Origin of the sequence: Mesorhizobium album, assembly GCF_033977205.1 — a bacterium.
Lineage (GTDB): Bacteria > Pseudomonadota > Alphaproteobacteria > Rhizobiales > Rhizobiaceae > Mesorhizobium > Mesorhizobium album.
Window position 1 is genome coordinate 56,534 of record NZ_JAVIIW010000014.1, and the last position, 54,865, is coordinate 111,398.

Consider the following 54,865-nt stretch of genomic DNA (forward strand, 5'->3'; position numbering starts at 1 on the left):
CTGATCTCACACCGGCTGAACGACGTGCTCTCGGTCACCGACCGCATCGTCGTGCTGCGCCACGGCAGGGCGGATGCCGATCTCGTCACCGCCAAGACCAATATGAACGAAGTCGTCAGCCGCATCGTCGGCGGCGGCGATATCAGCGCCGCGGCGGCGCATGAACAACGAGGCTGACATGAATGTTTTCGGACTGCACACTTTCGCCATCGCTCCCGTCTGGGACCTGGCTCGCATCGAGCCGCAGATGGATAGGCTGAAGGAGCTTGGCATCGGCCTGATGGAGATCCCGCTGCTGCGCCCCGAGGAGATCGACACCAAGCGCACGCGCGGCTTCGCCAGCCACTATGGCGTCGAGCTCATCCCGTCGCTCGGCCTGCCGCGCGCGCTCGACGTGGTCGAGCGGCCGGACGAAGCGCTCGACTTCCTGCAGCCCGCCTTCGAGGTCTGCAACGAGGTGGGCAGCGAGGCGCTCGGCGGCGTGACCTATGGAACAATCGGCAAGACGACCGGCCGGGCGCCGACGCAAAGGGAGATCGACGGTATCTGCCGCTTCCTCGAGCGTGCGGCGAAGTCGGCGAAGTCGCGCAGCCTGAAGCTCGGCATCGAGCCCTGCAACCGCTACGAGACGCATCTGATCAACCGTGGCATCGACGCGGCGCGGATCATCGAGCGCGTTGGCGCCGACAACCTCTTCATCCATCTCGACACCTACCATATGCATATCGAGGAAGAGAGCTTTGCTTCGGGCTTCGAGGCGGCGGCGCCCTTCCTCGGTTATGTTCATGTGTCGGAGGCCAATCGCGGCGTGCCGGGGCGCGGCATGCTCAACTGGGCAGCCTGCATGAAGGCGATCGCCGATATCGGCTACGAAGGGCCGATCACGCTCGAAAGTATGAACCATGTCGATGTCGACATCGCCGGCGGGCTCGCGGTCTGGCGTCCGGTGGCGGAAGATCCGCGCGACGTTATCGAGGTCGGGCTGCCCTTCCTGCGCGAGGAAGCGAAGAAGGCCGGTCTCACTCTCGGATAGCCGAACGCCCTATTTGCGACCCTGGCGCGCCAGCCAGCGGCGGCGCGCCTCCTGCTGTTGGGCAAGCTCGGCCTCGTCCCAGTAGCCGATGAGCACGCCCGAGCCGACGATCGGATCGAAATGCCCGATCTTGCCGTCGATATCGGTCAGCCATTCGTCGGGGACAGTGATGCGGTTGTTGGGCAGCGCCAGCCAGCGCATCAGTGCTTTGCGCAGCCGCTCGATGTCGCCGGCCGCAGACGGCTCCCGCCCAAGGTCGCGCAGTTCGCCGGGGTCGTTGCCGAGGTCGAAGAACATCGGCGGCACGCCCTCGCCATGGACGAGTTTGAAGCGGCCGTCGGTGATCATGTAGAGCTTGCAGCCCGAGACCGGCATGGCGAGCTTCAGCCGCGCGGCATCGCCGCTATAGTCGTATTCGCTGACGGCATGGTTGCGCAGGCTTTGCCGCTCGCCGGAAGTGAGCGGCAGCAGCGAGCGGCCTTCGAGGCTGTGCGGCTTGGCTTTGCCGCCGAAGAAATCGAGGAAAGTAGGCGCAAGGTCGATCATCTCGACCAGCGCGGCGGAAGTGGTGCCGCGTGTCGCATCGGCTTCGGGGCGCGGATCGTAGACGATCATCGGCACTTTCGCCGCCACATCGTGGAACAGGTATTTCTCGCCGAGCCAATGATCGCCGAGATAGTCGCCATGGTCTGAGGTGAACACCACAAGCGTCTTCCCGAACAGGCCGCGCTTGTCCATGAAGTCGAACAAATGGCCGAGCTGGTCGTCGATCTGCTTGATCAGGACCATGTAGCAGGGGATGACCGTCTCGCGGACCTCGTCGCGTGAGAAGTTCTTCGAATAACGCTCCTGCTGGAAGGCCTCGAAGATCGGATTTGGCGAGCCGCGCTCCGCCTCGCTGCGGATCGGCGGCTGGATATCCGCCTTGCCGTACATGTTGTGATAAGGCGCCGGCACGATATAGGGCCAGTGCGGCTTGATGTAGGAGAGGTGCGCGCACCAGGCCTCGCCCTTGGCTTCGGCCTCCTCGATGAAGCGCATGGCGCGGCGCGTCATGTAAGGCGTTTCGGAATGTTCCTCCGGAATGCGCGCCGGCTTGTCGGCGTGGACGAGCAGCCAGCCGTTGAAATTCTCGCCGTTCGCGCCTTCGCCGGAATTCGCCCAATGCTCCCACGGATTTTCGGCATCGAAGCCGTGCTCGCGCAGATAGCTGTCGTAGGCCGGATCGGGGTCGTAGTTGGTCGAGGGATGCAGGCCGTCGTCGCGCTCGAGCGGCTCGAAGCCGCATTCGGCGACACGCACGCCGATGATGGAATCCCTGGCGATGCCGAGCCGCTCCATGCCTTCCTCGTCGGCTCTCATATGCGTCTTGCCGATGAGCGCGCAGCGCACGCCGACCTCGCGCAGATGATCGCCCAGCGTCGGCTCGCCTATCCTCAGCGGCACGCCGTTGTGGGTCGAGCCGTGCGAGCGGACATAGCGGCCGGTATAGGCACTCATGCGCGAGGGACCGCACACCGTCGATTGCACATAGGCGTTGGTGAAGCGGACGCCGCGGCCGGCGAGCCGGTCGATGTTCGGCGTCTTCAGGCTCTTGTGTTCGGCGCAGCTCAGATAATCGAACCGCAGCTGGTCGCACATGATGAAAAGGACATTGCGTTTTGAAGTCATAGCTATCCGTCGGAGCGGCTCTCCTTGGTAACGCGGTGAGGATGCCATCATCGCCTCGAAGGCGTTATATCGTCGGCAGATCCGACCGGATAGGCCGCCAGAATCCTCGATCTGGTTCGATGATTGAGAGCGTATCGCTGCCGGCACGCACGCACCGCAAAGGGAAACGATGCAAGGTCGCCGGATTTCGATCGAATCATATCCGGGAGGTTAATAATCGGCGACTGATTTTCATTTTACATTACCATTTCGGCATGAGAGACCGAGACGATGCGGCTGAAAAATCCCCGTTTAAAGCTGGGCGGCCGCGCGAGGGAGGAGAACCATGAGACGCATGCTGCTGGCCGCGGTTGCGGCGATCGCACTCGGCGGAACCGCCTTGGCGGATACAATCAAGGTCGGTGTGATCGGCCCGTTCTCCGGCCCGTTCGCCATTCAAGGCAAGAATTTCAAGGCCGGCATCGATGCCTGGACGGCGTTGAACGGCGCCAAGGTCGGCAATGATGATGTCGAGATCGTCTATCGCGACCTTCCGGCGGCAAATCCCGCGCAGGCCAAATCACTTGCCCAGGATCTGGTCGTCAAGGAGCACGTCCAGTATCTCGCAGGCTTCTATTTCACACCCGATGCCATGGCCGTCACGCCCCTTCTTGAGCAAGCCAACGTGCCGATGGTGATCATGAACGCGGCTACCTCGGCGATCGTGACCAAGAGTCCGCTCGTCGTGCGTACGTCCTTCACGCTCTGGCAGACGTCGGTGCCGATGGCGAAGGTGGCGGCCCAGCGCGGCATCAAGAAGGTCATTACCGCCGTCAGCGACTATGGGCCCGGTGTCGATGCCGAAACGGCTTTCGCGACCACATTCAAGGCGGATGGCGGCGAAATCGTCGAGTCGATCCGCATGCCGCTGTCGACGACCGATTTCAGCCCGATCATGCAGCGCGTGAAGGATTCCGGCGCCGAGGCGGTCTTTGCCTTCCTGCCCTCCGGCCCGACCACGCTCGGCTTCCTGAAGTCGTATAACGAGAACGGCCTCAAGCAGGCCGGCATCCAGTTCCTGGCGCCCGGCGACCTGACGCAGGAATCCGATCTTCCGGCGCTGGGCGATACGGCTCTCGGCGTCACGACCACCTTCCACTATTCGATTGCGCACGACTCCGGCGAGAACAAGAAGTTCGTCGCGGCGGCGCGCACGGCAATCGGCAATCCGGCGGAGTTGTCCTTCCCGTCGGTCAGCGCCTATGACGGCATGAGGGTCATCTACAAGATGATCGAAGCGACAGGCGGCAAGCAGGATGCCAAGAAGGCCGTCGATGCCGTCAAGGGAATGGCCTGGGAAAGTCCGCGCGGACCGGTATCGATCGATCCCGAAAGCCGCCACATCACGCAGAACATCTATCTGCGGGAGGTCGCCAAGGCCGAGGACGGCACCTATTACAACAAGGAGATCCAGACCTTCCCCAACATGACGGATCCGGGTCTCAAATAGCCTTGCACAGGCAAGCCCTCAGCGTCCATGTTCTTGCCTGCAGGCCGCAGCCCGCGGGCGGCCTCCGGAGTGAACCATGCAAAGCGTGCTCAGCGTCGCGGTCGACGCCCTTGCCTACGGCATGGTGCTTTTCGTCATCTCGATCGGCCTGTCGCTGACCATGGGGCTGATGCGGGTGGTGAACCTGGCGCACGGAGCTTTCGCCATGGTGGGAGGCTATCTGGCCTCCTATGCCATGCGCGATCTCGGCCTCGGCTATGTCGTCGGGCTCGTGCTCGCGGTCGCGGGAACCGTGGTCATCGCGGCGCCGATCGAAAGGCTGCTCTACCGCCGCATCTACAATGCTCCGGAACTCATCCAGGTGCTGATGACGATCGGCATCACCTTCTGCGTCATCGGCATCGCCAACTACGCCTTCGGACCGACGCTCAAGACCATCCCACTGCCGGGGCTGCTGACCGGGCCGGTCGATCTCGGCTTCCGTTCGATTGCTGCCCACAAGCTCTTTGCGATCCTATGCGGCTTCGCCGTTGCCGCCGCCCTCTGGTACCTGGTCGAGCGGACCTCCTTTGGCGTGAAGCTGCGCGCTTCCGTGGATAACACGCCGATGGCCGCCGCGCTGGGTGTCCGCACGAAATCCGTCTATGCGGCGAGCTTCGCGGTCTCGGCCGGGCTTGCCGCCTTCGGCGGTGTCGTGGGGGCCGAATTGCTGCCGATCGAGCCATATTACGCGCTGCGCTACATGGTGACCTTCCTGGTCGTGGTCGCGGTGGGCGGCGCCGGCTCGATCGGCGGAGCCTTGCTTGCCTGCCTCGTGCTCGGTGCGGTCGACACCGCGGGGCGGTATCTGATGCCGGACTATGGCGAGTTCTTCTTCTACCTGGCCGTCATCCTCATCGTTTGCGCCTTTCCGCGCGGCCTTCTCGGAAGGGCATAAGGCATGAACGCCGACCACCTCACAGGCGCCGCCAGGCCAGTCGCCCGACCACGGTTCTCCGCCTCCGCCGACTGGATCGGCCTTGCGGCCGTGCTCGCGGCGGCAGGGGCAGGCTATCTTTTGTTCCCCGACAACCTGGCATTGCTCACACGCATCGTCGGCATCATCATGCTGGTGCTGTCGCTCGATCTCGTGACCGGTTTTTGCGGCGTGGCGACACTTGGCCATGCAGCCCTATTCGGCGCGGGCGCCTATGCGGCCGGGATCGGCGCCGCGCATTTCGGCATTTCAGACCCGGTCGCCATGATCGCGGCGGGTAGTGCCGGCGGGGCGCTCGCCGGCCTGCTGTCCGGCTTCGTCATCCTGCGCGGCCACGGGCTCGGCCAACTCGTGCTGTCGATCGCCATCGTCAATCTGTTCCACGAAGCGGCCAACAAGGCCACGGGCTGGACAGGCGGCAGCGATGGCCTGACCGATATCGCGCCCACGCCTCTCTTCAGCGTCTTCGCCTTCGATCTCTGGGGGCACACGGCATACGCGCTGGGCGTAGCGCTGCTGCTGATCGTCCTGTTTCTGCTGCAGCGTTTGGCCCGCTCGCCGTTCGGCATGCTCTGCCGCGGCATCCGGCAGGATCCGATCCGGGTCGCGGCGATGGGGGCGCCCGTCAGGAAGACGCTGCTCGCAATGTATGTCGTCTCGGGTCTGGTCGCGGGCGTTGGTGGGGGGCTCAACGCGATCTCCACCCAAGTGGTCGGGCTCGACAGCGTGAGCTTCACCCTGTCGGCTTCGGCGCTGGTGATGCTGGTGCTCGGCGGCACAGGCTCGCTCTATGGCGCGATTGTCGGAACGGTCGTCTTCATGCTGTTCGAGGACTTCGTCTCGGCCGCCAACCCATTCCACTGGCTGACGATCGTCGGTGCGCTGCTGGTCTTGGTCGTGCTGTTTGCGCCGAGGGGCATCTTCGGCACTTCTGTCCGGCTGCTTGAACGATCGAGGCGCCGATGACGCCGGTGTTCGAGGTCGAGAGACTGACGCGTTCCTTCGGCGGGCTCGCGGTCACCCAGGCCGTGTCGCTGACGATGGCTCCCGGCGACCGCGTGGCGCTGATAGGGCCGAACGGAGCCGGCAAGACCACCTTCGTCAATCTCGTAACGGGCCATCTGAAGCCCAACTCCGGTATTGTGCGGCTCGCGGGCGAAGAACTTGGCGGCATGAGCCCGATGCAACGTGTCCGGCGCGGCCTGGTGCGATCCTTCCAGGTCACCCGCCTCTTCCCCGAGATGACGCCTCGGGAACATCTGGCGCTCGCTATCCTGCAACGCCAGGGCCGGACCGGCCGCATGTTCGGGACGTTCTGGACAATGCCCGACGTGCTCAAGGAGAGCGGGGCGCTCCTGGCCACGCTTGGCCTGGAGAGCGCCGCCGACCTCAAGGTGGCGGAGATCGCCTATGGGCAGCAGCGGCTGCTGGAGATCGCCTTCGCGTTGGCGCTGAGGCCCAAGGTGCTGTTGCTGGACGAGCCAGCGGCGGGCGTTCCGCAAAGCGAGACGCCGCGCATCGACGCCGCGCTTGCCGGGCTTCCCGCGGATCTGGCGGTGCTGATGATCGAGCACGACATGGACCTCGTGTTCCGATTTGCAAGACGGGTCATCGTTCTGGCCGCGGGCAGGATCATCTTCGACGGCGCGCCCGGTGACGCAGCGAAAGATCGGCGCGTGCGGGAAGCTTATCTCGGGAGTTATGCCGATGACCGCGGCGCGCCTTGAGGTTTCGGGCTTGAGCGCCGGCTACGGCCAGACGCGAGTGCTCGAGGACGTATCGTTCGAGGCGGAAGCCGGCGCCCGGCTGGCCGTGCTCGGGCGAAACGGTGTCGGCAAGTCGACGCTGCTCGCCACCATCGCCGGCCAGACGCGGCGGCACGCCGGAGCAATCAAGCTCGGCGATATCGACATTGCCGGAATGGACGGTGCGTCGCGCGCCTGGCAGGGTCTCGGCTACGTCCCGCAGGAGCGCTGCATCTTTCCGTCGCTGACCGTCGAGGAAAACCTTTTCGTCGGGTTGAAGGATCGCGAACGATCGGCAGTGGACGAGGCCTACGCGATGTTTCCGAGGCTCAAGGAGCGTCGGCGCAACTACGGCAACCAGCTCTCGGGCGGCGAACAGCAGATGCTGACAACAGCGCGCACCATACTGGGCCGCCCGTCCATCCTGATGCTCGATGAGCCGCTGGAGGGACTGGCTCCTGTGATCTGCGAGGAGCTGATGGCCGCGCTGACGCGCCTCGCCTCCGGCGGCGACATGACCATCCTGCTTGTCGAGCAAAGGATCCGCGCCGCTCTGGATTTCGCCGATCAGGTGCTCATCCTCGAGCGCGGCCGGATCGCCTGGTCGGGAACGCCTGCCGCACTGCGTGCCAGCCCGCAGACCGTCGAAGGACTGCTCGGCGTGGCAGCGATACCGCATTCGGCCGCCTAATGCATGTCGCCCAAAAGTGCGCAGCGGTTTTTGGAAACGACACGGTCTAAAATGCGTCGCCGAGTCCGGTTCAGCGCGACGCGCGTTAGAGGAGTTCAGCAAACTGCTCTAACGATTTGTTTTCTCGCAATTCCAGAGCGAAAACTGCCGCCTTTAGTGGAATCGCGGAAGCTTCAAGCGTGGTGCCGCGCCGCCTCGCGAATGGTCTGCAGGAGGATCGTGAAGGCAGGCGAGGGGGCGGTGTCGGTGCGCATGGTCAAGCCCACCGGCCCCTTGGTTTCCTCGGTGTCGACCGGGAGGGCGACGAAGGCGCCGCTGGCGATCTCGTTGGCAACGACGCCGGCCGAGATGATCCACAGTGCGTTGCTCTGGCGCATAAAGGAGCGGCCAAAGGAATCCGAAACGGTTTCGATCTCGGTGGCGGGCGCGGTCATGCCGTTGGTGATGAAGAGACGGTCGACGAAAGGCCGGATTACGGATTCCCGGGTCGGCATCAGCACGGGAAACTCGTCGAGGCGCGCAAAGATGTCCGCTCCCGGCTCCGACAGGGGATGCCCTGCCCGCACCACGAACAGCACCTGCTCGGAGTAAAGATGCTCGAAGAAGAAGCCGGTCATTTTTTCCGGCGCCGCGAGGCGGCCGACGACGAGGTCGAGCGCGCCGGTGCGCAACTGCTCGAGCAGCACCGCGTTCTCGCCGGTGACGATCTTGATCGCGGCGCTCGTGTTCTCTTGGAGGAAGAGATTCATCGCCAGCGGCATCACCCGCGCCGAGACGGTCGGCAGCGCGCCGATGCGGATCGGGTGGCGGTTGAGCGCGCCGTCCTGCCTGACGGAATCGACGCCGCGCTTCAGCGCCGAGATCGCCGAGCCGGCATGGCTAAGGAATATCTCGCCGAGCCGCGTGACACGGATGCCGCGGCCGTCGCGCTCAACCACCGCGATGCCGAGCGCCTCTTCCAACTCGCGCAAGGTCTTGGTTACCGCCGGCGCGCTGACATGCAGAAGGTCGGCGGCGCGCGCCACGCTTCCCTGCCGCGCTACTTCGAGGAATGTCTGCAGATGGCGGAAGCGGATGCGGCTGTCAGCCATGGTTTGATAACCTCAAAGTTAATGAAACGCCGCAAAATATCATTTTACCGAACCAAATAGCTCGTGCAATGTGCGTTTGGAGGATCGAAATCGTGCCATTCGTCAGCATAGGCGGCGTGACGCTGCACCACCGCTATATCGAGGCGACGGGCATTTCGCGTCCGATCATCTTCATCAATTCGCTCGGCACCGACTTCCGGATCTGGGACGACATCGTCGCGCGGCTCGCCGGCGAAATGCCGATGCTCGTCTACGACAAGCGCGGCCACGGGCTGTCGGATATCGGCGGCGGCGTGCGCTCGATTGACGACCATGTCGATGATCTGATCGCTCTCATCGACCATTTCGGTTTCGGCAAGGTGGTGCTCTTCGGCCTCTCCGTCGGCGGCATGGTCGCGCAGGGGCTCTATGCGCGGCGGCCTGACCTCGTCGAGGCGCTGATATTGAGCGACACCGCGCACAAGATCGGCACCTCCGATAGCTGGAACACGCGTATCGCAACCATCGAGCGTGACGGCATCGAAGCGATTGCCGACGGCGTGCTGAAAGTGTGGTTCACGCCGGATTTCCACGCCAATCGCGCGGCCGAGCTTGCCGGCTGCCGCAATATGCTGACCAGGCAGGCGCTGCCCGGCTATATCGGCACCTGCATGGCGGTGCGCGACGCCGATTTCACCGACAGCGCGCGCCGCATCGCGGTTCCGACGCTCTGCATCGTCGGCGATCAGGACGGCTCGACGCCGCCCGATCTTGTCCGCGCGCTTGCCGATCTGATCCCCGGCGCGCGCTTCGAAGTGGTCCGCAATGCCGGGCACATTCCCTGCATCGAGCAGCCCGACGCGCTCACCACCCTGATCCGCGACTTCGTCGCCTCGTTGCCTGAGGGAAAGCGACCCCATGGATGATGCCTCCAAGAAAGGGAACCGATACCGGACCGGGCTCGAGCTGCGCCGCTCCGTGCTCGGCGATCCGCATGTCGACCGCGCCGAGGGTGCGGCGACCGATTTCGACCGCCCGTTCCAGCAGCTGATCACCGAGGCCGCCTGGGGAACGGTGTGGGCGCGCCCCGGCCTGTCGAAGCGCGAGCGCTCGATCGTGACGCTGGCGCTGCTCGCAGCACTCGGCCATGACGAGGAGGTGGCCATGCATGTGCGCGCTACCGCCAACACCGGCGCCTCGCGCGAGGATATCCGCGAAGCCTTCCTGCATGTCGCGATCTATGCCGGCGTCCCGGCGGCCAACCGTGCCTTCAAGATCGCCAAGGAAGTGTTTTCGCAGATGGATGGAGCCCCCCATGCCTGAGCCCGGCTCCAACCGGACGCCGGAGACCGGCGCCTTCTTCCCGCGCGACCGCCAATGGCATCCGCCGGCGTTCACGCCGAACTACAAGAGCTCGGTGCTGCGCTCGCCGCAGAAGGCGTTGATCGCCTTCGATAACACGCTGTCGGAACTCACCGGCCCGGCGTTCGGCCATGCCATGCTCGGCGAGCTCGACAATGACCTGATTCACAATTTCGCCAAGCCGGGCGAGAGCGCCATCGGCGAGCGAATCATCGTCCACGGGCGGGTGCTCGACGAGCGCGGCAAGGGCGTGCCCGGCGTGCTGCTCGAATTCTGGCAGGCCAATGCCGGCGGCCGCTACCGCCACAAGAAGGATGGCTATCTGGCGCCGCTCGATCCGAATTTCGGCGGCTGCGGCCGCGCCATCACCGGTGAGGACGGCGGCTATGCCTTTCGCACCGTCAGGCCTGGCCCCTATCCGTGGCCGAATGGCCCGAACGACTGGCGGCCGGCGCATATCCACTTTTCGGTGCTCGGCCACGGCTTCGCGCAACGGCTGATCACGCAGATGTATTTCGAGGGCGATCCGCTGATCTGGCGTTGTCCGATCGTCGGCGGCATTTCCAACAAGGCCGCCATCGAAGCGCTGATTGCCGCGCTCGACATGCAGTCGACGATCCCGATGGACGCGCTCGCCTACAAGTTCGACATTGTGCTGCGCGGGCGGCGCTCGACGCTGTTCGAGAACAGGCCGGAGGGCAATTGATGGCACAGTTGCTGGACCGGTTGAAGGAGAGCCCTTCGCAGACTGCAGGGCCCTATGTGCATATCGGGCTGACGCCCAATTTCTGCGGCATCGATGGCGTCTATGAACGCGATCTTGGCTCGACCATGGTCAACGACCAGACCAAGGGCGAGCGCATCGAGCTGCGCGTCCGCGTGCTCGACGGCACCGGCACAGCGCTCAAGGATGCGCTGATCGAGATCTGGCAGGCGGACGCCAGCGGGCTGTACAATTCACCGGCCGAGCTGCGCGGCGCCGCCGATCCGAATTTCCTCGGCTGGGGCCGGCAGCCGACCGACATGGAAACCGGAATCTGCCTGTTCCAGACGATCAAGCCCGGCCGTGTGCCGTTCCGCGACGGGCGGCTGATGGCGCCGCACATCACACTTTGGATCGTGGCGCGCGGCATCAATATCGGCCTGCACACCAGGCTCTATTTCTCCGACGAGGAAAAGGCCAATGCCGAGGATCCGATCCTTGCCCGCATCGAACATCGCGTGCGCGTTCCGACGCTGATCGCCGAGCGCCAGGGCGACACCTACGTCTTCGACGTTCATCTGCAGGGCGAGAAGGAGACGGTCTTCTTCGACAGCTGACCGAGGCCGACATGACCGTTTCGCCCTTCGATCATCCGCTGCTTTCCGGCCTGCTCGGCGACGAAGAGGCGGCCAGACATTTCTCCGTGGAAGCCGACATCGAAGCGATGCTCAGTTTTGAGCGCGCGCTGACCGAAGCCGAAGCGGAGTGCGGCGTGATCCCGCGCGACGCCGGGCCGGCGATCGTCCAAGCGTTGGCCGCGTTCCGGCCGGACACCGCGAAGCTGCGCGCCGCTGTCGCCAAGGACGGCGTCGTGGTGCCGGAACTGCTGCGCCAGATCAGGGCGGCCGTCGGCGGGCAATATGGCGAATTTGTTCATCTCGGCGCGACCAGCCAGGACGTCATCGACACCTCGCTGGTGCTGCGCCTCTGCGCGGCGGTCGAACATATCGGTCTGCTGCTCAGCGAAAACATCGTGCGCCTTGCCAGCCTCGAACAGGAATTCGGGGGCAGGGCACTGATGGCGGTGACGCGCATGCAGCCGGCAATTCCGATCACGGTGGCGGATCGGATCGCTTCGTGGCGCGCACCGCTCGAACGTCACCAGCAACGCTTGAAGGAACAGTCCGGCCGGCTGCTCGTGGTGCAGTTCGGCGGCGCCGCCGGCACGCTCGATAAGCTCAGCGACAAGCGAGCGGCCGTGCGCGCGGCGCTTGCCGCCAAACTCGGTCTTGGCGACGCGCCGCAATGGCATAGCCAGCGGGACGCGTTTGCCGAGTTTGCCGGCTGGCTGTCGCTCGTCGCCGGCAGTCTCGGCAAACTCGGGCAGGATGTCGCGCTGATGGCGCAGGCCGGCACCGACATCAAGCTGTCCAGCGGTGGCGGCTCGTCGGCCATGCCGCATAAGCAGAATCCGGTGAGAGCGGAAGCGCTGGTGGCGCTGGCCCGCTTCAACGCCACGCAGCTTTCCGGGATGCAGCAGGCGCTGGTGCATGAGCAGGAGCGCTCGGGTGCGGCCTGGGCGCTGGAATGGCTCATCATGCCGCAGATGGTCGTTGCGGCAGCCGCCGCGCTCAGGCTTGCCGCTGAGCTGGCCAGGCAGATCGAGAGTCTTGGCCACTGATGCGCACGCAGGTTGCCATCATCGGATCAGGGCCTTCCGGCTTGCTGCTTGGCCAGCTTCTTGCCACGATCGGTATCGAGACGGTCATCCTCGAACGATCGAGCCGCGAGCATGTGCTTGGCCGCGTGCGCGCCGGGGTGCTCGAACAGGGCACGGTCGACCTGCTCGGCGAGGCAGGCGTCGCGGACCGGCTTCATACCGAAGGCTTGCAGCATTCCGGCATCTCGCTCGCCTTCGACGGGCGACTGCATCGCATCGATCTCACTGGCCTGACGGGCGGCAAGCACGTCACCGTCTATGGCCAGACAGAGGTGACGCACGACTTGATGGACAAGCGGGAGGCGGCGGGGCTCGTCACCGTTTACGAGGCCTCGAATGTCGCGCCGCGTGACTTCGGCGGCGCATCTCCCTTCGTCTCCTACCACAAGGACGGCGTCACGCATCGCATCGACTGTGACTTCATCGCCGGCTGCGACGGCTATCACGGCATCAGCCGCGGGTCGGTGCCTGAAGGCGCGCTGAAGACGTTCGAGCGGCAGTATCCATTCGGCTGGCTGGGCGTGCTGGCCGAGGTGCCGCCGGTGGACCACGAGCTGATCTACGCCAATCACGAGCGGGGTTTCGCGCTGTGCTCGATGCGCTCGCCGCGCCGCAGCCGCTACTATGTGCAGGTTCCCGCCGACGAGCGTGTCGAGGACTGGCCGGATGACCGCTTCTGGGATGAGTTGCGCCGGCGTCTGCCATCACAGACAGCAGCTGCTGTCACCACGGGACCGTCGTTCGAGAAGTCGATCGCGCCGCTGCGCTCTTTTGTGGCCGAGCCGATGCGCTTCGGCCGGCTGTTCCTGGTCGGCGACGCCGCCCATATCGTGCCGCCGACCGGCGCCAAGGGCCTCAACCTCGCTGCGAGCGACGTGCGCTATCTCTTTGCTGGGCTTCGCGAATTCTATTCCCACCAATCCGAAGCCGGGCTCGACGCCTATTCAGCCAAGGCGCTGGCGCGCGTCTGGAAAGCGGTGCGCTTCTCGTGGTGGATGACGACGATCCTGCACCGTTTTCCCGAGACGGGCGAGTTCGGCCAACGCATCCAGGAAGCCGAGCTCGATTATCTCGTACATTCCAAGGCCGCTTCTACGGCATTGGCCGAAAACTACGTCGGCCTGCCTTACTGATCGGCCGGTGTGGTCAGACCCGCTCCAGCGCGATGGCAATACCCTGGCCGACGCCGATGCACATGGTGGCTAAAGCAAGCCCGCCGCCGCGCTCGCGCAACTCGAGCGCCGCCGTGCCGGTGATGCGGGCGCCCGACATGCCGAGCGGATGGCCAAGGGCGATCGCCCCGCCGTTCGGATTGACGTGGGCGGCATCCTCGGCGATGCCGAGCTGGCGTAGCACGGCGATGCCTTGCGAAGCGAAGGCTTCGTTCAATTCGACGACATCGAACTGGTCGGGCGTCAGGCCGAGGCGGGCGCAAAGTTTCTTCGTGGCGGGTGCCGGGCCGATACCCATGATGCGCGGCGCCACGCCGGCGACGGCACCGCCAAGGATGCGGGCGATCGGCGTCAGGCCATGCTTCTTCGCCGCCGCTTCAGAGGCGATGATGAGGGCGGCCGCGCCGTCATTGACGCCGGAGGCATTGCCGGCGGTGACCGTGCCGCCCTGGCGGAACGGCGTCGGCAATTTGGCCAGCGCCTCGATGGTCGTGCCGGCGCGCGGATGCTCGTCCTTCGCCACGACGACGGGCTCGCCCCTTTTCTGCGGGATGGTCACCGGCGCGATTTCTTTTGCCAGCCGGCCATTGGCTTGTGCCGCGACCGCCTTGTCCTGGCTGCGCACGGCAAGGGCATCCTGGTCGGCTCTGCTGACGGAAAAATCCTCGGCCACGTTCTCGCCGGTCTCCGGCATGGAATCGACGCCGTACTGCTTCTTGATCAGCGGGTTGATGAAGCGCCAGCCGATGGTGGTGTCGAAAATCTCGGCATTGCGCGAGAAGGCGGTGTCGGCCTTAGGCATGACGAAGGGCGCGCGGCTCATCGATTCAACACCGCCGGCGATCATCAGCTCGGCCTCGCCGGACTTGATGGCCCGCGCGGCAATCGTCACGGCATCCATGCCGGAACCGCACAGCCGATTGACGGTCGAGCCGGGGATTTCCTGCGGGAGGCCGGCAAGCAGCAGCGCCATGCGGGCGACGTTGCGGTTGTCCTCGCCGGCCTGGTTGGCGCAGCCATAGACGACGTCGTCGACAGCCGACCAGTCGACGCTGGCGTTGCGCTCGACCAAGGCTTTCAGCGGAATGGCGGCGAGATCGTCGGCGCGCACCGAGGACAGCGCGCCGCCGAAGCGGCCGATCGGCGTGCGGATGTAATCGCAGATGAAGGCTTCGGCCATTATGCAGCTTTCCCTTTGGCGGTTCCCGCATGCGCGGCCTTGGTGCGGGCTTGCAGGTCGCGCAATGTCTTCAGCTCGAGTTCCGTCGGCGCCGGCGTCTCGTCAAGGGCCTCGGCAAATCTGACGACCCAGCCACAGGTCGCCTGCACCTCTTCCCGGGTGACGCCCGGATGCAGCGACACGACGGTGAATTCCTTGGTGATAGGGTCGGGTTTCCAGATGGCGAGATCGGTGATCAACAAGGTCGGGCCGGCGGTGTCAATGCCAAGGCGCTTGCGGTGGTTGCCGCCCTCGCCATGGCCGAAGGAGGTGAAGAAGTCGATTGTCTCGACCATGCTGCGCTTCGACTGCGCCATGGTGATGTAGACCTGTCTCGACGAGGTGGCGATCTCCGGCGCGCCGCCGCCGCCAGGCAGCCGGGTCTTCGGATGCGCGTAGTCGCCGATGACGGTGGTGTTGATGTTGCCGAACTTGTCGAGCTGGGCGGCACCGAGGAAGCCGATCGAGATGCGGCCGCCCTGCAGCCAGTAGCGGAACATCTCCGGCACCGCGACCGTGGTCACCGCCGTCTCGCACAATTCGCCGTCGCCAATCGACAGCGGCAGAACGTCCGGCGCGGTGCCGATGGTGCCGCTTTCGTAGATCAGCGTGATTTCCGGCGCATGGGTCAGTCGCGCGACGTTGCAGGCGGCAGACGGCGCGCCGATGCCGACGAAGCAGACATCGTCGTTCTTCAGCGCGCGGCTGGCAGCGATCGTCATCATCTCGTTGGGGGTGAAGCCCAGATTGTCGGCGTCGCTCATCCGGCTTTCCTCAGATGTTCGACGCGGGCGGCAAAGTCTTCCGCGCTGCTCTCGATGACGTTCTTCTGCATCCACGCCTGGAAGCGGTCGCGATCGGCGGCGATCTCGTCCCATTCGAGATAGGCGGCGTTGTCGCGCTCGTAATAGCCGTGCGTGTAGGAGGGATGCGAGCCGCCCGGCACGACCGCAATCGCCGCGGTTGTCCAGCTCGGCAGTACGGTGAGGTTGGGGTGGAGATCGTCGAAATTGTCGACCACTTCCTCGACCGTTACCACCGCACGCTTTGCCGAAAGCACGGCCTCCTTCTGGATGCCGATGATGCCTTCGACCAGCACGTTGCCCTTACGGTCGGCCTTCTGCGCGTGGATGAAGGTGATATCGGGCCTGATCGCCGGAACGGCGGCAAGTACCTCGCCGGTGAAGGGGCAGGTGACGATTTTGATGTTCGGATTGACCGCGGCAAGACCGGCGCCGCGATAGCCGCGAAACACCGCACAGGGCAGGCCGGCCGCACCCGCCTCATAGGCGCTGGCCATGCCGGCGTGGCTGTGCTCCTCGACCTCGATGGCGCGCGGAAAGCTGTTCTCGATAGCGTCGCGGGCGCGCCTGAGCAGGCCGACGCCGGGGTTGCCGAGATAGGAGAAGACGATCTTCTTGGCCATCCCCATGCCGATCATCTGGTCGTAGATCAGATCGGGCGTCATGCGGATCAGAGTGAGGTCGCGAAAGCCCAGGCGGATCGCCTCATGTGCGGCGGCGGTCGGGATCAGATGGGTGAAGCCTTCGAAGGCGGCCTTGTCGCCGTCGTGCAAATTCTCCGCGACGGCCTCTTTCAGCGGCAGGAACTTGACCATCTCCAGGCTCCGTAATTGAAAAAGTTCGTATTGCGAACAAGTGTTTGATATGTGATACTTTGTACTCTGGACGGCGATACGGAGTCAACGCAATGCAGGCGGCTGTGGAGGACGAGGCCAGCTCGCGCGATCACGTCGGCTCGCTGGAACGCGGCCTGGCGGTGATGGAAATCCTCGCCCGCAATCCGGCCGGCATGACGCTGACCGAGATGGCCGAGGAAGCGGGGCTGACGCGTGCAGGCGCCCGCCGTTTCCTGCTGACGCTGGTTGCCACTGGCTACGCCACGCAGTCCGGCCGCTTGTTTTCGCTATCGCCACGCCTTTTGACCGTTGCCCGCACCTGGCTCGGTGGCGCATCGCTGTGGACCTTCGCCGCGCCGATCATGCGCGAGGTGGCGGGGAAATTCGACGAAGCCTGCAATGCGGCAGTGCTGTCGGGCGAGGACGTCGTCTATGTCGCGCGCATTCCAGGCCGCCGCATCTTGAGCGTCGCGCTCGACGTCGGCACCAGGCTCCCGGCCTACTGCACCTCGATGGGGCGGGTGCTGCTCTCCGGTTTGGGAGCGGACGAGTTGAAGGCCTTCCTCGGCGAAGCGAAGATCGAACGGCGGACGCCGAAGACGATCACCGGCCGCGCCACATTGGGCAAGGCCATCGGCAAGGCGAGGGCGGATGGCTTCGCCATTGTCGATGAGGAATTGGAACTTGGCCTGCGTTCGATCGCCGTGCCGATCAAGGATCGCGCCGGCCGCATTGTCGCCGCCATCAACGTCTCGACGCAATCCGCGCGCTTCTCTGTCGAGGCGATGGAGCGCGACATCCTGCCGGTGCTGCTGAAGGCAAAGCAGCGTGTAGAGGCGTTTTTCTTCGTTTGACGGCGGCCAATACCGCTCGCTGGCACGTTTGAGTCTCCTCCAGCATGATATCTTCATCCCACTGTGCGCCTGGCTGCAAAAGCCATGCCGTTGATGCTGGAAGCAAACCGTTGAGAGACCAGACCGGTGGAGCGGATACATCCGGCGATTTTTCTCTTTGCCACCCGCGCCCTGCGGGATTTCGGCGACGGTTTCGTGGCCATACTGTTGCCGGTCTACCTGCTTGCCCTCGGATTCACCCCTCTGCAGGTTGGTGTTATCGCCACGGCATCGCTGCTTGGTTTCGCGCTGCTGACCATAGGAGTCGGATTCCTCGGCGCCAGACACGATCATCGTCAACTCCTGCTGGCTGGCGCTGGTTTGATGATTGCTACTGGCGTGGCCTTCGCCGTTGTCCATGAGTACGCTTTGCTGTTGGTCGTCGCGCTCGCCGGCACGATCAATCCCTCGGCCGGCAGTGTCAGTGTGTTCGTGCCGCTGGAGCACGCCGTGCTCACGCGCGAGGTCACGGAGCGTGAGCGTACCAGGATGTTCTCGCGCTACAGTCTCGTGGGCGCGTTCGCAGCCGCCGCGGGCGGACTCGCTGCGGGGATACCTGACCTTCTGGCGCCGGTTGGCCTAGACCGGCTTGCCGGCATCAAGGCCATGTTCGTCCTTTACGCGCTTCTCGGTCTGCTCGGTGGTTCGCTCTACGCTTGCATCCCGCGCCGCTCCGCACCGGCTGCCGGCGCAGCCGCCGCGCTCGGCCCCTCGCGCTACGTTGTCTTCAAGCTTGCGGCCCTGTTCAGTCTCGATGCCTTCGCGGGAGGCTTCGTCGTCCAATCGCTGCTCGCCCTTTGGCTTTTCGAGCAATTCAACCTCTCGCTTTCGCAGGCAGGTGTTTTCTTCTTCTGGTCGGGCGTGCTGTCGGCTCTCTCGTTTCCTGTGGCCGCCCGACTGTCGCGGCGCATCGGCCTGATCAACACGATGGTATTCACGCACATTCCGTCCAGCATCGCTCTGATGTTGGCGGCGCTGGCACCAACGCTCCCATTGGTGATTGTCCTCCTGTTGATCCGGGCCGCTCTGTCGCAGATGGATGTGCCGACCCGCTCGTCCTACGTAATGGCCGTTGTCACGGAGGCGGAGCGGGCAGCCGCCGCGAGCTTCACGTCGGTGCCGCGCAGTCTGGCCGCCTCGGCCAGCCCTGTGCTTGCGGGCGCTCTCTTTGCTGCTTCGTTCCGAGCATGGCCGCTGCTCATCTGCGGGGCGCTGAAGATCGTCTACGATTTGCTGCTGCTGATGCAGTTCCGGGAGTTGAAGCCGCCGGAAGAACGCTGATGAAGATTGCCGTCTCGCGGATTTTTCGCGATTGACGTCGCCCTTCAAATCCAATATTGAACAGGATTATACAGGTTCATTGAACAGGTATCGATATGGCCCGTCGCGCGACGCAACTCACCCCCGGCACGGGCAAGCCCGAGCAGATCGCGACGGTTCTGGAACACGAGATCCGCTCCGGCGTGCTCGGCTTCGGCGATCGCCTGCAGAGCGAGAACGAGCTTGTCCAGCGCTTCTCCGTCAGCCGCAATACCGTCCGCAAAGGGCTGGAAGAACTTTCAAACCGCGGATTGATCACTACCAAGGTCGGCATCGGCTCCTTCGTCACTTTCGACGGCATGCCGGTCGACGACGCCATCGGCTGGTCGCGCGCGCTCGCCAACGCAGGCGCCAATGCCGAGACCCGGACGTTGCGGCTCGAGATCATCGAGGACGCCGAGCTCGCGGCAAGGCTCTGTGTCGAGAACCCTTCCTTCATCGCGGTCGATCGTGTGCGCAGCAATGCCGATGACGGCCATGCCATCTCGATCGAGCGCAGCCGCCTGCCGTTGTCACCGGAGCTGGAGGAGGTGCCGCTGCGCGGTCTGCGCGAAGGCTCGCTGCACCAGACGCTGCGCGGGGCAGGGCTCATTCCCGACCATGGCGAGGAATGGGTCGACATCGAGATGCTGAGCGCCGCCGACGCCGCCATCCTCGACTGCGCGCCAGGCACGCCGTTCCTGCGCACGCGGCGGCTGACGCGCGCCGCCGACGGCCGCGCCATCGAATTCGTCACAAGCCTGCTCAATCCGGCGCATTTCGCGCTGCATCTGGAGTTCTGAGCATGGCGGATGCAGCCGGAACGATGGACCGGGCAATGGGCGCGCTGATCGGCGGGGCGCTTGGCGATGCGCTGGGCATGCCGACGCAGCTTCTGTCGCCGGCCCGCATCGCCGAACTCTACGGCCATGTCGAGGATTTCGTCGCGCCCGTCGCCGACCATCCGGTGTCGAAGGGGCTGCCGGCCGGCGCCATTACCGACGACACCGAGCAGGCGCTGCTGCTCGGCCGCATCCTGGTCAGCTCCGGCGATCGCTTCGACCATGCGCGCTGGGTCAACGCGCTGCTCGACTGGGAGCGCGACGTCAAGGCGCGCGGCAGCTACGACCTGCTCGGGCCCTCGACCAAACGCGCCATCGACGCGATCAATGAGGGCGTGCCGGCGGAAGAGGCGGGACGCAGCGGCGACACCAATGGTGCGGCCATGCGCATTGCGCCGGTCGGCATCATGATGCCGCCGGAGCCGCTTGAGGCGCTAGTTGCCAAGGTGGCGGAAACCTGCCGCGCCACCCACAACACTTCGATCGCCATTGCATCCGCCGCTGCCGTCGCCGCAGCCGTCAGCAGCGGCCTTGCCTGCGGCGACTGGCGCGCGGCATCCGAACGTGCGGTGGCGGCGCCAGTACTGGGAGCAACGCTCGGAAATTGGGTGACCGGCGGCGACATCGCCGCGCGGATCGCCCTGGCGCAGCAGCTTGTGCGCGGCAAGTCGGAGAAAGAAGCGACCCGGTTGATCGTCGACCTGATCGGCACCGGTGTCGCCAGCCAGGAATCGGTTCCGGCGGCGTTCGCCGTGCTGGAGGTGGCGCAAGGCGATGCGTGGCGGGCAGCCGTCATCAGCGCCAACCTCGGCGGCGACACCGACACGATCGGAGCCATTGCCGCCGGCATGGCGGGCGCCTGTGCCGGCCTGTCTCGCCTGCCGCAGGATCGCGTCGCAAGGCTGAAAGGCATCGACCTCGCGGAGGTCCGCGCTCTGGCCAACGATCTCGTTTCGGCGAGGGTCGCGCGCAGTTCCGGCAAGGAGGCTGCGGCATGAGCCGGCGTCTCGTCCATATCGGCAGCGCCGTGGTCGATTATGTCTATCGCATCGATGCCTTGCCGGCGCCGGGCACCGAAAAGACCGCGTCGAGCTACGCGCGTGTCCCCGGCGGTGGCTTCAACATGATGGTCGCGGCGAGCCGCACCGGCATGAAGGTTGTGTTCGGCGGCCAGTTGGGAACAGGTCCCGATGGCGATTTCCTGCGCGCGGCCTTTGCCGCCGAAGGTATCGAGACGCTGACGCAGCCGTCGCCCTCGATGGATAGCGGCAATTGCGTTGCCATGATCAGCGGCGACGCCGAACGGACATTCGTCTCATGGCCGGGCGCCGAAAGCGTGATCACGCTGGATATGATGAGGCCCGTCAAGGTTTCGCCGGGGGATCGGGTTTTCACGTCGGGCTATACGCTGAGCTATCCCGGCAGCCGCGATGCGCTCGCCGACTGGATCGAGGCGCTGCCGGCGGACATTCCATTCGTCTTCGATCCGACGCCGGTCATCGCGGAGATACCGCGGCCGATCCTGGACAGGGTGCTCGCGCGCACGACCTGGCTGAGCTGCAACACCAACGAGGCCGTCGAAATCGCCGGCGCCGGCGACGCCCAGACCGTTGCGGTCCGGTTGCTTTCCGAGCACTGCCTCAAGGCTGAAGGCGTCGTCATCCGGGCCGGGGCGCATGGCTGTCTGGTTTGCCTGGCCGACGGCGGCACGCGGGCGATCCCCGGTTTCGCGGTCCACGCCGTCGATACCAACGGCGCCGGCGACACGCATATCGGAGCCTTTGTCAGCGCGCTGTCGCGCGGCCTGTCGCCGTGGGAAGCGGCCCGCTTTGCCAATGCGGCGGCGGCACTGTCGGTCACCCGCCACGGCGGGTCGTCGGCGCCGACCGGTCACGAAATCCAGGAATTCCTTGCCCTTCGCGATCGAGCGGTGACCGCGCAGGGCAAGGAGCAAGAGGCCACAACTTAACAAGCCCGCAAACCGGGCAAACAATGAGAGGAAAGAAAACATGCGCATGCCCAGACTGACCGCTTTTCTGACGGCGACAGCTGTCGTCGTTTCAGCATTCACGCTCTCCGCCCAGGCCGCCGAGGAAGTGCATGTGCTCAACTGGAAGGGCTACGGCGCCGACGAGCCCTGGGCTGTCGCCAATTTCGAGAAGGCGACCGGCTTCAAGGTGGTCAATGACTTCTTCAATTCCGAACAGGAGATGCTGACGAAGCTGAGGACCAATCCCGGCCTCTACGACGTCGTCATGATCAACGCCGCCTTCAACGACCAGGCGATGGCCGGCAAGCTGATCCAGCCGATCGATGTCTCGAAGCTCTCCAACTATGCCGACATCGCCAAGGACAAGGCCGGCTCGCCGATGCTGAACCATGAGGGTAAGGTGTACGGCGTGCCGTGGGTCTGGGGCCTGACCGCTTTAGCCATCAACGAAAAGTCCTTCGACAAGCCGCCGACGAGCATCGCCGAGATGTGGGATCCCGCGCACAAGGGTCGCGTCGTCATCCGCGACGATGCCGTCGAGGCGGTCCAGTTCGGAGCGATCGCCACCGGGCAGAACATCAACGACATCAAGGATATGGAAGCGGTCAAGACGAAGCTCACCTCGCTGATGCGGCAGATCAAGACCTTCTGGAGCTCGGAAAACGACTGGAACCAGATGGTCGCCTCCAACCAGATCGACATCGGCACCTATTGGAGCGGTTCGGCCGATCGCGCCAAGACGCATTTCAAGCTGCCGGTCTCGCTGGTGATCCCGCAGGAGGGCGCCGTCGCCTGGCTCGACGCCTTCTCGATCCCGGCCGGCTCGAAGAACGTCGCCGGCGCCGAGGCCTTCATCAACTACATGATCGACCCGAAATTCTATGTCGAATGGGTCACCAAGGTCGGCGCGCCGGTTTCGGCCAACACCAAGGCGGTCGAGGCGCTTCCCGAGGATGCCTTCAACCGCAAAATCATGGGCAGCCCGGAGGTCGCCAAGCGCATCCAGTTCCAGGCGCCGGTCACCGATGAGCAGCGCGAAAAATACCTGGCGCTCTGGCAGGAGCTGAAGGTCAACGTGAAGTAGTTGGCGTCTTCGGGGAGGAGAGGCATGATGGCTGATCAGCTCGCGACCGGTTCGCGCCGCGGACTGAAGCCTGCCCTGCCGCTTCTTCTTCCCGCCTATCTGTGGCTGACGGTGGCGATCTTTCTGCCGCTGTCGGCCATGGTGTTCTTCTCCTTCATGACCGACCTGCCGCTGGCCGGGAAGGAATGGGCATTCACGCTCGGCAACTACGCAGCCTTTTTCTCGCAAAGTCTCTACTCGACACTCCTGCTTGCCTCGTTGCGGCTTGGGCTCGAGGTCACGCTGTGGTGCGTTGTGATCGGCTATCCGGCGGCCTATGTGCTGGCCAAGGTGCTCAAGGGCCGTAGCCGCGAGGCGATCTTCCTGCTCGTCATTCTGCCGTTCTGGTCCAACGGGCTGGTGCGCATCTTTTCCTGGGCGATGGTGCTGCGCGAGGGCGGCATTCTCGACACGGCGCTCAACGCCGTGCTGCCCTTCAAGATCAACATCGACCTGATGTATTCCTATCCGGCCGTCATCATCGGCCTCGTGCACTCCTATGTGCCCTACATGGTGCTGACCTGCTATCTCACGCTGCAGGCCATCGACGACTCGCTGATCGAGGCCGGGCGCTCGCTCGGCGCCTCGCGGCTGCAGGTGCTCAAGCGGGTGATCATTCCGCTGTCGATGCCTGGTCTGATCGCGGGAGCGGCGCTGATCTTCGTGCCGGTCGTCGGCTCCTTCATGGAGCCGCGCATCCTCGGCGGGCGCACCGGCACCTTCTACGGGACAATCATCGAGGACCAGTTCGTCGCCGTCTTCAACTGGCCGCTGGGTGCCGCACTCTCGTTCATCCTGCTTGCCGTGGTGCTGATCATCCTGGCTTTAGCCGCGCCGGTTCTACGGAGGGCCGCCTGAATGGCGACGACGCGCATCCTCGAATGGCTCGGGCGCCTCTACATCTTAATGCTGCTCGCCTTCCTCTACCTGCCGATCATCATCATGGCGCTGATGTCGTTCAACGCCTCGCCTTTCTACCAGCTGCCGTTCGAGTGGACGACGGACTGGTACGCCTCGCTCTGGCAGAACGACCAGCTGATCGCGGCGACCTGGAACAGCATCGAGATCGCGGTCATCACCACCATCATCTCGACGGTGCTGGGCTCTATGGCGTCGCTGGCGCTCTATCGCTATGAGTTCCGCGGCAAGAAGTTCCTGCAGGCACTGCTCTTCCCCCCGATCGCCATTCCCTGGCTGATCACCGGCACGGCGATGCTGATCTTCTTCTTCGGCATCGGCATCGGGCGTGGGCTCCTCGCCATCCTGCTCGGCCATGTCGCGCTGGCGCTGCCCTATGTCATCGTCGTCGTGTCCGCGCGGCTGCAGACCTTCGCGCCGGAACTGGAGGAGGCGGCGCGCTCGCTCGGCGCCAACCAGTGGCAGGTGACGAACCGGGTGACACTCCCCTGGATCATGCCCGGGGTGATCGCCGGCGGGCTGTTCGCCTTCGCCGTTTCGTTCGATCAGTTCGTGGTCTCGTACTTCCTGTCGACGCCCGGCCAGACGACGCTGCCGGTCGAGATCTACGCCGCGATCCGCAAGGGCTTCACGCCTGAGATCAACGCGGTCTCAACGATCATCATTGTCGTGTCGATGGCTCTGATGCTGCTCACGGCGCGCTTCTTCAAATTCGGCGGAGAGAAATAATGGCCGGCGTCCAGGTAGCGAACGTCTCCCGCAGCTTCGGCGCGCACAAGGCGCTCGACGACGTCTCGATCGATTTTCCGGATGGCGGCTTCTACGCGCTGCTCGGGCCCTCAGGCAGCGGCAAGACCACGCTGCTGCGCCAGATCGCGGGCTTCGACTTTCCCGACGCCGGCCGCATCGCCATCGGCGGAGAAAGCGTCGAGCGTGTGCCGGTCGAGAAGCGCCGCATCGGCATGGTGTTCCAGAACTATGCGCTGTTTCCCAACATGAGCGTCGCCGACAATGTCGCCTTTGGCCTTTCGGTGCGCGGCGAACCCAAGGCCATGATTGCGGCCGAGGTGCAGCGCGCGCTCGACCTCGTCCAACTCGGCAAGCTCGGCGGCCGCCGGCCGCACCAGCTTTCCGGCGGGCAGCGCCAGCGCGTGGCGCTGGCGCGGGCCATCGTCACCAAGCCGCGCGTGCTTTTGCTCGACGAGCCGCTCGGCGCGCTCGACAAGGCGCTGCGCGTCGACATGCAGATCGAGTTGAAACGCATCCAGCGCGAGATCGGCATCACCACCATCTTCGTCACCCACGACCAGGAAGAGGCGCTGACGATGAGCGACCGCATCGGCATATTGCGCGACGGTCGGCTGGTGCAGGAGGGACCGCCGGAGGAGATCTACGACAGGCCGCAAAGCGAGTTCGCCGCGACGTTCCTCGGCGACGCCAACATCTTTCGCGGCGATGCGACAGGCTCCGGGATCAAGCTGCCCGACGGCACAACGATCGCGGCTTCGACAGGCGCATCGGTGCCGGCCGGCGCCAAGGCGAGCTGCGCGGTCCGGCCCGAGCGCATCCGGATCTCGACCGGCGCGGCAAAGCCCGATTCAGCCAATGCCAACACGCTCACTGGGCAGGTCTCAAAGCGCATCTTTGCCGGCAACAACAGCACATATTTCGTTGACCGCGAAGGTCAGACGCTGAAGGTGATCGTCCAGAACACCGGCGCCGAGAGGCTGGCGGAAGGTCAACCCGTTGTGCTCTGCTGGTCGCCGGACAGCACGGTGCTGATCGCGGTCGCCTGATGTCGCTGATGGGAAATGATGGCGCGGGCCTTGGCTGAGGCCCGGAGCATCGCGTTATATCCAGTCCTCGACGGGAGGAATGGATGGCGAGTACGGGTTTCGAGCCGGACGTAAAGGTCCGGGTCAAGGACTGCCGGATCGGCTGCATCGGCGCCGGCATGATCATGGCCGAATGCCATCTTGCCGCCTATCACGAGGCCGCCTTTCCGGTGGTGGCGATCGCTTCACGCACCAAGGCGAATGCCGCGAAGGTGGCGGATCGCTGGCATATCCCGACTGTCCACGACACGCCAGAGCGATTGATCGAGGACGATCGCATCGAGATCGTCGACCTTGCCTTTCCTCCCGACCAGCAGCCGGCGCTGATCCGCCTCGCGCTGAAGCAGCCGCACATCAAGGCGATCCTGGCGCAGAAGCCGCTGGCGCTTTCGGTCGAGGAAGCGGTCAGCCTGCGCGACGAGGCGGCCGCCTCCGGCAAGATCCTCTCGGTCAACCAGAACATGCGCTACGACCAGTCGATGCGCGTGTTGAAGCAGATCATCGACAGCGGCGCGCTTGGCGAGATCGTCTTTGCCGAGATCGACATGCATGCGATCCCGCACTGGCAGACATTCCTGGCCGATTACGACCGGCTGACGCTCGCCAATATGAGCGTGCATCATCTCGACGTGCTGCGCTTCCTGTTCGGCGATCCGGACGAGATCACCACGCTGACGCGCAAGGACCCGCGCACGAAATTCGATCATTCCGACGGCATCACCGTGTCGACGTTGCGCTTTCCTTCCGGCGTGCTAGCGGTATCGCTGGAGGATGTCTGGTCCGGTCCACGCCAGGAGGGCTACGAGGACGACCAGCACATCAATTGGCGCGTCGATGGCACCAAGGGTGTTGCCAAGGGCACGATCGGCTGGCCGAAGGGCGTTGCCTCGACGCTGACCTACGCCTCGACCGAGACGACGGGCGGGAAATGGGTCAGCCCAAGCTGGGAGACGATGTGGTTTCCACATGCCTTCATCGGCGTCATGGAACAGCTCCAGTACGCGCTGAAGACCGGCACGCCGCCAGCGCTGTCCGTTGCCGACAACGTCAAAACCATGGCGCTGGTCGAGGCCGGTTACCGGTCGATGGCCCTGGGCCGTACTGTCAAGTTGTCCGAAATCCGCGCCGACTGAAGCAGCCGAAAGACGCGGCGACTGAATCGCTTTCCCGGAGGGCTTCACCTCATGATGCAGGCAGGTATCTTCACAGGCTATTTCCCCTACGAGTTGGAGGAATCGGCAAGGCGCATCCGCGCGCTCGGCTTCAACACCGTGCAGCTCGACCTGCATTTCAAGGACATCGACCTGTCGGCCAGGCAGATAACGAAGGACAAGGCGAGGAAGGTGCGCGACACGTTCCGCGACCACAATCTGCCGGTCTGCTGCGTGTCCGGCTACACCAATATCATCCATCCGGATAGAGCCGAGCGGGACAGGCGGCTTGCCTATCTCAAGGAGATCATCCGCAACGCCCGCCATTTCGGCAGCCCTTACGTGATCTCGGAGACCGGCACCTACAACACCGAGTCCGACTGGGTGCACCACCCCAAGAACAAGACCGAGGAAGGCTTCGAGGAATGCCGCAAAGTGATCTCGGACCTCGCCCAGACGGCTTACGACCACGGCGCGGTGTTCCTGCTCGAGACCTATGTCAACAATGTCGTCGGTTCGGTCGAGGAGACGGTGAAAATGTTCGCGCAGGTCGACCATCCCGGACTTGGCCTGCTGATGGACCCGACCAATTATTTCGAGGCGCACAACATCGACCGCATGGATGAGGTGCTGAACCAGGTGTTCGACACGCTGACCGACAAGATCAAAATCGCGCATGCCAAGGACGTGAAGCGTTCGGGCAGCGACAAGACGGAAAAGCATGCCGATATCGGCGACGCGGAGGCGCATGAGGGGTTGACCTTCCGCGGCGTCGGCGAGATCGAGTTGCCGGCGCCGGGGCTCGGCGCGCTGAACTACGACCTCTACCTCAAGCGGCTTAGCGAGAAGCATCCGAACATCCCAGTGATCATCGAGCATCTCACCGAGGACGACGTGCCACGCGCCAAGATATTCCTCGACGGGAAATTTCGCGCGAACGGGCTTTGATCGGGGAGGGACGATGACGACGGCCTCCGGCACCAAGCGCGACTATAGCCTTGTCGGCGAAAGCACTCGGCTTGCGATCGAGACGGGGCTTGCCTCGGCCGAGTGGTATCACACCGATGTGCCGCGCAAGACCATGAAGGAGCTGATGCAGCGCTCCGACGGGCCGGCGATCCGCGACACCATTATCTGGATCGCGGCGATCCTGGGCTCGGCGGCCGGCATCTTCTGGTTCTGGGGCACGTGGTGGGTCGTGCCGTTCCTGTTCGTCTATGGCGTGCTCTACGGCTCGTCGAGCGACTCGCGCTGGCACGAATGCGGTCATGGCACGGCGTTTCGCACGCGCTGGATGAACGACGTGGTCTACCACATCGCCAGCTTCATGCTGGTGCGCAATCCCGTGCAATGGCGCTGGAGCCATGCACGCCACCACACCGACACCATCATCGTCGGCCGCGACGCCGAGATCGCCGTGATGCGGCCGCCGGACCTCTTGAAGGCGGCGCTCGCCTTCGCCGGCATTCTCGACTTTCGCTATTCACTGCCGACGCAGGTGCGCCAGGCCTTCGGTAAGCTGTCGGACGACGAGAAGAGCTATATCCCGGAGACGGAGCAGCATAAGGCGGTGATCGCGGCCCGCTGGCACATGGTCGTCTATGCCGCGACGATCGCTATCGCGATCGCGATCAGGTCATGGATACCACTGGTGCTGATCGGCCTTCCGCGTCTCTACGGCACCTGGCACATGGTGATGACCGGCCTGCTGCAGCATATTGGTCTGGCCGACAACGTCACCGACCACCGGCTCAACTCGCGCACCGTCTACATGAACCCGATCAGCCGGTTCATCTACTGGAACATGAACTATCATGTGGAGCATCACATGTTCCCGATGGTGCCCTACCACGCGCTGCCGAAGCTGCATGAGCTGATCAAGCACGACCTGCCGGCGCCGAACCCGTCGATGTGGCATGCTTATCGTGAGGTCTGGCCGGTGCTGCTCAGGCAGCTGAAATATGAGGACTACTACCTCAAGCGGGAATTACCGCCGACAGCCAAGCCTTATCGCGGCGAGTTCCACCAAGTCGACATGACGGCGGCTGGGTAGGGTCTGCGCGCAAGCGTTGGTCGCGCGAACCAACCAGGAGAAGAGAAGATGTGGGTTGAAGCGTGCGCGGTGGACGATGTGGACGAGGAGGACGTGATCCGCTTCGACCATGGCGGCCGCACCTTCGCGATCTACCGTTCGCCTGACGATCAGTTCTTCGCCACCGATGGCTTCTGCACGCACGAACAAGCGCATCTCGCCGACGGGCTGGTGATGGACGACATCATCGAATGCCCCAAGCACAATGGCCGCTTCAACTACAAGACCGGCCAGGCCAAGGGTGCGCCGGTCTGCGTCAACCTCAAGACCTATCCGGTCAAAGTCGAGGCCGGCAAGGTGATGATCGATATCGGCTGAAAGCCGTCAGCCAAAGCTAACAGGGATGTACCGATGACCCGAAAGAGACCGACCGTTGCCGATCTGCGCGCCATGAAGGGCAAGCGGCAGCTGACCATGCTGCGCGTGCTGACGCTCGAGGAGGCGGAGGCGGCGGAGCGCGCAGGCATCGACATCGTCTCGGTGCCGCCGGAGCTGGTGCTCAATCCGCAGTATCGCGATGCCGCACCCAGCCTCTTCACCATGCCGGGCGAGAATTTCTTCGAGATCGGCACCGCGGACGATTTCGTGCGCTGGGCGTTCCGGCTCTACAAGGCCAGCGCCGACGCCGTCTATTGCAGCGCCGGCTACGCCACCATGGCCGACGACGCTATTCCCGTCATCGGACATGTCGGCCTGATTCCTTCCCGCGCGACCTGGACCGGCGGCTTCAAGGCGGTCGGCAAGACCGCCGACACGGCGATGAAAGTGTTCGAGGCGGTGAAGCAGCTTGAGGCCGCCGGCGCGATCGGCGCCGAGATCGAGGTGGTGCCGGTCGAGGTGGCGAAGGCGATCTCCGAGCGCACTTCGCTGATCATGCTGTCGATGGGCGCGGGCACGGGCTGCGATGCGCAATACTTATTTGCCGAAGATATTCTCGGCACCAATCGCGGTCACATGCCTCGCCATTCAAAAGTCTATCGCAACTTCGCCGCCGAATACGACCGGCTGCAGGCGGAGCGGGTCGCCGCGTTTTCCGAATACCTAGCCGACGTCAACAGCGGCGCCTATCCGGAAGACAGGCACGTCGTGCATATGGACCCGGACGAGTTCGCCCTCTTCATGAAGAAGGTGGATGCAAGAGTCTGAGCGAGGAACTTGCGTTTGATCTGCCCGGTTCGCCGCCGAGCGGCGACGGGCATTCGGGCAGGCCACTGCAGGCCGAACCGGTAAGCTGCCTTGGCAGTCGTCGAGGCGATCGGCCTAGATCGGCAACTATTTCGGTGCCTTGACGACGCCCATCAGGACTTCCGGATAGGTTGCGGCCATCATTCCCTGGTCGGCGTGAGCGGCAAAAATGGCGGTACACCGTTCAGCATTGAATCGGAAACGGCGCCTGTATTTTTCCTTGTTGAGAATGATCCCGGAGAGGCCGTCGAATTTGCGGAACAGTCGCTTGCGCAAACCTCTCGTCCAGAGCGGGCGGCTGAACCGATCGAGCCACGGCGTATCTTTCGCCAGGTTGCGGTAGATCGCCATCGCCACGAGCTCCACACCTTCCGGGCTGGGCCACCACGGCTTTCCAAAGGTGAAATGACGCGCAAAGGCTCTATTGAAGGGTATCTGGCTGGAATAGTTGGTCTGGAGATTCCAGAGCGGATGCATCGTTTGCCACCGTCCGGCAAAAGCGATGTTGAGCGCTCCCTGATCGAGCTTCGGCACGCGCCGCTGCGCCACTTCGCGCGCCCGCTTCAACAGCCCTTCGGCGCGGATCATGGGCATATTCAGCACCAGTATACCGGCGTTGAAATGCGATGAGCCGGGCTCCATCTCGAGAGACTCGCGGCAGGTCGGGTCGAAATAGGTCTGCTCGTCATGGGCCGCCAGGAGCGGGGCATTGAGTTCAACATCGGCCAAGTCGGTGATCGACCGGTTGAAGATCACGTCGGTGTCCACATAGACGAGCCTGTCGTAAGGCTCGAACACCGCCAGCTCGTCGGCAAGCAGGCGGATGTAGGTTGCAACGCTGAGGTGACCGGGATCGAAGTCGAACTCCTTCATGAGATCGGACACATCGACGATCTTGACGGCGGTGCCGAGCAATCGGTCCGCGACCGCCAAGTCCTCGGATCCAGCGCCCATATGAAGGATGAAGCCATCGATCGGCGCGGATACGTCCAGGATGCGTCGCGCGCCCAGAACAGCGTACGGAAAATATTCTGCGTCCGCCGCCAAGACGAAACAGGAACGATGCAAGTTAGCCACCCCTCATATGCCCTGGCCATTCATATATGAACTCATCCTGCAACCCAAGAGGGTGCCGAGAGAACAGCGGGTGCCATCGGCGGCAGAGCCGGGCCATCCGATCCGGGGCGTGGCTAGTTTGGTGGTACGGGTTGGCTTGGTGAGCGGTGATCGCGAGCGGTCGTTAGTGGTCCCGAGCGAGGCGGTTCCCGATCCCGTCTAAACGAGCAGTATTTGGTGCACCGCTGGGCGCCAATACCCATCGGCGAGCACGGCGTGGAGCGCGTCGGCATTGGCTCCGAGCGGTCTGTCTTCCCAGAGTGTCGGCACATGGGCGCGGACGGCCGCGTGGATCGCTCCGGTTGCAGGCGCCAGCGTCAGCCCTTCGCGCAGGTCGACAGCCTGCGCCGCCGCCATCAGTTCCAAGGCGATCAGCCGCCGCCACAGAACGATCATTTCGGCGCATTTCGCGACGGCAAGCGGGGTCTGCGTCGCATGATCCTCGACTCCCTCGGATACGGGCAGGAAGTCGAGCATCACCGGATTGGCCTTGTGGCGGATGCCGGCCAGGATCGCCGTAGCCGTCTTCTGCAGCGGCACGAAGCCGGCGGAAGCGCCGCGCACCGGCGACAGATATTTCGGCAGGCCGTTGCGGCCCGATCCGGTGAGCTGGATGAAGCGGGCGGCAGAGGCCGCCGCGCATTGGGCGATCGCCAGACCCAAAGTCTCGAAGGCCAGCGACAATGACGCAGTGTGGAAGTTACCGGTCGACAGCACCAGCGCATCGTCGGCCAGCACCAGCGGATTGTCGGCGGCAGCGTTGAGCTCGATTTCGACGGCGAGCCGCGCATGGTCGATCGCCTGGATCAGCGCACCATGGATCGAAGGCATGCAGCGGATCGAGAGCGGGTCTTGAATGGTGGTTGGCTCGGGCTCCGCGTCGCGGGCAAGCAGGTCGCGCAGTGCCTTGGCCGCCGCTTGCTGGCAGGCTGCGGGCCGCGCTTGATGCAGGCGCGAGTCGAGGATGGTGCGGTTGGCGCCAAGCGCTTCCATGGTCAGCGCGCTCGCCTGCTGCTGCTGTTCCAGCGCCGACAGTGCGTCAACCAGCGCCAGCGCTCCGGCGCCGGTGGAGACGGCAGAGGCGTTGATCAGCGACAGACCGTCCTTGGGCGCCAGGTTGACCGGCGCGAGGCGGGCCATCGTCAATGCTTTGGCCGATGGCATGCGCCGGCCCTGATAGTCGGCATCGCCTTCGCTGATCAGCGTTTGGGCGATCGCCGTCATCAGCACCAGGTCACCGGCGCCGATCGAGCCGAGCGAGGGCATCACCGGATGGACGCCGGCATTGAGCAGATCGACGAGCGCACTGAAGACATGCGGCGAGAGACCGGAGCCGCCGGCCGCGAGCATGGCTATGCGGGCAAACATGGCGGCGCGCACCTTTTCGATGGGCAACGCATCGCCGACCGCGGCGCCGCGTCCGTCGAGAAGCTGACGCTGGAACGCGCCGGTATCGCCTTCGACTGCCGTGCCGAGATTGGCGCCAAGCCCGGTGTTCAGCCCGTAGATCTGCTGGCCGCCAGCGGCGGCCTCGTCGAGGACCTTGCGCGCCTTGCCCAGTTTTTCGATGACGGCAGGGGTGACTTCAACCTTGTCGGCAAAGCGCGCGACGGCTGCGACATCCTCGATGCTGACGCCGGCGCCGGTGAGGACGAGCGGGCTCATGCGAAGCGCAGCCTCTGGCCGATGCCGTTTTCTCGTGCCTTGGCCAACATCGCCTTGCCGAGCGCAATGTCGGAGAGCGACAGGCCGCGATGCCAGAGCAGGATCGTCTCGCCATCGCTTTGCCGGCCCGCCTTGAGGCCGGCGGCGATCTGGCCGAGCTCGGCGTGCAGCGTCGCCTCGCTCAGCCGCCCGGTCTCGACATGGGCGCGCAGGGAGCCGAACTTGCCGCTCTTGCATTGGCCCCAGTCGTCGACGACGATCTTCTGCATGATGTCAGTGAGCGAAAGCTCCACCGCGCTCATCGTGCCGTAAGGCACCACCAGCGCACCACGCTTGATCCATTCGGTCTTGAGCAATGGCTGCGGCTCCGATAGCCGCGAGGCCTCGACGACGATGTCGGCGCCTTGCACGCAGCTTTTCCAATCGGCCACGGCAATGACCGGCTTGCCGAGATCGGCGGCAAGTCTTGCAGCAAAGGCGTCGCGGCTTTCCGGCCGGCGCGAATGGACGCGGATCTCGTCAAAGTCGAAGAGGTGGTCGAGCAGGCGCACGTTCCAGTAGGCCGTGCCGCGAGCGCCGATATGGCCGAGCACCTTGGATGATTTCCTCGCCAGGTGCTTTGCACCGATCGCGGTGACCGCGCCGGTACGCATGTCTGTGATGACGGTGGCGTCGAGGATGGCGCGCGGCGTTCCGGTGCGCGGATCGAAGAGGTTGAGGATGCCGAATTCGGAAGGCAGGCCGTGCTGGTAATTGTCGACATAGTCGCCGACGATCTTGACGCCGGCGGCGTCGAGCGGCGCCACATAACCGCGCAGCACGTTGAAATGGCCGTGGAATGACGGATCCGGCTCAAGGTGGACGCGCGGCTCGATCACCGTCTGGCCCTTGCCCTGCGCGACGAGCCCGGCCTCGACGGCGGTGATGATCTCGGCATCGGTCATCGCCAGCGCCTCGATATCGAGAGCGTTGAGGTAGTCAATATAGATGGGCTTCATCCCACTTTCCCTCTCCAGCCCAACTCTCCATAACAGGCTGCGAGGCGACACGAAAGTTTGTTGGATAAGGATTGGTTCAGCCTTACGCCGTTCAACCAGCGCGTCATGACCGGCATTCCCGACAACGAAGACTTGTCCTGGCCCACGCCGATGGCGGCGCGCCAGGCACGGCCGGGAATGCGTCAGAGTAATGTGGGTGACGACAGCAAGGATGATCGTGAGCCACACCGATACCGGGAGCCCCAGGAATGTGCCGTCGACGATAAAGCTTCGCTCCTGCCTCGCCCAGGGACGACGCTGAAGGCCCGGCCAACCTCCATGCCTTTGCATCAGCGCTCAATTGCTCAATCATCCAAAAGCAGTTAGCGGCGTTTCTTTCTGATCCGATTCAGCGACCTCTCCCAGCGATTCAACGAAAGGACCACGCCATGGCCACCGCAACACTCCTGAACGATGCCGAGGTGGAGAAGATCCCGGCGGTGAAGGCCGTGTTCGACGACATCCGTGCGACGCGGAAGTCCGACTTCGTCAATAATTTCTGGCGCGGGCTGGCCAATGATCCGGCGTCGCTCAAGCGGGTGTGGGAGCAGCTCAAGGCGGTCATGGTCGCCGACAGCGCTATCGATCCGCTGACCAAGGAAATGATCTATGTCGCCGTCTCGACGGCGAATGGCTGCTCCTACTGCATCCATTCGCACACGGCGGCCGCACGCGCCAAGGGCATGACCGACGCGCAGCACGGCGAGCTGGTGTCGATCATCGGGCTGGCCGGCCAGACCAACCATCTGGTCACGGCCATGCAGATTCCGCTCGATCCGCAGTTCGAGGTGAAGTGAAGCGCCGGCGTTCCCTTTCCCCTTGTGGGAGAAGGTGGCCGAGCGAAGCTCGGTCGGATGAGGGGTGTTGGACGGAGTGCAGCGCTGAGGATCTAAGCGCCTGAAAGCATATGATTCCCAACGACTTATTCCTTCCAGCACCCCTCATCCGTCTCGGCGCTGCGCGCCGATCCACCTTCTCCCACAAGGGGAGAAGGGGAGGCGGCGCTACACCGGCCGATAAACCTTCTCGGCCGTGTTCCAGAAGATGTCCGCCTCGGCCTTGGCGCCGTGCCTGGCGACCGCCGCGCGGTGCGCCTTGATCAGCTCGGCATGGCTGGTCCATAGCTTCTCGATCGGGAAGTTCGAGCCGAACATCAGGCGATCGCTGCCGAGGATTTCGATCACGTTATCGACGATATAGACGATGAGCTCCGGGTCGTTGCGGTGGACGAATGTGCCCAGCCCCGATAGCTTGGCGTAGAAATTGGGCGCCGCCGAGAGCGTGCGCAGGCCGGCTTTCCAGGCCTCGGTCGTTTCCGGCTCCATGCCGGTCAGCATGCCGGCATGGGTGAGGATGAAGTTCGTCTCGGGGTTCTCGCCGACCAGTGTCAGCCCGTCCTTCATCTGCGCCGGGAAGAGCTGCAGGTCGAAGGAGATGCCATATTCCTTCAGCCGCGCCACATTGGCGCGCACCTTGGGATCGATCACCTGGTCGGCCGAGGCGGCGAAGCGGAAGGCAGGCATCTCGTGCCAGTGGAGCTGCATGCGGACGCCGCGAAGCAGCGGATATTTTTTCAGCTGATCGATCTGCGGGCGGACATCGTCGACCGTCATGTCGGCATAGCCGACGATGGCGTGCGGCCAGCCGGTCTCTTCGGCGGTGTTCTGCAGGAAGGCGACTTCCTTCTCGAAGTCCGCCTTCGCCCAGTTGGTCTGCACATAGACGGCCTTCTCGACGCCGGAGCCCTTCTGGTCTTCGAGGAATTCCGCGATCGGGTAGTCGCGGCGGATCGGCTCGTAGGGGCCAAAGATGCGCGGCACCATCGGTCCAACCAGCCAGGGCTGGTCCTGCTGGCGCCAGATGTGGAAATGCGCGTCGATCGCTTTCTGCATCACGATAGCCTTTTCCAGATGGTTTCGGCCGCCGGAGCGGGGCGGGCGAGCGAGAGGATGAAATCGGTCAGACTCTTCACTGAGGAGCCGTCGACCAAATCGTCGAGCAGCGGCAGAATGGCGCGGAGCGCCGCTGTCGCCGGGCGAAAGCGCGGATCGCCGGCGAGCGGTGTCGCCAGCGACAGCCGGAAGGCGCGCGCGCTAAGCCGCCGCATCGCGGTTTCGAGGTCGGAATGGTCGCCCCGCTCCAGCGAGTCCGACAGGATCACCACCGCCGCGCCGCGCGCGAAGGCCGAAAAGCGCGGGACCGACAGGAAGGTAAGAAGCGCCGGCCCCAAGCGGGTGCCGCCGTCCCAGTCGTCGACCAGTGCCGCAGCGCGGGCGAGCGCCTGGTCGCGATCGTGGAGGCGCAGCGCCGAGGTGATGCGGGTGAGGCGCGTGCCGAAGGTGAAGACTTCGGCACGGTCGGCGCCTTGCACCGCCGCGTGCGCCAGCTTCAGGTAATCGGCCGTGTGCAGTTTCATCGAGCCGGAGATATCGATGAGCAAAAGCAGCTTGCGTGGCACGCTCTGGCGGCGGCGGAGCTGTGGCCAGGGGATATCGCCATCGGCGCTGACGATTTCGCTCAGCGAACGCCTGAGATCGAGCGTGCCGCGCGAGCGGGTGCGCGCGGTGCGGAAGGAGCGGCGAGGGGGCAGGGCGGTTGCGAGCTTGCGGCGGAATGAGGCGAGGCCGTCGGCGTCGCGCTGGAAATCGCGGCTGCTCAGTTGCTCGAGCGCCGACGACAATTCGCCGCCTTTCTCCCGGCGGAGGGTCAGGCTTTCCTGCTGATGCGTGCCGCGATCATCCTTGATGTGGGTTTCATCATCCTCTTCGCCTTCGATCGAAGGCTTGGCGTCGCCGTAGAAATAGCCGCGAAAATGCGCTTCGAATTCGCCGCGGCGATCCGGAGGGGGTGCGAGCGTCGCAAGTGCGGCTTCGCGGATATCGTTCATCGAGCGCGGCCCAAGCAGCGTCACTGCCTGCATGAAGCTGGTCACCTGTTCCGGCGCGATGGCGAAGGCGTGACGGCGTAACAGGCGGGCGAAGCCGAGAAACGGCGCGGCGGCACGGGGCAAGCTTTCCCCACGCATCATTCCTTCGCGCCCCCCTCTGTCCTGCCGGACATCTCCCCCTCTAGGGGGGAGATTGGCAGCTTCGACGCTTCGCTCGGTCCTGCAACGTTGGAGATTAGCGAAAGCCGGAATGACAGCTGATCTCCGCCCTTGAGGGGGAGATGTCCGGCAGGACAGAGGGGGGTGCAGTCCCGCCAGCGTTGCGGGAGGGGCGCGCGATGCCGATAGGTCGCCGGCTCGGTGAGATCGCTCATTACGCCAGCGCCTCCTCGACTATCCTTCCGAGTTCCGGCGCGATCGAGGACAGATCCTCCTCGTCCTTGATCAGCACGCCGATGGCGCGGCGGAAGGCTTCCGGCCATGGACTGCCGCCTTTTTCGAGAATGGTGGCGGCATTCGCCCATTCGACGGCTTCGGCGATGCCCGGCGGTTTCGCCAGCGGGCGGGCGCGGATTTCCTGCACCGCCTTCGCCACTGCGCGCGCCGTAGCCTCGGCGACGCTGCCGGCGCGCAGCATGATGATCTCGGCTTCGCGCGCGGCGTCGGGATAGCCGATCCAGTGATAGACGCAGCGCCGGCGCAGCGCCTCGGCAAGCTCGCGGGTGCGGTTGGAGGTCAGGATGACGATGGGCTGCGTCGCGGCGCGGATCGTGCCGCGTTCGGGAATGCTGATCTGGAAATCGGAGAGGAATTCCAGAAGCAGCGCCTCGAACTCATGATCCGAACGGTCGATCTCGTCGACCAGCAGCACGCGCTGTTCCGGCGCCCGCAACACCTGCAGCAATGGTCGCGCGATCAGGAAGCGGTCGTCATAGATGTCGATCTCGTGCTCGCCGGCATGGCGGATCGCAAGCAACTGGCGCTGGTAGTTCCACTCGTAGAGCGCATGCGCCGCGTCGATGCCTTCGTAGCATTGCAGCCGCACCAGCTTGCGGCCGAGCAGTTCGGCCACCGCCTTAGCGGCTTCGGTCTTACCGACGCCCGGCGCGCCTTCGAGCAGCAGCGGCTTTCCCAATCGGATTGCCAGGAAGATCGCGGTCGCAAGGCTGTCGTCGGCAAGGTAGCGTGAAGCGGCAAGACGCACCGCCACCGCCTCGGGTGAAGCCGCGATGTGCTCGGCATCGGCGCGGGTCATCTTTCGCTTTAGCCCGCGGCCTGCGCTTTCAGCGCGCGCAGGATGCGTTCCGGCGTGATCGGCAAAGTGTCGATGCGCACGCCGACCGCGTCGAAGACGGCGTTGGCGACGGCCGGGATCTGCGGGTTGGCACACATCTCGCCCGGACCCTTGGCGCCGAACGGGCCGTCGGCGGAAGGGCGCTCCAGCACGATGATCTCGGTCTCGGCGAGATCGCCGGGCCCCGGCATCAGATATTGGTTGAAGTCGGTGCCACCATGGTCGCGGTTCGGATAGTAGGGCTCGGTCGTCTCGTAGAGCGCGTGGCTGATGCCCATCCAGGAGCCGCCGACCAGCTGCTGCTCGACCATCTTCGGGTTCAGCGCGCGGCCGATCTCAAAGACGTTCTTCACCGTCAACACCGTCACTTCGCCCGTCTCGTCATCGACCTCGACCTCTGCCACCGTGCATGCATGGGCATAGCAGGTGGAAGGCTTCATCGCGCCGGTTTCCTTCTCCGGATAGGAGCGCGGGATCAGGAACATGCCGCGGCCGGAGATCGAGCGGCCGCGCTTGAAATGCGCGGAGAGCGCGACATCGAAGATGGAGATCGACCGCTGTGGCGCGCCCTTGACCAGGATGTTGCCCTGGCCGTCGGTCTCGAGGTCCGAAGCATTCACCTCCAACTCTTCGGCAGCCACCTCCAGCATCACCTGGCGCGCTTCCCTGGCGGCCTGGATGACGGCGTTGCCGGCGCGATGCGTGCCGCGCGAGGCGAAGGTGCCCATGCAATGCGGGCCGGTGTCGGTGTCGGCGGTGTCGACGACGACGCGGTCGGTCGGCACGCCGATCGTCTCGGCGCAGATCTGCGCCATGATCTGCTTCATGCCCTGGCCGAGATCGACGCTGGAGAGGGTGACCATGAAATTGCCGGTCGGCGTCGAATGCACGAGCGCCTGGGTCGGGTCGCCGCCGAGGTTCATGCCGGTCGGATAGTTGATCGCGGCCACGCCGCGTCCACGCCGGATCGCCATCTCAGGCTCCCTTCTTGTAGGAGGACATCGCCATGTATTTTTCCGCGACCGGCCAGTTGGCGGCGCGCGAGGCTTCCTGCATGCACTCGATCAGCGCTGCACCCTCGGTCGGCTGGCGATGCGCCTTCATGTCGCCGTCGCGATAGGCGTTGATGAAACGGAATTCGAGCGGGTCCATGTCGATCAGCCGCGCCAGCTTGTCCATCTGCACCTCCAGCGCGAAGTCGCCGATGGTGACGCCGAAGCCGCGCATGGCGGACGAGGGGGTGCGGTTGGTGTAGACGCAATAGGTATCGATCCAGACATTCGGGATCGTGTAGGGCCCGGGATAGTGCGCAGCCCCCTTCTGCGCGCCATAGGGCGAGTGGCGCGAATAGGCGCCGGCATCGGTGTAGCCGGTCACCTTGCGCGCCACGATGCGGCCATCGCTCATGACGCCGTCCTTGATGACGACCGTCTCGGCCGCGCGCGGCGACGAAATCTGCATCTCCTCTTCACGGCTGTAGATGAAGGAGACGGGGCGTCCTGTTAGCTGGGCGGCGAGGATGGCGATCGGCTCGACGATAACGTCGACCTTGCCGCCGAAGCCGCCGCCGACCGTGCCGCCGACGAAATGCAGCTTGCTGCCCGGCATCTGCAGGATGATCGAGGTGTTGTCGAGGGTGAAGAACATCGCCTGCGTGTTGGTGTAGCAGGTGAAGCGGTCATTGCCCTCGGGGGCGACGACGCAGCCAGTCGTCTCGGTCGGCGCGTGCTCGATCGGCGAGGACTGGTAGCTCTGCTCGAGGATATGGTCGGCCTGAGCAAAGCCTGCCTCCACGTCGCCGAAGCGCACCTTGCGGCACTCGCCGCTGTCATAGAGGTAGTGGTTTTGGCCGTGATACTCGTTGACGATCGGCGCGCCGGGCTTCAGCGCTTCCTCTATGTCGAAGACCGCGGGCAGCACCTCGTAGTCGACCTTGACCTTGGCGGCGGCTTCCTGGGCCGCGCGCTCGGTCTCGGCCAGCACCGCCACCACGGCCTCGCCCTTCCAGCGCACCTTGCCGTCGGCGAGCACGGTTTCGTCCTCGGGGCCGATCTGGATCAGGATCAGGATGGTGTAGACGTTGTGTGGCACGTCCCTGGCGGTGAGCACGCGCACGACGCCCGGATGCTTTTCCGCTTCCGACGTGTCGATTGAGCGGATGCGGGCATGGTGGTGCGGGCTGCGCACCATCTTCAGATGCAGCATGCCCGGAAAATTGCGGTCGGCGAAATAGGTGGTCTTGCCCGTGACATGTCCAGGCGAATCGAGCCGCGGCCGCGGCTGGCCGATCTCGTTGAGGCCGTCCTTGCGGACATCGGCGAAATAATCCTTGCGCAGTTCCATGGCTGGTACCTCTCAGGCGGCGTTCTGCGAATTGGCGCGCGCGGCGATCAGCACCGCCTGGATGATCGGTTCGTAGCCGGTGCAGCGGCAGATGTTGCCGGACAGCGCCTCGACCACATCCTCGCGGCTGGGGTTCGGCACGCGGTCGAGCAGCACCTTGGCGGCCATGATCATGCCCGGCGTGCAGAAGCCGCATTGCGTGGCAAAAGCATCGAGGAAGGCGCGCTGCAGCGGATGCAGCACGCCGCCTTCGGCAAGGCCGGCGGTGGTCCGGATGTCGGCGCCGTTGCAGGTTTCGGCCAGCGTCAGGCAGGAAAGCCGCAACTCGCCGTCGATGATAACCGAGCAGGCGCCGCAGGTGCCTTGGTGGCAGCCGCCTTTCGGCGAGGTGTCGCCGATCTTGTCGCGCAGCGCGTGGAGCAGCGTCGTGCCGCTCTCGATGAATTCGGCCTTTTCGGAGCCGTTGAGCGTGAACTGAACCGGGACCTTCGCCATTTTTCCTCCTTGCGCGCCTGCCCGGATGACCGGACAGACGCGCGTCCCCCACGGATGGTTAGCTCAGCAACAGTCGCCCGAGATGGACCGGCAGGACCTCGGCGCGATACCAGGCGCTGGCGATCGGGTCGGTGATCGGTGTGATGCCTTCGCCCGCGGCGGCAAGCGCCGGCGCGATCTCTTCGGGCGTGAGCTTGCGGCCGAGCAGCGCCTTCTCGGCTGCCTTGGCCCGCATCGGACGGTCGGCCATGCAGCCAAGCGCGATGCGTGCCGAGGTCACGGTGCCGTCGGCGGTGCGCGGCAGGAGCGCGGCAATGCTCAGCATCGATATGCCCTTCGGCTTGACCCGCGACACTTTGAGGAAGCGGAAGCTCTCCGCCGCGGGCAAGGAGAAGCCGACAGCCGTGACGATGGCGCGGCTGCTGTCGCGGCCGGAGAGGAAGGCTTCGATCGGCATTTCGCCGTTCTCGATGGCAACGGTGGCGTCCAGCGCCAGCAGCGCCACCGCGAAGTCACCGTAAGGGGCAGGGGCGAACAGATTGCCGCCGACGGTCGCCATGTTGCGGATCGCCGGGCCGCCGACGGCGCGCGCGGCCGGCGCGAGCGCGGCAAGCTCGGGGTAGCGGGCAATCGCCGCCATGGTGACGGAGGCGCCGAGCCGGACCTTGTCGCCGGAAACAGCAATCTGCGAAAGGCCAGGGTCGGTGACGCTTACAAGGCTGGAGACGGAAACGTCGCCCTCATTGGCGGCGCGCACGACCAGCGTGCCGCCGCCGAGATAGCGGGTGCCCGACGCCTGCAGCGCCGCGTTGGCGTCTTTCACGGTCGAAAAAGTCTGCAGCGCAAGCGACATGGCGCGCTCCCGTCAGTTTTTGGCAGCGAAATGGTCCTTCAGGGCATTGAAGCCACCCTGGAAGACATTGGCGCCCATGCCCTCCGCCAGCTTGTCGGCTTCTTCCGGAGCGGCGTCGAAGCTCGCGCTCCATTCGGCATAGGTGCGGTTGCCGTCGGTCACGCGGCGCAACTGCAGCGTCGCCTTGTGATTGGTGATCGGCTGCGGTGTTTCGAGGATCGCGTAGCTGACCAGGAAATTCTCGTCGGAGAAGTCGAGGAGCTTTTCGCGCAGCCGCGCGCCGCTGATTAGCTTGAAGTTGCGCACACAGCCGATGGTGGCGGCGTCCTTGCCGTCCTCGATGTGGCTTTCCACCATGCGCGGATGCCAGTTCGGCAGGCCGTTGAAGTCGCGGATGCGCGCCCAAACCTGCTCGACCGGCGCGTCGATGACGCTTGAAATAGTAACCTTCGCCATAAGCGGGTTCCCTTGCGAATATGGGAAGAAGCCTAGGGCGGCCGACGAGCCGGCGCTTATCAAAGCGTCTCGGAGCCGTATCAATCAGTCTGAAAATAGCCGGACAAAATGAGCGATCGTCAGCTCAGGATAAAGCCCGCGCGGCCTCGCGGTAGAGCGTCGGCGGCACGCCGACATGATCGCGGAAGAAGCGCGAGAAATTGCCTTGGGTGGTGAAGCCGAGATTGCAGGCGACCGAGATCAGCGGCTCTTGCGACCACTGCAGTTGGCGCACGGCTTCCTCCATGCGCAGCGTGTTCCAGTAGACGTTCGGCGTCAGGTTGGTCTGTTCCTTGAACAGCGCGAAGAAATGCGGCCGGGACAGGCCGACGGAGCGGGCGACGTCATCGAAGGAAATGCGCTCGCAGACATTGGCCTTCATCAATTGGATCGCCTTGCGGACGCGGAAATCGAGCATCGTGTTCACGCGGGCACGGGTTGCCTGGGGCGCCGAGGCGTCGGCCGCGTCGAGCACACTGTCGATGAAGCGTTCGATCTCATAGTTGGCGACGTCGTCGATGCTCTCGTTGTCGCTCAGATGGTCGAGCAGGTTCGCCGCCGCCTGATGCAGCCATGGCTCCAGCGTGATCGCCGCCCGCGCAAACAGTGGCGCCGACGAAGGCAAGTCACGGCGCCGGTGCGCCCATTCCGGATCGATATAGAAAGCAAGGAACAGGCCGGGCCTGCCGTCATGGGAAAGCGCGTGACTATGCGGTTGGAACGAGTTGATGCCGGCGGCGGTGCTCGGTCCGAGCCGCACCGTCTCGCGGCCGATGGTCATTTCGCCGGCCGTGCCTTCCAGCCAGATGATCAGATGCGCCTCGCAATGGGCATGGGTGACGAAGTCGTTGGCGACATTCAGGACAGAGACATGTCCGAACCGGCCCCAGTAGAGCCTGATCGCGTCCGTCATGGGTCTATTTCCTCCCGCGGGCGACTGGCCTCCCTTCGCCTGCCGGAGGATTGTGCGACCGGCCTCCGGGCTGCGTCAAGGCGTGGCGGTGCGACGGCAGCCTCGCATCGCCGGTGCGGGCGGATTTTCAGACTGAGCGATAGGGGCTCTCCCTTCTCCCCTTGCGGGAGAAGGTGGATCGGCGCGCTAGCGCCGGGACGGTTGAGGGGTGCTGGGGGAAATGAGGCGCTGGTGGTCTCTCGAACACCCCTCATCCGACCTCGCTGCGCGAGGCGACCTTCTCCCACAACAAGGGGAGAAGGGGAAACTAGTCGCTGCGCCGGAAGTTGCGGATGCGGTCGAACAGCACGGCCAGGATGATCGCGCCGCCGATGAAAGTGCCTTGCCAGAAGGCATTGATGCCGAGCAGGCCGAGGCTGTTGCGGATTACTTCGATGAGCGCGGCGCCGACGATGGCGCCCAAGGCCGTCCCGACCCCACCGGCGAGGTTGGCGCCGCCGATGACGGTTGCCGCGATCACCTGGAGCTCCATGCCGGTGCCGATATTGGTGGTGACGGCGCCGAGCCAGCCGGTCTGGATGATGCCGGCGAGACCGGCCGACAACGCAGAGATCATATAGACCGCGACCTTGATCTGGCGCACCGGCACGCCGGTCAGCGTCGCCGCATGCTCATTGCCGCCGATGGCGAAGATGTGCCGGCCGAATTTGGTCCAGCGCAGGGTGAAGCCCGTAATCAGCGCCAGAAGGATCATGTAGAGCACCGGGTTGGCGATGCCGAACACCCAGGCGCCGCCGCCCAGCGCCAGAAGCTTGTCGTGGTCCGGCCCGAACTGGAAGACGACGGTGTTGTTGGAGGCGACCATGGCAAGGCTGCGGGCGACCGAGAGCATGCCGAGCGTCACCACGAAGGGCGGGAAGTCGAGATAGGCGATGAGCACGCCGTTGAAGGCGCCGATGACGAGGGCGGTGGCAATCGAGACGCCAATGCCGGTGACGATGCCGTAACCGGCATGCATGGTGACGGCGAGCACCATCGAGCACAGGCACAGCACCGAGCCGACCGACAGGTCGATGCCGCCGGTGATGATGACGAAGGTCATGCCGAGCGCGACGATGGCGACGAAGGTGACGTTGCGCGTGATGTTGAAGATGTTCTTCGACGTGGCGAAGGAATCGGTGGCGAGAGACAGGAACAGGCAGGCGAGGATGACCGCGATCACCACCCAGAAGGTCTGGCTGGACAGCATGCGCGACAGGAAAGTGTGCTGCTTCTGCGCGATCGTCTGGTCAAGTGTGACTGCCATTATCGACCTTTCCTGCCGAAGGTGACGCTCACGGGCGCCACGGGGCGCTACTATGCCACTTGCTCGATGGCTCCGGTGATCAGCCCGGTGACTTCCTCGGGCGAACTCGAGGCGATCTTCTTGTCAGCGACCTTCCGGCCGCGCCGCATGACGATGACGCGGTCGGCGACGTCGAAGACGTCGGGCATGCGGTGGCTGATCAGCACGACGGCGATGCCCTGATCGCGCAAGTGGCGGATCAAGTTGAGCACCTCGGCGACCTGCCTGACAGAGATCGCCGCCGTCGGCTCGTCCATCAGCACGATCTTGGCCTGCGACAGCATGGTGCGGGCGATCGCCACCGCCTGGCGCTGGCCGCCCGACATCTGCTTGACGAGGTCGCGCGGCCGCGTCTCGGATTTCAGTTCGGCGAAGAGCTGGCCGGCGCGCTTGTACATCGCCGCATAGTCGAGAATGCGGAACGGGCCGATGCCGCGGCGGAGTTCCCGGCCGAGATAGACATTGGCGGCGGCCGTCAGATTGTTGCAGAGCGCCAGTTCCTGGTGGACGATCTCGATGCCGTGCTGGCGGGCCTCGGCCGGCTTGTGCAGGATCAGCTCCTTGTCGTCCATGCGCATCGTGCCGTGGCTCGGGCGGAAGTTGCCGGCGATCATCTTGACCAGCGTCGACTTGCCGGCGCCGTTGTCGCCCATCAGGCCGACGACCTCACCAGCCTCCAATGTGAACGAGACATCGTTCACCGCCTGGATGGCGCCGAAATGCTTCGAGATGTTGGCGATTTCGAGAACCGACACCAGCCTTAAGCCTCCCCGTTTCTGTTCCACGGGCGCCGGCATCGATCCGGCGCCGCATGGACCTCGCACATCCAACTCCTCCCGAGCGGGTGCGATCGATGCATTTAGGCAAAAGCCCGCATGGGCGTCAATCAACTGTCGGACGATTAATTTCGGAACTCGTCGAAAAATCCGTTTTGTAGGACAAATAGGAATTGACGTTGGCGGCGAGCCGATATTAGCTAGCGTCGGAGGAAGAACTTGCCCTCGCAAAACCGCCGTTCGGCGGATGTAGTGGGCGGGGGGTTGGTCAGGATCCGGCAATGCCAGCGTTCATTCGAGCTGGAACGGATCGGCAAATGCTTATCGGCCCGGCTTAAGACACGTGTATTCGAGGCGACTGCCGTGTGCCTTGCATCCGGGCCGATCGGTGTGGCGGACACGCCGTGTCCGTCTTTTTCAAGGGAGGAGATGATATGAGGAAATCACTTTTGCTCGCCGCCGTCGCCGCCATGGCGTTGGGCGCCGGGCCGGCTTTGGCCAAGAAACAGCTCGTCATTGTCGTGAAGGGTCTCGACAATCCGTTCTTCGAAGCCATCCACCAGGGCTGCGAGAAGTGGAACAAGGAAAACGCCAGCTCCGAGTATGAATGCTTCTATACTGGCCCGGCATCGACCTCGGACGAGGCCGGCGAAGCCCAGATCGTGCAGGATATGCTGAGCAAGCCGGATACGGCGGCGATGGCGATCTCGCCGTCCAATGCGCCGTTGATCGCGCAGACGATCAAGAGCGCCAATCCGTCGATCCCGATCATGACCGTCGATGCGGACCTGACCAAGGAAGACGCGGCGCTGCGCAAGACCTATCTCGGCACCGACAACTATCTGATGGGCAAGCGCATCGGCGAATACCTCAAGAAGGCCAAGCCGAATGGCGGCACGATCTGCACCATCGAAGGCAATGCGGCCGCCGACAACATCCTGCGCCGCGCGCAGGGCATGCGCGATGCGCTGTCGGGCAAGGAAGGCCTTCCGGCGTTGAAGGGTGAAGGCGGCTGGACCGAGGTCGCCGGCTGCCCGGTGTTCACCAATGACGACGGCGCCAAGGGCGTGCAGGCGATGACCGACATCCTCGCCGCCAATCCGAAGCTCGACGCTTTCGGCATCATGGGCGGCTGGCCGCTGTTCGGCGCTCCGCAGCCCTATCGCGACCTGTTCAAGCCGATGGCCGAGAAGATCGCCAAGAACGAATTCGCTATCGGCGCCGCTGATACCATCGGCGACGAAGTGGCGATCGCCAAGGACGGGCTGGTGACCGCGCTGGTCGGCCAGCGGCCGTTCGAAATGGGCTACAAGGCGCCTTCGGTGATGCTCGACCTCATCGGCGGCAAGAAGGTCGATGATCCGGTCTTCACCGGCCTCGACGAATGCACCAAGGATACGGTCGACACCTGCATCCAGAAGTAGGCTTCGAAAAGGGGCGCCCCCTTTGGGCGCCCCTTCACCCTTTTCCGCTCGGACCATGAACGCGGCCTTTGCCTCCGGCAACAGGCGAAGGGCTTCGTGCGCCCGGAATTACTTGGCGGATGTTTGCGGGCGACTTCTGCCTGCGACGGGAGGCACCGGAACGCGGATGCCACGAGAAAAGTCAGGGAAGCGCTTGGCCGAGCCAATCCAGCCGGCCACGATTCGTAGGCCTGAGGCGACGCGGATCGCCGGCCTCAGCGTGCATGCTTCGCTGGCAGGCGAGATCGGCCTGAGAATCGTGCGCGGCGATTATCCTCCCGGCACCATCTTGCCCAATGAAGCCAAATGGTCGGAAACCTTCAACGTCAGCCGTTCGGCGGTGCGCGAGGCGATCAAGATGCTGATGGCCAAGAGCCTGCTCGCATCACGACCCAAGATCGGCAGCTGGGTCGAGCCAAGGGAGCGCTGGAATCTGCTCGATCGAGACGTGCTCGCCTGGTACGCAACCTCGCCCGACCGCGAGGTGTTCCTGAGGACGGTGCAGGAGTTTCGCCACATCATCGAGCCGGAGGCGGCCGCGTTCGCGGCGACGCGGCGCTCCGACGAGCAGATGATCGAGATCAGCCAGGCCTGCCGCGAGATGGGGGAGGCGATGCATATCCAGGAGCGCACGCGCGCCGATACGCGGTTTCATCTCGCCATCCTGCGCGCCTCCGGCAACGAACTGCTGGTGCCTCTCGGCGTGCTGATCGAGTCGGCGCTCGACCATCTCTTCGTCTTCGTCACGCGCGAGCACAGCGACCAGCGGCGGGCCCAGTCCCTGCACGAGGCGATCGAGCGTAACATCCGGCTTCAGCGCCCATCCGCTGCAAGAAGCGCCGTGCACAAGCTGCTCGCCAACACCGACGAGGTGATCCAGCGGTCGCGGCGGTGAGGGGCTCGCCCCGCGGGCGTCAGATCTTCTGCTTCACGCCGTCCTTCGACGGCATCAGGTCGACGCCGTTGAGCTTGCCGATATGCGTGGCCAGCATCGGCACATACTGGTCGGCCGGCCCGGCGGCGAAGGCTGTCGCGAACGAGTTCTTGGTGGCGTTGCCCAGCGGATTGGCAATACCGGCAGCGCCCGCCATCGATTCCAGATAGGTCAGATCCTTGAAGGCATTGGCGATGGAGAATTTGTGCGCGTCGCGGTCGCCCTCCAGCGTCCAGCGCATGAAGGTCTGGTAGAAGCCGCAATCCATGCGGCCGTTGCGAATCACGCTGTCGAAACGCGGCGGCGAGATGCCGACCTTCTCAGCCAGCGCCAGCGCCTCCGAATAGATCGCCGCATAGCCAAGCGAGATGAAGTTGTTGAGCAGCTTCATGCGGTGGCCGTCGCCGGTGTCGCCGATATGGACGATGCGGCCAGCCCAGGTCTCGAGCACGGGCTTCAGCCGGGCGAACACCGCGTCCGGCGCGCCGACCATGGCGTCGAGCGTGCCTTCCCAGGCCTCCTTAGGCGTACGGCTGAGCGGCGCATCGACATAGTCGACGCCGAGCGTGTTGAGCTCGGCGGCTAAAGCCACGGTCGACGTCGGATCGGATGTCGAGCAATCGACCACCACGGAGCCATTCTTCAAGCCTTCCTTCAGCCCGCCGGGGCCGCGGATGATCGCCTCCACCTCGCGCGAGCCGGTGACGCAGATGAAGACGATGTCGGAGGCAGCCGCCACCTCGCGCGACGTGGCAACCTCCTTCGCGCCGCGACCAAGCAGGTCTTCCGCCGGCTTGCGGTTCTTGCGGCCGAGAAAGGTGAGCGGATAGCCCTTGTCGACGATGTTCTTGGCGATGCCGTGCCCCATCAGGCCGAGGCCGATGAAACCGATGTTTTCGCGGGCAGCGGTGGTGGTCATGTCGTTTCGTCCCTGTCTTTGCTGATGGATCGGCGCCGACCAGCCGCGTGCTCTGCCATGGAGGTTTCGCGGGCCGTGGCGGTGGCGGGCGACTGCGGAATGCCATATTGTCTGACAATACGCATAATTCATGAGCAATGTGGAGAGCAAAATGACGAAACGGATCATGTTCACCGGCGGCAGCGGCAAGGCCGGCCGCCATGTCGTACAGTATCTGGTCGAGCATGGCTGCCAGGTGCTCAACATCGACACCAGGCCGCTCGACAACCCGAAGGTGCGCACGCTGATCACCGATATCACAGACAGCGGCCAGGTGTTCAACGCGCTGTCGAGCTATGCGGGGCTGCATGAGTTCGATCCGTCGCTGCGGGCGCAGCCGGTCGATGCCGTGGTGCATTTCGCCGCCATCCCGCGCATCATGATCACACCGGACAACGAAGTGTTCCGCATCAATGCGATGGGCACCTACAATGTCATCGAAGCGGCGGTGAAGCTCGGCATTCGCAAGGTGATCATCGCTTCCAGCGAGACGACCTACGGCCTGGTCTTCGCCAACGAGCCGCGCAACCCGACGCATTTTCCGCTCGACGAGGACTACGATGTCGATCCGATGGACAGCTATGCGCTGTCGAAGATCGTCAACGAGAAGACGGCGCGCGCCTTTGCGCTGCGCAGCGGCTTCGACATCTATGCGCTGCGCATCGGCAACGTCATTGAGCCGCACGAATATACGCTGTTCCCGAAATGGTTCGCCGATCCCGGGTTCCGCAAGCGCATCGCCTGGAGCTACATCGATGCCCGCGATCTCGGGCAGATCACGCTGCGCGCCATCGAGAAGGACGGGCTGGGCTACCAGGTGTTCAATGCTGCCAATGACGACACCTCGTCCGACCTGCCGACGGCCGAGTTGCTGGAGCGCTTCTATCCCGGCGTGCCGGTGAAAACCGAGCTCGGCGAATATGAAACGCTGCTGTCGAACCGCAAGGCGCGCGATGTGCTCGGCTTCCGGCCTGAGCACAGCTGGCGCAAATACGTGAAGACCGAGTGAAGGGAGCCAAATCCGGCTGAGCTGTGCACATCCCGGCGCGTTGCGGCAAAGCTGGCGTTGCCGTGCTTGACAGCTTCTGAAAACCGGACTTTCTGGACAATATGCGGGACGCAAAGCCGAACAACGAGAAAAGGCCGACGAAAGCGGCATCCGCCGAGCGCGCGGCGGGCGTTCGCCGGCCGGACGCGCCGCGCATCCCGGGCGCCAGCGTGCACACGTCGCTGGCGAGCGAAATCGGCCTTCGGATCGTGCGCGGCGATTATCCGCCGGGCACCATCCTGCCAAACGAAGCCAAATGGTCGGAAACCTTCGACGTCAGCCGTTCGGCCGTGCGCGAGGCGATCAAGATGCTGATGGCCAAGAGCCTTCTGGCGTCGCGGCCCAAGATCGGCAGCTGGGTGGAGCCGAAGGAGCGCTGGAACCTGCTCGACCGCGATGTGCTCTCCTGGTACGCGACCTCGCCGGACCGCGAGGTCTTCCTGCGCACGGTGCAGGAGTTCCGCCACATCATCGAGCCTGAGGCGGCGGCCTTCGCCGCGATGCGGCGCACCGACGAGCAGATGGCCGAGATCAGTCAGTCCTGCCGCGAGATGGGCGAGGCGACCAATCTGCAGGAGCGCACGCGCGCCGACACGCGCTTCCACCTCGCCATTCTGCGGGCCTCGGGCAACGATCTCCTGGTGCCGCTCGGCGTCTTGATCGAATCCGCCTTCGACCACCTCTTTGCCTATACGACGCGCGAACTTGACGACCTGCAGTACGCCCAGAAATTGCACGAGGCGATCGAGAGGAACATCCGGCTGCAAAGGCCGGATGCCGCGCGCAACGCCGTGCGCAAGCTGCTTGCCAATACCGACGACGTCATAAGGTCGAGATAGCCGCCTAAAGCGCGCTGCGCCGAACCGGATTCAGGCGACGCGCCTTAAGTCTTTGTGCATGTCGTTCGCCCAAAACGCCGCGCATTTGGGCGACATTCATTAACGGCCCCGGCCCACACCAAGCTTTAAGCGAGCCCGGCTAATTCTGCTTTTCGCGTCCGAAGGCGACGCGCAATTCGTCCTTGGCCTTTTCCAGAACCCGCTTTCGCTCCTCCGGCAGGTTCCTGCCGGCGCGGTTGATGTAGAAATTCAGCATCGACATTGCGGACCGGAACGGCTCTGCCTTGCGGCGATGGCTGTGCTCGGCGGAGCGCTTCAGCGAGGCGGCGATCTTCTTGGCATCGTCGGATTCGAAGATGTGCTCCTCGAGATCCAGCGCATCGCTGTGCTTGGTCACCTCAGCCGACCATTTCTTGCTGGCGGTCATGATGAAGCTCCTTCCCAATGCATGTCGCCCAAAGTGCGCAGCGGTTTTGGGAGAACAACATGCATCAAAACAAAGACCTAAGCGCGTCGACTAACACGTTTCTGCGCAACGCGCTTCAGGGGCACAACTCCGGTGAGCATAGCCGGTTCCAAGTTTCTGGAGCCACGGATTTACCGGTCGTGGCGCTGCTCGACGCGGGAATGCGCCGATAGTGGTGACGGACCGCCGGTCACGAGAACAGCGACAGGAAACGTCTTGACGACAATCTCCCGAAACGCGGCGAGCAGCCCGGGCATCGATAGCGGCTATGCATGGATGCGGCTCGGGATTTCCTTGCTGCTGGCGACGATCGGCGGTGTCGGCATGTGGGCCGTTGTCGTGGTCCTGCCCGCTGTGCAGGCGGAGTTCGGCATCGATCGCGCGGCCGCGTCCATTCCCTACACCGCGACTATGGTGGGCTTTGCCGCCGGCAATGTGCTGGTAGGACGCGCCATCGACCGCGTGGGTTATTGGATACCGGCACTCGCCTCCGCGGCGGCGCTCGGTGCGGGCTTTCTGCTCGCCTCGCTTGCCAATTCGATCCTTGGCTTCACGCTTGCCCAAGGGCTGCTGATCGGCGTCGGCACCGCGGCGATCTTCGGCCCGCTGATCGCCGATATTTCGCATTGGTTCAACCGGCGCCGCGGCGTCGCCGTGACGGCCGCCGCCTCCGGCAGCTATCTGGCCGGGGCAGTCTGGCCAACCGTGATGCCCTATGTCATGCAGGGCCAGGGCTGGCGTTTCACCTATGCAGCGATCGGTGTGTTCTGCCTTGCGACCATGGTGCCGCTGGTGCTGATGCTGCGGCGGGGCGCGCCGCACCAGGCCGCTCAAGGCTCGCCGGGAAGCCGGCCGGTGCAGCCGATATCGCTGTCGCCGTCAGCGCTGCAGATGCTGCTGGTCGTCGCCGGCTTCGGCTGCTGCATGGCGATGTCGATGCCGCAGGTGCATATCGTCGCCTATTGCATTGACCTCGGCTACGGTGTCGCGCACGGAGCCGATATGCTGTCGATCATGCTGGCGGCGGGCGTCGTCAGCCGCATCGGTTCGGGTTTCCTCGCCGATCGCATCGGCGCGGTGAAGACACTGCTCATCGGCTCGGCGCTGCAATGCCTGTCGCTGCTCTTCTACATTCCCTTCGACGGGCTCGTCTCGCTCTATGTCGTCTCACTGATCTTCGGTCTGTCGCAAGGCGGCATCGTGCCCTGCTATGCGATCATCGTTCGCGACTACATGCCGGCCAAGGAAGCCGGCCAGCGGGTCGGAATCGTCCTGACGGCTACCATCTTCGGCATGGCGGTCGGCGGCTGGATGTCGGGCTGGATCTACGATCTCACGGGCTCCTATGCCGCCGCCTTCCTCAACGGCATCGCCTGGAACCTGGTCAATCTTGCGGCGATTTTGGTCCTCATGTGGAAGGCAAGGCAGAGTGCCGAGGCACTGGCCTGACGTCCGTCAGCGTGGCTTGGACAGGCTGATCCATCGCTTGACAACGGCCATGGCCTGCGCGACCCAGACCGAATGGGACGGGCTGCGGGATATGACTGCTGTGGCTAGGATGTTGATGGTCGGCTCGCCGCGGTGCTTCTTTCGCGCAAAAAGGGCAGGGCTGTGACAAGGCCTCGCTCGCGCCGGGGTGGCGGTCGCCCGACGATTGCCGATGTCGCGCGCAAGGCGGGTGTGGGCGCCATCACCGTGTCGCGCGCCCTGCGCGAGCCCGGGCGGGTCTCGGAAGATCTGCGCCGGCAGATACAGGTCGCCGTCGACGAACTCGGCTATATCCCGGATCCCAACGCACGCGCGTTGGCTTCGGCGCGCGCGGAGGTCTTCGGCGTCCTGGTGCCGTCGCTTACCAACAACGTCTTCGCCGAAGTGGTGCGCGGCATTTACGACAGCCTTTCGGACAGCCCGATCCGCATCCAGATGGGCAACACGCATTATTCGGGCCTGGAGGAGGAGCGCCTGCTGCAGCTGTTCGCCTCGCAGCGTCCGGCGGCGCTGATCGTGGCCGGGATCGACCAGACGCAGCTGTCGCGAAAGCTTCTGGAGACGGCCGGCTGCCCGGTGGTGCAGGTTATGGAAACCGGGCCCGATCCGGTCGACATGCTGGTCGGGTTCTCGCATTTCGACGGCGGCCGCACGGCCACCGAGCACCTGATCGAAGTGGGCTACCGGCGGATCGGCTTCATCGGCGCACGCATGGATCCGCGCTCGCAGCGGCGCCTTGCCGGCTATCGCGCGGCGATGGAGGCGGCGGGCTTGTTCGACCCTCGTCTGATCACGACCACGCCGCTTTTGTCCAGCGTGACACTCGGCCGCGAGCTTCTGCGCGATGCGCTGGCCAAGATGCCGTCGCTCGACGGCGTCTTCTGCAACAATGACGACATCGCGCTTGGCGTTCTGTTCGAGTGCCACCGCGCCGCGATCGCGGTGCCGAAGACCATCGGCATCGTCGGCTTCAACGACCTCGACATGATGCAGGCGGCTTTCCCGTCGGTCACCAGCGTTCGCACCCATCGCTACGAAATCGGCAGGCGCGCCGTCGCCATGGCATCGGCCGCGATCGCGGGAAACCGTCCCGAGCAGCGGATCGTCGATCTCGGTTTCGAGCTCATGCGTCGCGAGAGCACAGCCCGTTGAAACGCACAGACGCGACTGTGCGAATGCCGGTTTACACTGCAATATGGTAGCGCTACCATCACTTTTGTGGAGTTGTTGGGGCGTGCCGGAGACCTGTTTATTATACATAAGCAACAGCTCATACTTGTTTATTATGTATAATATGCTAGATTTTTGGACCCTTGGAGGAACGAGGGGGAGGACGAAGGGGGACGACGCAGTCGCCCCCAAGCGCATCGGACTGGCAGGAGGATGCCGGCCGACAGCGCCAGGAAGCAACAAGCAGAACTGCAACTGGGAGGAATACCGATGATCAAGTCATTCGTTGGCGGCGTCATTGCCGCCACTGCATTCGTCATGCTGAGCTCTTCGGCGATCGCCGGTCCGGAAATCGTCAAGGGACCGTCGGCGGAGCCCGACTGCTTCGCGCCCTGGGCGGCCGATACACAGTTCTTCAAATATCCGAAAAAGGAAGGGCCGTACCGTATCGCGCTTGCCAATGGCTATATCGCCAACACCTGGCGCATCCAGATGATCCAGACGGCCAAGGCCTATGCCGCGCAGCCGGACGTGGCCAAGAAGCTGAAGGAATTCAAGGTGGTGTCGACCGGCGAGGATGTGCCGGCGCAGATTTCGGCGATCAACAACTTCATCGATTCCGGCTTCGACGCGATCGTCGTCAACGCCCAGAACCCGACTGCGTTCGGGCCGGTCATCAAGCGCGCCAAGGAAGCTGGCGTCATTCTCGTGGCCTTCGACAACATCCTCGACACCAAGGACGCCATCAACGTCAATGTCGACCAGAAAGGGCTTGGCGAATTGTGGGGCAAGTGGCTGGTCTCACACGTGCCGAACGGCGGCAAGGTGCTTGAGGTGCGCGGCGTTGCCGGCACCTCCGTCGACACCGACCGGCATAATGGCATCCACGAGGTTCTCGATGCGTCGGGCAAGAAATGGAATGTCACCGAGGTGGTCGGCAAGTGGGACGACGGCGTGGCGCAGAAGGCCACGGCCGACGCGATCGCCACCAGCGGACCGTTCGACGGCATCACCGGGCAGGGCGGCGACACCGGCATCGTGCAGGCGATGATCGACGCCAAGCATCCGTTCGTGCCGTTCGGCGGCGAGACGGAAAACGGCTTCCGCAAATTCTGCGCGGCGCATGCGGCGGATGGGCTGAAATGTTCTTCGGCTGGCACCGGTCCGGCGCAGGTCGCGGTCGCCATCAAGACGGCGATTGCAGCCCTCGAAGGCAATGTCGTGCCGCAGTCGGTCAAGCTGCCGCTGGCAATCGTCGAGGATCCGAACTTCAAGGCGGGCCAGGATTTCTTCCCCGACCAGTCCGACAATTTCTTCGTCGGCAATTCCTTCCCGACCTGCGGCATCAATTTCACCGCGCAGGAAATCATGGGCCAGACCAAGGAAAACAAGTAGCCTGATCATCCGGCGCCGCGGGAGAGCCGCGGCGCCGGCACTTGATGCCAATCGCGAACTGGCCTGG

The 54,865-nt window shown here is 64.3% G+C and carries 57 protein-coding genes (1 of these 57 only partly in view); 36 read left to right on the plus strand and 21 right to left on the minus strand.

From position 1 onward, the window contains the following. Window positions 1-177, plus strand: the final stretch of a protein-coding gene (locus RFN28_RS14035; RefSeq protein ID WP_320287928.1) for an ATP-binding cassette domain-containing protein. Its footprint begins 600 nt before the window's first position; 177 of the gene's 777 nt are visible here — the last part of the coding sequence; its start codon lies beyond the left edge, outside the window; its stop codon occupies window positions 175-177. A gap of 1 nt (window position 178) precedes the next feature. After that, complete coding sequence (locus RFN28_RS14040) at window positions 179-1,033, plus strand: sugar phosphate isomerase/epimerase family protein (RefSeq protein ID WP_320287929.1); 855 nt, start codon at window positions 179-181, stop codon at window positions 1,031-1,033. 9 nt (window positions 1,034-1,042) lie between these two features. Here RFN28_RS14040 and RFN28_RS14045 read toward each other — a convergent pair whose 3' ends face one another. After that, window positions 1,043-2,704: a sulfatase-like hydrolase/transferase gene (locus RFN28_RS14045; protein ID WP_320287930.1), complete on the minus strand. Its 1,662-nt coding sequence runs from the start codon at window positions 2,702-2,704 to the stop codon at window positions 1,043-1,045. Window positions 2,705-3,029: 325 nt separating this feature from the next. Between RFN28_RS14045 and RFN28_RS14050 the strand changes: the two genes are divergently transcribed. From RFN28_RS14050 to RFN28_RS14070, 5 genes are all read left to right on the plus strand, one after another. Further along, the gene (locus tag RFN28_RS14050) at window positions 3,030-4,193 is read left to right on the plus strand and encodes an ABC transporter substrate-binding protein (protein WP_320287931.1); all 1,164 of its coding nucleotides are present in this window, start codon (window positions 3,030-3,032) and stop codon (window positions 4,191-4,193) included. Between the two features lie 76 nt (window positions 4,194-4,269). Further along, window positions 4,270-5,130 carry a branched-chain amino acid ABC transporter permease gene (locus RFN28_RS14055; RefSeq protein WP_320287932.1) on the plus strand — a complete coding sequence of 287 codons (861 nt, stop codon included), beginning with the start codon at window positions 4,270-4,272 and terminating at the stop codon, window positions 5,128-5,130. Between the two features lie 3 nt (window positions 5,131-5,133). Then, window positions 5,134-6,135: a branched-chain amino acid ABC transporter permease gene (locus tag RFN28_RS14060; protein ID WP_320287933.1), complete on the plus strand. Its 1,002-nt coding sequence runs from the start codon at window positions 5,134-5,136 to the stop codon at window positions 6,133-6,135. Next, window positions 6,132-6,896, plus strand: coding sequence for an ABC transporter ATP-binding protein (locus RFN28_RS14065; protein ID WP_320287934.1), 765 nt, complete (start codon window positions 6,132-6,134; stop codon window positions 6,894-6,896). Before RFN28_RS14060 ends, RFN28_RS14065 begins: the two co-directional genes overlap by 4 nt. Beyond that, window positions 6,877-7,605: an ABC transporter ATP-binding protein gene (locus RFN28_RS14070; protein ID WP_320287935.1), complete on the plus strand. Its 729-nt coding sequence runs from the start codon at window positions 6,877-6,879 to the stop codon at window positions 7,603-7,605. The genes RFN28_RS14065 and RFN28_RS14070 overlap by 20 nt, the downstream gene beginning before the upstream one ends. Window positions 7,606-7,778: 173 nt before the next feature. Here the strand turns inward: RFN28_RS14070 and pcaQ are convergent, their stop codons facing one another. Then, on the minus strand, window positions 7,779-8,696 hold the full coding sequence (gene pcaQ, locus RFN28_RS14075) for a pca operon transcription factor PcaQ (protein ID WP_320287936.1): 918 nt from the start codon (window positions 8,694-8,696) through the stop codon (window positions 7,779-7,781). Between the two features lie 92 nt (window positions 8,697-8,788). On the opposite strand from pcaQ, the gene pcaD reads away from it, so the two are divergent. The 6 genes from pcaD to pobA are packed head-to-tail and all read left to right on the plus strand — an operon-like array spanning window position 8,789 to window position 13,593. Then, window positions 8,789-9,601 carry a 3-oxoadipate enol-lactonase gene (pcaD, locus tag RFN28_RS14080; protein WP_320287937.1) on the plus strand — a complete coding sequence of 271 codons (813 nt, stop codon included), beginning with the start codon at window positions 8,789-8,791 and terminating at the stop codon, window positions 9,599-9,601. Then, window positions 9,594-9,998: a 4-carboxymuconolactone decarboxylase gene (pcaC, locus tag RFN28_RS14085; RefSeq protein ID WP_320287938.1), complete on the plus strand. Its 405-nt coding sequence runs from the start codon at window positions 9,594-9,596 to the stop codon at window positions 9,996-9,998. The genes pcaD and pcaC overlap by 8 nt, the downstream gene beginning before the upstream one ends. Then, window positions 9,991-10,743: a protocatechuate 3,4-dioxygenase subunit beta gene (pcaH, locus tag RFN28_RS14090; protein WP_320287939.1), complete on the plus strand. Its 753-nt coding sequence runs from the start codon at window positions 9,991-9,993 to the stop codon at window positions 10,741-10,743. Before pcaC ends, pcaH begins: the two co-directional genes overlap by 8 nt. Continuing rightward, window positions 10,743-11,357: a protocatechuate 3,4-dioxygenase subunit alpha gene (pcaG, locus tag RFN28_RS14095; protein WP_320287940.1), complete on the plus strand. Its 615-nt coding sequence runs from the start codon at window positions 10,743-10,745 to the stop codon at window positions 11,355-11,357. Before pcaH ends, pcaG begins: the two co-directional genes overlap by 1 nt. An 11-nt stretch (window positions 11,358-11,368) precedes the next feature. Further along, window positions 11,369-12,421: a 3-carboxy-cis,cis-muconate cycloisomerase gene (locus RFN28_RS14100; RefSeq protein WP_320287941.1), complete on the plus strand. Its 1,053-nt coding sequence runs from the start codon at window positions 11,369-11,371 to the stop codon at window positions 12,419-12,421. Then, complete coding sequence (gene pobA, locus RFN28_RS14105; protein ID WP_320287942.1) at window positions 12,421-13,593, plus strand: 4-hydroxybenzoate 3-monooxygenase; 1,173 nt, start codon at window positions 12,421-12,423, stop codon at window positions 13,591-13,593. Before RFN28_RS14100 ends, pobA begins: the two co-directional genes overlap by 1 nt. 13 nt (window positions 13,594-13,606) lie before the next feature. On the opposite strand, the gene pcaF is transcribed toward pobA, so the two are convergent. Genes pcaF through RFN28_RS14120 form a run of 3 tightly spaced genes read right to left on the minus strand, consistent with a single transcriptional unit; the run spans window position 13,607 to window position 16,469 of the window. Then, on the minus strand, window positions 13,607-14,812 hold the full coding sequence (gene pcaF, locus RFN28_RS14110; RefSeq protein ID WP_320287943.1) for a 3-oxoadipyl-CoA thiolase: 1,206 nt from the start codon (window positions 14,810-14,812) through the stop codon (window positions 13,607-13,609). Next, complete coding sequence (locus tag RFN28_RS14115; RefSeq protein WP_320287944.1) at window positions 14,812-15,615, minus strand: CoA-transferase subunit beta; 804 nt, start codon at window positions 15,613-15,615, stop codon at window positions 14,812-14,814. The genes pcaF and RFN28_RS14115 overlap by 1 nt, the downstream gene beginning before the upstream one ends. Then, window positions 15,612-16,469 (minus strand): CoA transferase subunit A, encoded by an 858-nt coding sequence (locus tag RFN28_RS14120; RefSeq protein ID WP_320287945.1) that lies wholly within the window; start codon window positions 16,467-16,469, stop codon window positions 15,612-15,614. Before RFN28_RS14120 ends, RFN28_RS14115 begins: the two co-directional genes overlap by 4 nt. A gap of 104 nt (window positions 16,470-16,573) precedes the next feature. On the opposite strand from RFN28_RS14120, the gene RFN28_RS14125 reads away from it, so the two are divergent. The 14 genes from RFN28_RS14125 (at window position 16,574) to RFN28_RS14190 (ending at window position 29,779) form a co-directional block, all read left to right on the plus strand. After that, window positions 16,574-17,344 carry an IclR family transcriptional regulator domain-containing protein gene (locus RFN28_RS14125; RefSeq protein WP_320288000.1) on the plus strand — a complete coding sequence of 257 codons (771 nt, stop codon included), beginning with the start codon at window positions 16,574-16,576 and terminating at the stop codon, window positions 17,342-17,344. Window positions 17,345-17,470: 126 nt separating this feature from the next. Then, a complete protein-coding gene (locus RFN28_RS14130; RefSeq protein ID WP_320287946.1) occupies window positions 17,471-18,664 on the plus strand; it encodes an MFS transporter in 1,194 nt (397 codons plus the stop codon). A gap of 95 nt (window positions 18,665-18,759) precedes the next feature. Beyond that, entirely contained in the window at window positions 18,760-19,485 is a 726-nt protein-coding gene (locus tag RFN28_RS14135; RefSeq protein ID WP_320287947.1) for a GntR family transcriptional regulator, read from the plus strand. 2 nt (window positions 19,486-19,487) lie between these two features. Then, complete coding sequence (locus tag RFN28_RS14140; protein ID WP_320287948.1) at window positions 19,488-20,522, plus strand: ADP-ribosylglycohydrolase family protein; 1,035 nt, start codon at window positions 19,488-19,490, stop codon at window positions 20,520-20,522. Then, entirely contained in the window at window positions 20,519-21,493 is a 975-nt protein-coding gene (locus tag RFN28_RS14145; protein ID WP_320287949.1) for a PfkB family carbohydrate kinase, read from the plus strand. Before RFN28_RS14140 ends, RFN28_RS14145 begins: the two co-directional genes overlap by 4 nt. Before the next feature lie 40 nt (window positions 21,494-21,533). Then, window positions 21,534-22,598, plus strand: coding sequence for an ABC transporter substrate-binding protein (locus RFN28_RS14150; protein ID WP_320287950.1), 1,065 nt, complete (start codon window positions 21,534-21,536; stop codon window positions 22,596-22,598). Window positions 22,599-22,625: 27 nt separating this feature from the next. After that, complete coding sequence (locus RFN28_RS14155; RefSeq protein WP_320287951.1) at window positions 22,626-23,495, plus strand: ABC transporter permease; 870 nt, start codon at window positions 22,626-22,628, stop codon at window positions 23,493-23,495. Beyond that, window positions 23,496-24,284 carry an ABC transporter permease gene (locus RFN28_RS14160; RefSeq protein ID WP_320287952.1) on the plus strand — a complete coding sequence of 263 codons (789 nt, stop codon included), beginning with the start codon at window positions 23,496-23,498 and terminating at the stop codon, window positions 24,282-24,284. Further along, window positions 24,284-25,351 carry an ABC transporter ATP-binding protein gene (locus RFN28_RS14165; protein ID WP_320287953.1) on the plus strand — a complete coding sequence of 356 codons (1,068 nt, stop codon included), beginning with the start codon at window positions 24,284-24,286 and terminating at the stop codon, window positions 25,349-25,351. The genes RFN28_RS14160 and RFN28_RS14165 overlap by 1 nt, the downstream gene beginning before the upstream one ends. A gap of 83 nt (window positions 25,352-25,434) precedes the next feature. Next, window positions 25,435-26,523, plus strand: coding sequence for a Gfo/Idh/MocA family protein (locus RFN28_RS14170; RefSeq protein WP_320287954.1), 1,089 nt, complete (start codon window positions 25,435-25,437; stop codon window positions 26,521-26,523). Between the two features lie 51 nt (window positions 26,524-26,574). Next, window positions 26,575-27,489 carry a sugar phosphate isomerase/epimerase family protein gene (locus tag RFN28_RS14175; RefSeq protein WP_320287955.1) on the plus strand — a complete coding sequence of 305 codons (915 nt, stop codon included), beginning with the start codon at window positions 26,575-26,577 and terminating at the stop codon, window positions 27,487-27,489. Between the two features lie 13 nt (window positions 27,490-27,502). Beyond that, entirely contained in the window at window positions 27,503-28,594 is a 1,092-nt protein-coding gene (locus RFN28_RS14180; protein WP_320287956.1) for a fatty acid desaturase family protein, read from the plus strand. A 48-nt stretch (window positions 28,595-28,642) separates the two neighbouring features. Further along, window positions 28,643-28,951, plus strand: coding sequence for a MocE family 2Fe-2S type ferredoxin (locus RFN28_RS14185; protein ID WP_320287957.1), 309 nt, complete (start codon window positions 28,643-28,645; stop codon window positions 28,949-28,951). Window positions 28,952-28,984: 33 nt separating this feature from the next. Continuing rightward, on the plus strand, window positions 28,985-29,779 hold the full coding sequence (locus RFN28_RS14190; RefSeq protein WP_320287958.1) for a 3-methyl-2-oxobutanoate hydroxymethyltransferase: 795 nt from the start codon (window positions 28,985-28,987) through the stop codon (window positions 29,777-29,779). Window positions 29,780-29,905: 126 nt separating this feature from the next. On the opposite strand, the gene RFN28_RS14195 is transcribed toward RFN28_RS14190, so the two are convergent. The 3 genes from RFN28_RS14195 to RFN28_RS14205 form a co-directional block, all read right to left on the minus strand. Beyond that, complete coding sequence (locus tag RFN28_RS14195; RefSeq protein WP_320287959.1) at window positions 29,906-30,895, minus strand: glycosyltransferase family 8 protein; 990 nt, start codon at window positions 30,893-30,895, stop codon at window positions 29,906-29,908. Window positions 30,896-31,093: 198 nt separating this feature from the next. Beyond that, window positions 31,094-32,599: an HAL/PAL/TAL family ammonia-lyase gene (locus tag RFN28_RS14200; protein ID WP_320287960.1), complete on the minus strand. Its 1,506-nt coding sequence runs from the start codon at window positions 32,597-32,599 to the stop codon at window positions 31,094-31,096. Next, on the minus strand, window positions 32,596-33,597 hold the full coding sequence (locus tag RFN28_RS14205; protein WP_320287961.1) for an ornithine cyclodeaminase family protein: 1,002 nt from the start codon (window positions 33,595-33,597) through the stop codon (window positions 32,596-32,598). The genes RFN28_RS14200 and RFN28_RS14205 overlap by 4 nt, the downstream gene beginning before the upstream one ends. Window positions 33,598-33,657: 60 nt before the next feature. Here RFN28_RS14205 and RFN28_RS14210 point away from each other — a divergent pair, with 60 nt between their 5' ends. Next, on the plus strand, window positions 33,658-33,963 hold the full coding sequence (locus tag RFN28_RS14210) for a hypothetical protein (protein ID WP_320287962.1): 306 nt from the start codon (window positions 33,658-33,660) through the stop codon (window positions 33,961-33,963). 62 nt (window positions 33,964-34,025) lie between these two features. Further along, on the plus strand, window positions 34,026-34,433 hold the full coding sequence (locus tag RFN28_RS14215; RefSeq protein WP_320287963.1) for a carboxymuconolactone decarboxylase family protein: 408 nt from the start codon (window positions 34,026-34,028) through the stop codon (window positions 34,431-34,433). A gap of 207 nt (window positions 34,434-34,640) precedes the next feature. On the opposite strand, the gene RFN28_RS14220 is transcribed toward RFN28_RS14215, so the two are convergent. From RFN28_RS14220 to RFN28_RS14270, 11 genes are all read right to left on the minus strand, one after another. Further along, window positions 34,641-35,528, minus strand: a complete 888-nt coding sequence (locus RFN28_RS14220) for an amidohydrolase family protein (protein ID WP_320288001.1) — start codon at window positions 35,526-35,528, stop codon at window positions 34,641-34,643. Further along, entirely contained in the window at window positions 35,528-36,664 is a 1,137-nt protein-coding gene (locus RFN28_RS14225) for a vWA domain-containing protein (protein ID WP_320287964.1), read from the minus strand. Before RFN28_RS14225 ends, RFN28_RS14220 begins: the two co-directional genes overlap by 1 nt. 232 nt (window positions 36,665-36,896) lie before the next feature. Next, complete coding sequence (locus RFN28_RS14230) at window positions 36,897-37,778, minus strand: AAA family ATPase (RefSeq protein WP_320287965.1); 882 nt, start codon at window positions 37,776-37,778, stop codon at window positions 36,897-36,899. A gap of 8 nt (window positions 37,779-37,786) precedes the next feature. Continuing rightward, complete coding sequence (locus tag RFN28_RS14235) at window positions 37,787-38,791, minus strand: xanthine dehydrogenase family protein molybdopterin-binding subunit (RefSeq protein WP_320287966.1); 1,005 nt, start codon at window positions 38,789-38,791, stop codon at window positions 37,787-37,789. A gap of 1 nt (window position 38,792) precedes the next feature. After that, window positions 38,793-40,160 carry a xanthine dehydrogenase family protein molybdopterin-binding subunit gene (locus RFN28_RS14240; protein WP_320287967.1) on the minus strand — a complete coding sequence of 456 codons (1,368 nt, stop codon included), beginning with the start codon at window positions 40,158-40,160 and terminating at the stop codon, window positions 38,793-38,795. A 12-nt stretch (window positions 40,161-40,172) separates the two neighbouring features. Then, window positions 40,173-40,655 (minus strand): (2Fe-2S)-binding protein, encoded by a 483-nt coding sequence (locus RFN28_RS14245; RefSeq protein ID WP_320287968.1) that lies wholly within the window; start codon window positions 40,653-40,655, stop codon window positions 40,173-40,175. Window positions 40,656-40,713: 58 nt separating this feature from the next. Next, a complete protein-coding gene (locus tag RFN28_RS14250; protein ID WP_320287969.1) occupies window positions 40,714-41,508 on the minus strand; it encodes an FAD binding domain-containing protein in 795 nt (264 codons plus the stop codon). A gap of 12 nt (window positions 41,509-41,520) precedes the next feature. Then, window positions 41,521-41,964, minus strand: a complete 444-nt coding sequence (locus RFN28_RS14255) for an SRPBCC family protein (RefSeq protein ID WP_320287970.1) — start codon at window positions 41,962-41,964, stop codon at window positions 41,521-41,523. 124 nt (window positions 41,965-42,088) lie between these two features. Then, window positions 42,089-42,916 (minus strand): helix-turn-helix domain-containing protein, encoded by an 828-nt coding sequence (locus RFN28_RS14260; RefSeq protein ID WP_320287971.1) that lies wholly within the window; start codon window positions 42,914-42,916, stop codon window positions 42,089-42,091. A gap of 307 nt (window positions 42,917-43,223) precedes the next feature. Further along, window positions 43,224-44,222 (minus strand): ABC transporter permease, encoded by a 999-nt coding sequence (locus RFN28_RS14265; protein WP_320287972.1) that lies wholly within the window; start codon window positions 44,220-44,222, stop codon window positions 43,224-43,226. Window positions 44,223-44,272: 50 nt separating this feature from the next. Beyond that, complete coding sequence (locus RFN28_RS14270) at window positions 44,273-45,016, minus strand: ATP-binding cassette domain-containing protein (protein WP_320287973.1); 744 nt, start codon at window positions 45,014-45,016, stop codon at window positions 44,273-44,275. A gap of 455 nt (window positions 45,017-45,471) precedes the next feature. Here RFN28_RS14270 and RFN28_RS14275 point away from each other — a divergent pair, with 455 nt between their 5' ends. Next, the gene (locus RFN28_RS14275; protein WP_320287974.1) at window positions 45,472-46,461 is read left to right on the plus strand and encodes a sugar-binding protein; all 990 of its coding nucleotides are present in this window, start codon (window positions 45,472-45,474) and stop codon (window positions 46,459-46,461) included. 166 nt (window positions 46,462-46,627) lie between these two features. Then, the gene (locus RFN28_RS14280; RefSeq protein ID WP_320287975.1) at window positions 46,628-47,395 is read left to right on the plus strand and encodes a FadR/GntR family transcriptional regulator; all 768 of its coding nucleotides are present in this window, start codon (window positions 46,628-46,630) and stop codon (window positions 47,393-47,395) included. A gap of 19 nt (window positions 47,396-47,414) precedes the next feature. Here the strand turns inward: RFN28_RS14280 and RFN28_RS14285 are convergent, their stop codons facing one another. Further along, window positions 47,415-48,353, minus strand: coding sequence for an NAD(P)-dependent oxidoreductase (locus tag RFN28_RS14285; protein WP_320287976.1), 939 nt, complete (start codon window positions 48,351-48,353; stop codon window positions 47,415-47,417). A 151-nt stretch (window positions 48,354-48,504) separates the two neighbouring features. On the opposite strand from RFN28_RS14285, the gene RFN28_RS14290 reads away from it, so the two are divergent. Further along, the gene (locus RFN28_RS14290; RefSeq protein ID WP_320287977.1) at window positions 48,505-49,401 is read left to right on the plus strand and encodes an NAD-dependent epimerase/dehydratase family protein; all 897 of its coding nucleotides are present in this window, start codon (window positions 48,505-48,507) and stop codon (window positions 49,399-49,401) included. Window positions 49,402-49,502: 101 nt separating this feature from the next. Further along, window positions 49,503-50,279: a FadR/GntR family transcriptional regulator gene (locus tag RFN28_RS14295; RefSeq protein WP_320287978.1), complete on the plus strand. Its 777-nt coding sequence runs from the start codon at window positions 49,503-49,505 to the stop codon at window positions 50,277-50,279. Window positions 50,280-50,418: 139 nt separating this feature from the next. Here RFN28_RS14295 and RFN28_RS14300 read toward each other — a convergent pair whose 3' ends face one another. Continuing rightward, window positions 50,419-50,706, minus strand: coding sequence for a DUF3175 domain-containing protein (locus RFN28_RS14300; RefSeq protein WP_320287979.1), 288 nt, complete (start codon window positions 50,704-50,706; stop codon window positions 50,419-50,421). 315 nt (window positions 50,707-51,021) lie between these two features. Here RFN28_RS14300 and RFN28_RS14305 point away from each other — a divergent pair, with 315 nt between their 5' ends. The 3 genes from RFN28_RS14305 (at window position 51,022) to RFN28_RS14315 (ending at window position 54,798) form a co-directional block, all read left to right on the plus strand. Continuing rightward, window positions 51,022-52,194, plus strand: a complete 1,173-nt coding sequence (locus RFN28_RS14305) for an MFS transporter (protein WP_320288002.1) — start codon at window positions 51,022-51,024, stop codon at window positions 52,192-52,194. A 162-nt stretch (window positions 52,195-52,356) separates the two neighbouring features. Then, window positions 52,357-53,385: an HTH-type transcriptional regulator GntR gene (gene gntR, locus RFN28_RS14310; RefSeq protein ID WP_320287980.1), complete on the plus strand. Its 1,029-nt coding sequence runs from the start codon at window positions 52,357-52,359 to the stop codon at window positions 53,383-53,385. A 288-nt stretch (window positions 53,386-53,673) separates the two neighbouring features. Further along, window positions 53,674-54,798, plus strand: a complete 1,125-nt coding sequence (locus tag RFN28_RS14315) for a sugar ABC transporter substrate-binding protein (protein WP_320287981.1) — start codon at window positions 53,674-53,676, stop codon at window positions 54,796-54,798. The last annotated feature ends 67 nt before the right edge of the window (window positions 54,799-54,865 follow it).

Excerpts from the sequence above, each read along its gene's own strand:
- RFN28_RS14040 (WP_320287929.1), top strand. The coding sequence starts at position 179 with ATGAATGTTTTCGGACTGCACACTTTCGCCATCGCTCCCGTCTGGGAC.
- RFN28_RS14115 (WP_320287944.1), bottom strand. The coding sequence starts at position 15,615 with ATGAGCGACGCCGACAATCTGGGCTTCACCCCCAACGAGATGATGACG.
- pcaF (WP_320287943.1), bottom strand. The coding sequence starts at position 14,812 with ATGGCCGAAGCCTTCATCTGCGATTACATCCGCACGCCGATCGGCCGC.
- RFN28_RS14305 (WP_320288002.1), top strand. The coding sequence starts at position 51,022 with ATGCGGCTCGGGATTTCCTTGCTGCTGGCGACGATCGGCGGTGTCGGC.
- RFN28_RS14160 (WP_320287952.1), top strand. The coding sequence starts at position 23,496 with ATGGCGACGACGCGCATCCTCGAATGGCTCGGGCGCCTCTACATCTTA.
- RFN28_RS14140 (WP_320287948.1), top strand. The coding sequence starts at position 19,488 with ATGGCGGATGCAGCCGGAACGATGGACCGGGCAATGGGCGCGCTGATC.
- RFN28_RS14150 (WP_320287950.1), top strand. The coding sequence starts at position 21,534 with ATGCGCATGCCCAGACTGACCGCTTTTCTGACGGCGACAGCTGTCGTC.
- RFN28_RS14295 (WP_320287978.1), top strand. The coding sequence starts at position 49,503 with ATGCGGGACGCAAAGCCGAACAACGAGAAAAGGCCGACGAAAGCGGCA.
- RFN28_RS14265 (WP_320287972.1), bottom strand. The coding sequence starts at position 44,222 with ATGGCAGTCACACTTGACCAGACGATCGCGCAGAAGCAGCACACTTTC.
- RFN28_RS14145 (WP_320287949.1), top strand. The coding sequence starts at position 20,519 with ATGAGCCGGCGTCTCGTCCATATCGGCAGCGCCGTGGTCGATTATGTC.
- RFN28_RS14175 (WP_320287955.1), top strand. The coding sequence starts at position 26,575 with ATGATGCAGGCAGGTATCTTCACAGGCTATTTCCCCTACGAGTTGGAG.
- RFN28_RS14045 (WP_320287930.1), bottom strand. The coding sequence starts at position 2,704 with ATGACTTCAAAACGCAATGTCCTTTTCATCATGTGCGACCAGCTGCGG.
- RFN28_RS14285 (WP_320287976.1), bottom strand. The coding sequence starts at position 48,353 with ATGACCACCACCGCTGCCCGCGAAAACATCGGTTTCATCGGCCTCGGC.
- RFN28_RS14230 (WP_320287965.1), bottom strand. The coding sequence starts at position 37,778 with ATGACCCGCGCCGATGCCGAGCACATCGCGGCTTCACCCGAGGCGGTG.
- RFN28_RS14065 (WP_320287934.1), top strand. The coding sequence starts at position 6,132 with ATGACGCCGGTGTTCGAGGTCGAGAGACTGACGCGTTCCTTCGGCGGG.
- RFN28_RS14290 (WP_320287977.1), top strand. The coding sequence starts at position 48,505 with ATGACGAAACGGATCATGTTCACCGGCGGCAGCGGCAAGGCCGGCCGC.
- RFN28_RS14155 (WP_320287951.1), top strand. The coding sequence starts at position 22,626 with ATGGCTGATCAGCTCGCGACCGGTTCGCGCCGCGGACTGAAGCCTGCC.
- pcaG (WP_320287940.1), top strand. The coding sequence starts at position 10,743 with ATGGCACAGTTGCTGGACCGGTTGAAGGAGAGCCCTTCGCAGACTGCA.
- pcaQ (WP_320287936.1), bottom strand. The coding sequence starts at position 8,696 with ATGGCTGACAGCCGCATCCGCTTCCGCCATCTGCAGACATTCCTCGAA.
- pcaH (WP_320287939.1), top strand. The coding sequence starts at position 9,991 with ATGCCTGAGCCCGGCTCCAACCGGACGCCGGAGACCGGCGCCTTCTTC.
- RFN28_RS14185 (WP_320287957.1), top strand. The coding sequence starts at position 28,643 with ATGTGGGTTGAAGCGTGCGCGGTGGACGATGTGGACGAGGAGGACGTG.
- RFN28_RS14235 (WP_320287966.1), bottom strand. The coding sequence starts at position 38,791 with ATGGCGATCCGGCGTGGACGCGGCGTGGCCGCGATCAACTATCCGACC.
- RFN28_RS14165 (WP_320287953.1), top strand. The coding sequence starts at position 24,284 with ATGGCCGGCGTCCAGGTAGCGAACGTCTCCCGCAGCTTCGGCGCGCAC.
- RFN28_RS14275 (WP_320287974.1), top strand. The coding sequence starts at position 45,472 with ATGAGGAAATCACTTTTGCTCGCCGCCGTCGCCGCCATGGCGTTGGGC.
- RFN28_RS14215 (WP_320287963.1), top strand. The coding sequence starts at position 34,026 with ATGGCCACCGCAACACTCCTGAACGATGCCGAGGTGGAGAAGATCCCG.
- RFN28_RS14250 (WP_320287969.1), bottom strand. The coding sequence starts at position 41,508 with ATGTCGCTTGCGCTGCAGACTTTTTCGACCGTGAAAGACGCCAACGCG.
- pcaC (WP_320287938.1), top strand. The coding sequence starts at position 9,594 with ATGGATGATGCCTCCAAGAAAGGGAACCGATACCGGACCGGGCTCGAG.
- RFN28_RS14300 (WP_320287979.1), bottom strand. The coding sequence starts at position 50,706 with ATGACCGCCAGCAAGAAATGGTCGGCTGAGGTGACCAAGCACAGCGAT.
- RFN28_RS14240 (WP_320287967.1), bottom strand. The coding sequence starts at position 40,160 with ATGGAACTGCGCAAGGATTATTTCGCCGATGTCCGCAAGGACGGCCTC.
- RFN28_RS14255 (WP_320287970.1), bottom strand. The coding sequence starts at position 41,964 with ATGGCGAAGGTTACTATTTCAAGCGTCATCGACGCGCCGGTCGAGCAG.
- RFN28_RS14225 (WP_320287964.1), bottom strand. The coding sequence starts at position 36,664 with ATGATGCGTGGGGAAAGCTTGCCCCGTGCCGCCGCGCCGTTTCTCGGC.
- RFN28_RS14060 (WP_320287933.1), top strand. The coding sequence starts at position 5,134 with ATGAACGCCGACCACCTCACAGGCGCCGCCAGGCCAGTCGCCCGACCA.
- RFN28_RS14135 (WP_320287947.1), top strand. The coding sequence starts at position 18,760 with ATGGCCCGTCGCGCGACGCAACTCACCCCCGGCACGGGCAAGCCCGAG.
- RFN28_RS14050 (WP_320287931.1), top strand. The coding sequence starts at position 3,030 with ATGAGACGCATGCTGCTGGCCGCGGTTGCGGCGATCGCACTCGGCGGA.
- pobA (WP_320287942.1), top strand. The coding sequence starts at position 12,421 with ATGCGCACGCAGGTTGCCATCATCGGATCAGGGCCTTCCGGCTTGCTG.
- RFN28_RS14315 (WP_320287981.1), top strand. The coding sequence starts at position 53,674 with ATGATCAAGTCATTCGTTGGCGGCGTCATTGCCGCCACTGCATTCGTC.
- RFN28_RS14055 (WP_320287932.1), top strand. The coding sequence starts at position 4,270 with ATGCAAAGCGTGCTCAGCGTCGCGGTCGACGCCCTTGCCTACGGCATG.
- RFN28_RS14245 (WP_320287968.1), bottom strand. The coding sequence starts at position 40,655 with ATGGCGAAGGTCCCGGTTCAGTTCACGCTCAACGGCTCCGAAAAGGCC.
- RFN28_RS14120 (WP_320287945.1), bottom strand. The coding sequence starts at position 16,469 with ATGGTCAAGTTCCTGCCGCTGAAAGAGGCCGTCGCGGAGAATTTGCAC.
- RFN28_RS14205 (WP_320287961.1), bottom strand. The coding sequence starts at position 33,597 with ATGAAGCCCATCTATATTGACTACCTCAACGCTCTCGATATCGAGGCG.
- RFN28_RS14100 (WP_320287941.1), top strand. The coding sequence starts at position 11,369 with ATGACCGTTTCGCCCTTCGATCATCCGCTGCTTTCCGGCCTGCTCGGC.
- RFN28_RS14220 (WP_320288001.1), bottom strand. The coding sequence starts at position 35,528 with ATGCAGAAAGCGATCGACGCGCATTTCCACATCTGGCGCCAGCAGGAC.
- RFN28_RS14190 (WP_320287958.1), top strand. The coding sequence starts at position 28,985 with ATGACCCGAAAGAGACCGACCGTTGCCGATCTGCGCGCCATGAAGGGC.
- RFN28_RS14280 (WP_320287975.1), top strand. The coding sequence starts at position 46,628 with ATGCCACGAGAAAAGTCAGGGAAGCGCTTGGCCGAGCCAATCCAGCCG.
- RFN28_RS14070 (WP_320287935.1), top strand. The coding sequence starts at position 6,877 with ATGACCGCGGCGCGCCTTGAGGTTTCGGGCTTGAGCGCCGGCTACGGC.
- RFN28_RS14260 (WP_320287971.1), bottom strand. The coding sequence starts at position 42,916 with ATGACGGACGCGATCAGGCTCTACTGGGGCCGGTTCGGACATGTCTCT.
- RFN28_RS14170 (WP_320287954.1), top strand. The coding sequence starts at position 25,435 with ATGGCGAGTACGGGTTTCGAGCCGGACGTAAAGGTCCGGGTCAAGGAC.
- RFN28_RS14200 (WP_320287960.1), bottom strand. The coding sequence starts at position 32,599 with ATGAGCCCGCTCGTCCTCACCGGCGCCGGCGTCAGCATCGAGGATGTC.
- RFN28_RS14180 (WP_320287956.1), top strand. The coding sequence starts at position 27,503 with ATGACGACGGCCTCCGGCACCAAGCGCGACTATAGCCTTGTCGGCGAA.